The organism is Marinovum sp. J2-8, assembly GCF_055808435.1.
The window spans coordinates 773,973-831,643 of record NZ_JBVVRZ010000001.1 but is presented as its reverse complement, the minus strand read 5'-3'; the positions used below and the strand labels follow the sequence as shown (position 1 = coordinate 831,643).

Annotated in this window: 47 protein-coding genes and 8 pseudogenes (2 of these 55 cut by a window edge); 30 read left to right on the top strand and 25 right to left on the bottom strand. The window is 60.0% G+C overall.

Annotated elements, in window-relative coordinates:
- Positions 1-289, top strand: the 3' portion of a protein-coding gene (locus AC0L4F_RS04125; RefSeq protein WP_244685665.1) for a hypothetical protein. Its footprint begins 44 nt before the window's first position; only the last 289 of its 333 coding nucleotides appear in the window; the start codon falls outside the window, past its left edge; it ends in the stop codon at positions 287-289.
- A 75-nt stretch (positions 290-364) separates the two neighbouring features.
- On the opposite strand, the gene AC0L4F_RS04120 is transcribed toward AC0L4F_RS04125, so the two are convergent.
- Entirely contained in the window at positions 365-2,866 is a 2,502-nt protein-coding gene (locus tag AC0L4F_RS04120) for a GcvT family protein (RefSeq protein WP_244685663.1), read from the bottom strand.
- Between the two features lie 203 nt (positions 2,867-3,069).
- Positions 3,070-4,161: a hypothetical protein gene (locus AC0L4F_RS04115; RefSeq protein ID WP_244685661.1), complete on the bottom strand. Its 1,092-nt coding sequence runs from the start codon at positions 4,159-4,161 to the stop codon at positions 3,070-3,072.
- Positions 4,162-4,440: 279 nt separating this feature from the next.
- Here AC0L4F_RS04115 and AC0L4F_RS04110 point away from each other — a divergent pair.
- The 6 genes and pseudogenes from AC0L4F_RS04110 (at position 4,441) to AC0L4F_RS04085 (ending at position 11,099) form a co-directional block, all read left to right on the top strand.
- Positions 4,441-5,486, top strand: a pseudogene (locus AC0L4F_RS04110) (rod shape-determining protein).
- A gap of 157 nt (positions 5,487-5,643) precedes the next feature.
- Positions 5,644-6,552, top strand: coding sequence for a rod shape-determining protein MreC (mreC, locus tag AC0L4F_RS04105; protein WP_244685658.1), 909 nt, complete (start codon positions 5,644-5,646; stop codon positions 6,550-6,552).
- Positions 6,545-7,084 carry a rod shape-determining protein MreD gene (locus AC0L4F_RS04100; RefSeq protein WP_244685656.1) on the top strand — a complete coding sequence of 180 codons (540 nt, stop codon included), beginning with the start codon at positions 6,545-6,547 and terminating at the stop codon, positions 7,082-7,084. Before mreC ends, AC0L4F_RS04100 begins: the two co-directional genes overlap by 8 nt.
- Complete coding sequence (mrdA, locus tag AC0L4F_RS04095) at positions 7,081-9,021, top strand: penicillin-binding protein 2 (protein ID WP_244685654.1); 1,941 nt, start codon at positions 7,081-7,083, stop codon at positions 9,019-9,021. Before AC0L4F_RS04100 ends, mrdA begins: the two co-directional genes overlap by 4 nt.
- Positions 9,021-10,169 carry a rod shape-determining protein RodA gene (gene rodA, locus AC0L4F_RS04090; RefSeq protein WP_244685651.1) on the top strand — a complete coding sequence of 383 codons (1,149 nt, stop codon included), beginning with the start codon at positions 9,021-9,023 and terminating at the stop codon, positions 10,167-10,169. The genes mrdA and rodA overlap by 1 nt, the downstream gene beginning before the upstream one ends.
- A 78-nt stretch (positions 10,170-10,247) precedes the next feature.
- Positions 10,248-11,099 carry an NAD(P)-dependent oxidoreductase gene (locus AC0L4F_RS04085; protein ID WP_280520445.1) on the top strand — a complete coding sequence of 284 codons (852 nt, stop codon included), beginning with the start codon at positions 10,248-10,250 and terminating at the stop codon, positions 11,097-11,099.
- A gap of 104 nt (positions 11,100-11,203) precedes the next feature.
- Here AC0L4F_RS04085 and AC0L4F_RS04080 read toward each other — a convergent pair whose 3' ends face one another.
- From AC0L4F_RS04080 to AC0L4F_RS04070, 3 genes and pseudogenes are all read right to left on the bottom strand, one after another.
- Positions 11,204-12,919, bottom strand: coding sequence for a KpsE/RkpR family capsule polysaccharide export protein (locus tag AC0L4F_RS04080; RefSeq protein ID WP_244685649.1), 1,716 nt, complete (start codon positions 12,917-12,919; stop codon positions 11,204-11,206).
- 132 nt (positions 12,920-13,051) lie between these two features.
- Positions 13,052-13,711: an ABC transporter ATP-binding protein gene (locus tag AC0L4F_RS04075; RefSeq protein ID WP_244685647.1), complete on the bottom strand. Its 660-nt coding sequence runs from the start codon at positions 13,709-13,711 to the stop codon at positions 13,052-13,054.
- A 217-nt stretch (positions 13,712-13,928) separates the two neighbouring features.
- Positions 13,929-15,213, bottom strand: a pseudogene (locus AC0L4F_RS04070) (Na+/H+ antiporter NhaA).
- 227 nt (positions 15,214-15,440) lie between these two features.
- Between AC0L4F_RS04070 and AC0L4F_RS04065 the strand changes: the two are divergent.
- The 4 genes from AC0L4F_RS04065 to AC0L4F_RS04050 all read left to right on the top strand — a co-directional run bounded on the left by AC0L4F_RS04065 (position 15,441) and on the right by AC0L4F_RS04050 (position 19,201).
- On the top strand, positions 15,441-16,025 hold the full coding sequence (locus AC0L4F_RS04065; protein WP_244685645.1) for a uracil-DNA glycosylase family protein: 585 nt from the start codon (positions 15,441-15,443) through the stop codon (positions 16,023-16,025).
- Positions 16,022-16,819: an SseB family protein gene (locus AC0L4F_RS04060; protein WP_244685642.1), complete on the top strand. Its 798-nt coding sequence runs from the start codon at positions 16,022-16,024 to the stop codon at positions 16,817-16,819. Before AC0L4F_RS04065 ends, AC0L4F_RS04060 begins: the two co-directional genes overlap by 4 nt.
- Before the next feature lie 245 nt (positions 16,820-17,064).
- Positions 17,065-17,985 (top strand): manganese-dependent inorganic pyrophosphatase, encoded by a 921-nt coding sequence (locus AC0L4F_RS04055; protein ID WP_244685640.1) that lies wholly within the window; start codon positions 17,065-17,067, stop codon positions 17,983-17,985.
- Positions 17,986-18,127: 142 nt separating this feature from the next.
- Positions 18,128-19,201 (top strand): hypothetical protein, encoded by a 1,074-nt coding sequence (locus AC0L4F_RS04050; RefSeq protein ID WP_244685638.1) that lies wholly within the window; start codon positions 18,128-18,130, stop codon positions 19,199-19,201.
- 4 nt (positions 19,202-19,205) lie between these two features.
- On the opposite strand, the gene AC0L4F_RS04045 is transcribed toward AC0L4F_RS04050, so the two are convergent.
- From AC0L4F_RS04045 to AC0L4F_RS04020, 6 genes and pseudogenes are all read right to left on the bottom strand, one after another.
- Positions 19,206-19,973 (bottom strand): extensin-like domain-containing protein, encoded by a 768-nt coding sequence (locus tag AC0L4F_RS04045; protein ID WP_244685636.1) that lies wholly within the window; start codon positions 19,971-19,973, stop codon positions 19,206-19,208.
- A 29-nt stretch (positions 19,974-20,002) separates the two neighbouring features.
- Positions 20,003-20,926, bottom strand: coding sequence for a prephenate/arogenate dehydrogenase family protein (locus AC0L4F_RS04040; protein WP_244685634.1), 924 nt, complete (start codon positions 20,924-20,926; stop codon positions 20,003-20,005).
- Positions 20,923-22,008: a histidinol-phosphate transaminase gene (hisC, locus tag AC0L4F_RS04035; protein WP_244685632.1), complete on the bottom strand. Its 1,086-nt coding sequence runs from the start codon at positions 22,006-22,008 to the stop codon at positions 20,923-20,925. The genes AC0L4F_RS04040 and hisC overlap by 4 nt, the downstream gene beginning before the upstream one ends.
- Positions 22,009-22,269: 261 nt before the next feature.
- Positions 22,270-23,692, bottom strand: a pseudogene (locus AC0L4F_RS04030) (homospermidine synthase).
- An 89-nt stretch (positions 23,693-23,781) separates the two neighbouring features.
- A complete protein-coding gene (rpsD, locus tag AC0L4F_RS04025) occupies positions 23,782-24,402 on the bottom strand; it encodes a 30S ribosomal protein S4 (RefSeq protein WP_244685630.1) in 621 nt (206 codons plus the stop codon).
- A 237-nt stretch (positions 24,403-24,639) separates the two neighbouring features.
- Positions 24,640-25,233, bottom strand: coding sequence for a DNA-3-methyladenine glycosylase I (locus AC0L4F_RS04020; protein WP_244685627.1), 594 nt, complete (start codon positions 25,231-25,233; stop codon positions 24,640-24,642).
- A 101-nt stretch (positions 25,234-25,334) separates the two neighbouring features.
- Between AC0L4F_RS04020 and AC0L4F_RS04015 the strand changes: the two genes are divergently transcribed.
- The 3 genes and pseudogenes from AC0L4F_RS04015 (at position 25,335) to phbB (ending at position 28,416) form a co-directional block, all read left to right on the top strand.
- Positions 25,335-26,165 carry an EAL domain-containing protein gene (locus AC0L4F_RS04015; protein WP_244685625.1) on the top strand — a complete coding sequence of 277 codons (831 nt, stop codon included), beginning with the start codon at positions 25,335-25,337 and terminating at the stop codon, positions 26,163-26,165.
- A 182-nt stretch (positions 26,166-26,347) separates the two neighbouring features.
- Positions 26,348-27,522, top strand: a pseudogene (locus AC0L4F_RS04010) (acetyl-CoA C-acetyltransferase).
- A gap of 171 nt (positions 27,523-27,693) precedes the next feature.
- Complete coding sequence (gene phbB / locus AC0L4F_RS04005) at positions 27,694-28,416, top strand: acetoacetyl-CoA reductase (RefSeq protein WP_244685623.1); 723 nt, start codon at positions 27,694-27,696, stop codon at positions 28,414-28,416.
- A 328-nt stretch (positions 28,417-28,744) separates the two neighbouring features.
- Here phbB and AC0L4F_RS04000 read toward each other — a convergent pair whose 3' ends face one another.
- The 3 genes and pseudogenes from AC0L4F_RS04000 to AC0L4F_RS03990 form a co-directional block, all read right to left on the bottom strand.
- The gene (locus AC0L4F_RS04000; RefSeq protein WP_244685621.1) at positions 28,745-28,918 is read right to left on the bottom strand and encodes a YdcH family protein; all 174 of its coding nucleotides are present in this window, start codon (positions 28,916-28,918) and stop codon (positions 28,745-28,747) included.
- Between the two features lie 91 nt (positions 28,919-29,009).
- Positions 29,010-29,788 (bottom strand): annotated as a pseudogene (locus AC0L4F_RS03995) (tRNA1(Val) (adenine(37)-N6)-methyltransferase).
- Positions 29,781-29,996, bottom strand: a complete 216-nt coding sequence (locus AC0L4F_RS03990) for a putative signal transducing protein (protein WP_244685618.1) — start codon at positions 29,994-29,996, stop codon at positions 29,781-29,783. The pseudogene AC0L4F_RS03995 and the gene AC0L4F_RS03990 overlap by 8 nt, the downstream one beginning before the upstream one ends.
- Before the next feature lie 55 nt (positions 29,997-30,051).
- On the opposite strand from AC0L4F_RS03990, the gene AC0L4F_RS03985 reads away from it, so the two are divergent.
- Positions 30,052-31,050: a polyprenyl synthetase family protein gene (locus AC0L4F_RS03985; protein WP_244685616.1), complete on the top strand. Its 999-nt coding sequence runs from the start codon at positions 30,052-30,054 to the stop codon at positions 31,048-31,050.
- A 59-nt stretch (positions 31,051-31,109) separates the two neighbouring features.
- On the opposite strand, the gene AC0L4F_RS03980 is transcribed toward AC0L4F_RS03985, so the two are convergent.
- From AC0L4F_RS03980 to lgt, 5 genes and pseudogenes are all read right to left on the bottom strand, one after another.
- Positions 31,110-31,916, bottom strand: a complete 807-nt coding sequence (locus AC0L4F_RS03980) for a 4-(cytidine 5'-diphospho)-2-C-methyl-D-erythritol kinase (RefSeq protein WP_244685614.1) — start codon at positions 31,914-31,916, stop codon at positions 31,110-31,112.
- Complete coding sequence (locus AC0L4F_RS03975; protein ID WP_244685612.1) at positions 31,903-33,588, bottom strand: tetratricopeptide repeat protein; 1,686 nt, start codon at positions 33,586-33,588, stop codon at positions 31,903-31,905. The genes AC0L4F_RS03980 and AC0L4F_RS03975 overlap by 14 nt, the downstream gene beginning before the upstream one ends.
- Positions 33,589-33,751: 163 nt before the next feature.
- A pseudogene (gene pgeF, locus AC0L4F_RS03970) lies at positions 33,752-34,511 on the bottom strand (peptidoglycan editing factor PgeF).
- On the bottom strand, positions 34,508-35,569 hold the full coding sequence (locus AC0L4F_RS03965; RefSeq protein ID WP_244685610.1) for a class I SAM-dependent methyltransferase: 1,062 nt from the start codon (positions 35,567-35,569) through the stop codon (positions 34,508-34,510). The pseudogene pgeF and the gene AC0L4F_RS03965 overlap by 4 nt, the downstream one beginning before the upstream one ends.
- A pseudogene (gene lgt, locus AC0L4F_RS03960) lies at positions 35,566-36,464 on the bottom strand (prolipoprotein diacylglyceryl transferase). The gene AC0L4F_RS03965 and the pseudogene lgt overlap by 4 nt, the downstream one beginning before the upstream one ends.
- 104 nt (positions 36,465-36,568) lie before the next feature.
- On the opposite strand from lgt, the gene AC0L4F_RS03955 reads away from it, so the two are divergent.
- The 9 genes and pseudogenes from AC0L4F_RS03955 to AC0L4F_RS03915 all read left to right on the top strand — a co-directional run bounded on the left by AC0L4F_RS03955 (position 36,569) and on the right by AC0L4F_RS03915 (position 45,511).
- The gene (locus tag AC0L4F_RS03955) at positions 36,569-36,814 is read left to right on the top strand and encodes an accessory factor UbiK family protein (RefSeq protein WP_244685607.1); all 246 of its coding nucleotides are present in this window, start codon (positions 36,569-36,571) and stop codon (positions 36,812-36,814) included.
- A 295-nt stretch (positions 36,815-37,109) separates the two neighbouring features.
- Positions 37,110-38,429: an ABC transporter substrate-binding protein gene (locus AC0L4F_RS03950; RefSeq protein ID WP_244685605.1), complete on the top strand. Its 1,320-nt coding sequence runs from the start codon at positions 37,110-37,112 to the stop codon at positions 38,427-38,429.
- Between the two features lie 78 nt (positions 38,430-38,507).
- Positions 38,508-39,455: a carbohydrate ABC transporter permease gene (locus tag AC0L4F_RS03945; protein ID WP_244685603.1), complete on the top strand. Its 948-nt coding sequence runs from the start codon at positions 38,508-38,510 to the stop codon at positions 39,453-39,455.
- 121 nt (positions 39,456-39,576) lie between these two features.
- Positions 39,577-40,515 (top strand): carbohydrate ABC transporter permease, encoded by a 939-nt coding sequence (locus AC0L4F_RS03940; protein ID WP_244685601.1) that lies wholly within the window; start codon positions 39,577-39,579, stop codon positions 40,513-40,515.
- Positions 40,512-40,700, top strand: a complete 189-nt coding sequence (locus AC0L4F_RS03935) for a hypothetical protein (protein ID WP_244685598.1) — start codon at positions 40,512-40,514, stop codon at positions 40,698-40,700. The genes AC0L4F_RS03940 and AC0L4F_RS03935 overlap by 4 nt, the downstream gene beginning before the upstream one ends.
- 12 nt (positions 40,701-40,712) lie before the next feature.
- Complete coding sequence (locus AC0L4F_RS03930) at positions 40,713-41,810, top strand: ABC transporter ATP-binding protein (protein WP_244685596.1); 1,098 nt, start codon at positions 40,713-40,715, stop codon at positions 41,808-41,810.
- Entirely contained in the window at positions 41,803-42,795 is a 993-nt protein-coding gene (locus tag AC0L4F_RS03925; protein ID WP_244685594.1) for an ABC transporter ATP-binding protein, read from the top strand. The genes AC0L4F_RS03930 and AC0L4F_RS03925 overlap by 8 nt, the downstream gene beginning before the upstream one ends.
- Positions 42,796-42,806: 11 nt before the next feature.
- Positions 42,807-44,442: pseudogene (locus AC0L4F_RS03920) on the top strand (dihydroxyacetone kinase subunit DhaK).
- Between the two features lies 1 nt (position 44,443).
- Positions 44,444-45,511 carry a LacI family DNA-binding transcriptional regulator gene (locus AC0L4F_RS03915; RefSeq protein WP_348524065.1) on the top strand — a complete coding sequence of 356 codons (1,068 nt, stop codon included), beginning with the start codon at positions 44,444-44,446 and terminating at the stop codon, positions 45,509-45,511.
- Positions 45,512-45,696: 185 nt separating this feature from the next.
- On the opposite strand, the gene AC0L4F_RS03910 is transcribed toward AC0L4F_RS03915, so the two are convergent.
- Both AC0L4F_RS03910 and AC0L4F_RS03905 read right to left on the bottom strand, forming a co-directional pair.
- Positions 45,697-46,554 (bottom strand): NgoMIV family type II restriction endonuclease, encoded by an 858-nt coding sequence (locus tag AC0L4F_RS03910; RefSeq protein WP_244685589.1) that lies wholly within the window; start codon positions 46,552-46,554, stop codon positions 45,697-45,699.
- Positions 46,547-47,518, bottom strand: a complete 972-nt coding sequence (locus AC0L4F_RS03905) for a DNA cytosine methyltransferase (protein WP_244685587.1) — start codon at positions 47,516-47,518, stop codon at positions 46,547-46,549. The genes AC0L4F_RS03910 and AC0L4F_RS03905 overlap by 8 nt, the downstream gene beginning before the upstream one ends.
- A gap of 361 nt (positions 47,519-47,879) precedes the next feature.
- On the opposite strand from AC0L4F_RS03905, the gene AC0L4F_RS03900 reads away from it, so the two are divergent.
- Genes AC0L4F_RS03900 through AC0L4F_RS03890 form a run of 3 tightly spaced genes read left to right on the top strand, consistent with a single transcriptional unit; the run spans position 47,880 to position 49,561 of the window.
- Entirely contained in the window at positions 47,880-48,380 is a 501-nt protein-coding gene (locus AC0L4F_RS03900) for a type III secretion system chaperone family protein (RefSeq protein ID WP_244685584.1), read from the top strand.
- A gap of 34 nt (positions 48,381-48,414) precedes the next feature.
- Positions 48,415-49,230: a pyrroline-5-carboxylate reductase gene (gene proC, locus AC0L4F_RS03895; protein ID WP_244685582.1), complete on the top strand. Its 816-nt coding sequence runs from the start codon at positions 48,415-48,417 to the stop codon at positions 49,228-49,230.
- The gene (locus tag AC0L4F_RS03890) at positions 49,223-49,561 is read left to right on the top strand and encodes a tRNA-binding protein (protein ID WP_244685579.1); all 339 of its coding nucleotides are present in this window, start codon (positions 49,223-49,225) and stop codon (positions 49,559-49,561) included. Before proC ends, AC0L4F_RS03890 begins: the two co-directional genes overlap by 8 nt.
- A 90-nt stretch (positions 49,562-49,651) precedes the next feature.
- Here AC0L4F_RS03890 and AC0L4F_RS03885 read toward each other — a convergent pair whose 3' ends face one another.
- On the bottom strand, positions 49,652-50,230 hold the full coding sequence (locus tag AC0L4F_RS03885; protein ID WP_244685577.1) for a thymidine kinase: 579 nt from the start codon (positions 50,228-50,230) through the stop codon (positions 49,652-49,654).
- A 335-nt stretch (positions 50,231-50,565) separates the two neighbouring features.
- Here AC0L4F_RS03885 and AC0L4F_RS03880 point away from each other — a divergent pair, with 335 nt between their 5' ends.
- Entirely contained in the window at positions 50,566-51,024 is a 459-nt protein-coding gene (locus AC0L4F_RS03880; protein ID WP_244685575.1) for a hypothetical protein, read from the top strand.
- Between the two features lie 59 nt (positions 51,025-51,083).
- On the opposite strand, the gene rimO is transcribed toward AC0L4F_RS03880, so the two are convergent.
- Positions 51,084-52,460, bottom strand: a complete 1,377-nt coding sequence (gene rimO, locus AC0L4F_RS03875; protein WP_244686328.1) for a 30S ribosomal protein S12 methylthiotransferase RimO — start codon at positions 52,458-52,460, stop codon at positions 51,084-51,086.
- Positions 52,461-52,500: 40 nt separating this feature from the next.
- Positions 52,501-54,129, bottom strand: a complete 1,629-nt coding sequence (locus AC0L4F_RS03870; RefSeq protein ID WP_244685573.1) for a hypothetical protein — start codon at positions 54,127-54,129, stop codon at positions 52,501-52,503.
- Between the two features lie 165 nt (positions 54,130-54,294).
- Here AC0L4F_RS03870 and AC0L4F_RS03865 point away from each other — a divergent pair, with 165 nt between their 5' ends.
- A complete protein-coding gene (locus tag AC0L4F_RS03865) occupies positions 54,295-54,504 on the top strand; it encodes a YjiS-like domain-containing protein (RefSeq protein WP_244685571.1) in 210 nt (69 codons plus the stop codon).
- Positions 54,505-54,669: 165 nt separating this feature from the next.
- A complete protein-coding gene (locus AC0L4F_RS03860; RefSeq protein WP_244685569.1) occupies positions 54,670-56,577 on the top strand; it encodes an AsmA family protein in 1,908 nt (635 codons plus the stop codon).
- A gap of 204 nt (positions 56,578-56,781) precedes the next feature.
- On the opposite strand, the gene AC0L4F_RS03855 is transcribed toward AC0L4F_RS03860, so the two are convergent.
- A protein-coding gene (locus AC0L4F_RS03855; RefSeq protein WP_244685566.1) for an efflux RND transporter permease subunit crosses the window boundary here: on the bottom strand, positions 56,782-57,671 show its 3' end. The gene runs 2,566 nt beyond the window's last position; the window shows 890 of its 3,456 coding nt (coding positions 2,567-3,456); its start codon lies off the right edge, out of view — the gene reads right to left on this strand; it ends in the stop codon at positions 56,782-56,784.

Sequence of the window (57,671 nt, the reverse complement as noted above, 5' to 3'; positions counted from 1 at the left end):
TGTAGCCTTCTGCCTTGGATGGTTTGCAAATTGGCTGATGCATCGGTTCACCGCCGTCTCAAAATCTGATGTTGGCGAGTTGGAGCGGATGAGCCAGGAGCTGCATGAAGCCGAGGAAACCCGCGATCAGGCGATCACCTATCTCCAACAGCGCGAAGCGGAATTGACCAACCAGTTGGCCCAAACCGAAGCCGAGCTTAACGCCGCCATGGAAGGCCTGCGCGACGCCCGCCAAGAGGCCGAGGAACTGCGCGCCTATGTCGAGCGGGTTCAGCAAAACGTGACCTAAGGCCGCCAGCCAATCCTGACCTGCGATTGTGATGTATCAGGACCGGGCCATTGGATGGCCCGGCCAATTGGCACATTATCCGTCTTTGCGAATGGTTTCGTTTTTCGGGTCATAGGGGCTGTCACAGGTCACAACCGCATCCCAAAGCGCATCGAACATCCGCAGCTTCAGGTGCTGGCCCTCTACTGCCAGATCGGGCCGCACGTATCCCATGCCGATGCTTTTGCCAAAGGCCACTGAATAACCGCCCGAGGTCAGCCGCCCGATCTTTTCGCCATTCAGGTAGAGCGCCTCGCGCCCCCAGGGGTCTGCATCCTCTGGCCCGTCGATCAACAGGGTCACACATTTCGATCTGACGCCCAGCGCCTGCATCTTTTCCTTGCCGCGGAATTCCTTGCCCAGATCGACAAAGCGCGGCAAATCAGCCTCAAGCGGCGTGGCGTCGCGGCCCAGTTCATTGCCAAAGGCGCGATAGCTTTTTTCTTGCCGCAGCCAGTTCTGCGCGCGGGCCCCGACCAATTTCAACCCGTGTTTGTCGCCTGCCGCCTCCAAAAGATCGAAGAGGTAGTTCTGCATTTCGATCGGATGGTGCAATTCCCAGCCCAATTCACCGGTATAAGCAACGCGGATCGCCACGGTCGGACACATCCCCAGTTCAACCTCCCGCGCCGAAAGCCAGGGGAACCTCTTGTTCGACAAGGCCGTGGCCGGGTCTGCATCCTTGAGCACATCCGCCAACAGTGCCCGCGATTTTGGTCCCGCGACCGCAAAGACGCCCCATTGCGTGGTGACATCCTGCACCAGCACCATCTTGCCTGTGCGGGCCATGAAATCTTCGGCAGATTTGTGTAGATAATCCGCGTCATAGGCGGTCCAGGCCCCGGCAGAAACGAGGTAAAATCCGTTCTCTTTACGGCGCACGATGGTATATTCAGTATGTGTCGTGCCCGCGCCGGTCAGCGCATAGGTCAGGTTGATCCGGCCCACCTTTGGCAGTTTGTTGGTGGTAAAGTGGTCGAGGAATTCCGTCGCGCCGGGCCCCGAAACCCAGTGTTTGGTAAAGGCGCTGGCATCAATCAGGCCAACACCCTCGCGCACGGCTTGCGCCTCTTGTTTTGCATATTGCCACCATGCGCCCCGGCGAAAGGATCGCGAATCGTGGTCGAAATTGTCCGGCGCATCCAGCGGGCCGAAATAATTCGGCCTCTCAAATCCGTTCACACAGCCGAACTGTGCGCCGCGTGCCTTCATCCGGTCATAACACGGCGCGGTGCGCAGCGGACGACAGGCCTCGCGTTCCTCATCGGGGTGATGCAGGACATAGACGTGTTCGTAGCATTCCTCGTTCTTGCGGGCCGCATATTCGGTGGTCATCCAGCGGCCATAGCGTTTGGGGTCAAGCGACGCCATGTCGATCTCGGCCTCACCTTCCACCATCATCTGGGCAAGGTAATAGCCCGTGCCACCCGCCGCCGTGATGCCAAAGCTGAAGCCCTCTGCCAGCCACATGTTGCGCAAGCCCGGCGCAGGCCCGACCAGCGGATTGCCATCCGGGGTATAGCAGATTGGCCCGTTGAAATCGTCCTTCAGCCCCACCGTTTCCGACGACGGAATCCGGTGGATCATGCTCATGTATTCCTCTTCGATCCGCTCCAGATCGAGCGGGAACAAGTCGGCACGGAAACTGTCGGGCACACCATATTCAAACCGCGCAGGCGCGCCGCGTTCATAGGGACCAAGAATCCAGCCGCCCCTTTCCTCGCGCACATACCATTTGGCATCTGCATCGCGCAGCACCGGATGCTCGGCTTGGGTCTTGCGATAGTCCACCAGGGCTGGATCCGGCTCTGTCACGATGAACTGATGCTCCACCGGAATGGCCGGGATCTTGATCCCCAGCAGTTGCGCGGTGCGCTGCGCGTGGTTGCCGGTGGCGGTGACAACATGTTCGGCCGTGATCACGGTGGTTTCATCCGAGGGCACCAGATTGCCCCCCTTTTCCACCATCTTCGTCAGCGTGACCCGCCACTCTGCCCCGGTCCATTCATAGCCATCGACCTGCCATCTGCGTTCGATGGTGACACCGCGTTGTCTGGCGCCCTTGGCCATGGCCATGGTGACATCAGCCGGGTTGATATAGCCATCGGTCGGGTGGAAAATCGCGCCTTCCAGATCCTCGGTCCGCACCAACGGCCACCGGTCGCGAATTTGACCGGCACTTAGCCATTCATATGGGATTTCAACCAATTCCGCGGTCGCGGCATATAGCATATATTCATCCATCCGCGCCCGGCTCTGGGCCATGCGCAGATTGCCAACGACGGAAAACCCGGCATTCAATCCGGTTTCTTCTTCCAGCGTTTTATAGAATTTCACCGAATAGTCGTGAATATGGCTGGTGGCATAGGACATATTGAACAGCGGCAGCAGACCGGCGGCATGCCATGTTGACCCAGAGGTCAGCTCGTCGCGTTCCAGCAAAACCACATCCGACCATCCGGCCCGCGCCAAATGATAGGCGACCGAGGTGCCAACCGCACCGCCACCAACAACAATCGCTTTGACATGAGATTTCATCACGGGAGCACTCCAATGGGACGTCCCTTTGTGAATACCGCGATGAAACGCAGCAGGCGAAACCGACCCGACCAGTGAAGGAAGAAAAGCGACATTTCCCATTTACCGGCCCCGCAATCGCGACGGGAAACCCGATGCTTTGACGATTTCATCGCCGGGTCAGGCGGCGGGATAACGCAACCAGTCGCTATGCCCGCTCCGAACTATTCCTTGTCGACACTGCAAAACGACGTTCCGCCGCAACTGCCCTTTTGGGCCGGGCGTTGCTTGGCACCGAACCGATTGACCTTGACCTCGGTTTCCGCGCCCGACTTCTGCGCGGCGGCCAATTGCCCCTCCAGCTCGGCGCGCTTTTCATCCCACGCCTTTCTGGTTTCCTCCAACCCGCTGACGTTGGCACCGCTCAGCTCCTTCAGGGTATCCAGCGTTTCCCAGGCCGCAGCCTCCAGATCCAGATCAGATTGCGCGCGGTTAATTTTCTCGGCTTGGTGCCTCTTTGCCAAAACCGCCTTGGCAAAGGTCACTTCTTCGGCCTTGGACAATGGCGGTGCGCTGCTGCCGACCGCCACAAGTGGCGTGTCCAGCAATCCGTTCATACCGTCATAGTCAATCGCACCAAGGAATTGTCGAATATCTGTTTCATTCGCACCCAAAGCACGCAAATATATCTGAATTTCACCAACTTTGGCCGACAGATGCCAATCGACCTCCAATCCGGTTTGGGTAGAGCTCGCCAGTATTTTAGCCCAGACAATCCCCTGCACCACGACAAACGGCGCTTCGGTCTCAAGCGCCCGCATATTGTTTCCGGCCATCTCCATGCTCGCCTGCTGGATTTCCAGGCCCTCGAATGACGCGGGTTTCAACGCGGTGATTTCGACCAGCTTGGCGCCGTTTTCATAGAGCCAGGTGGTTGTGCCGCGCTGTTTGACCAGGGTTTCCTCCAGGCCGTTGGTATGCAACCCGATGGCATTGGTCCCGTAGAATTGGGAATAGCCCAGCAATTCCTCTTCGGCACCGGCAAGACCCGGCATGATCTTGCGATCCTCTGTGACCCAGGCGCGTCTGCTCCACCCTTCGGGCGCATCGGGCAGATAGGCGCGCGGCAGGTTTGACTGCCCGTTCACCGATCCGCCGCTCATATTCGTCAGCCAGCTCGTACGTTCCTGAAGATCGACGACATAGGTGTCAAAATCCGACACGCTGTCCTTGTTGGTGACCTGATCATAGAAATCTGCCGCAAAAAGCAGCAGCACCAGCGCCAAAATAACCGCACCCGTCGCCAAATACCGCATAAACCACTCCGATTACATCTTTCCGCCCTGTATCTTGGGAAAATCTGGCGCAATTGCGGTCATGACGGTGCGCAATGCCGACAAAATTTCGAAAACTTTCGGCGCCTCATGCGCCATGGCGCGCCCTGCGGCGGAATCGCGCTGATTTCCTCGGGGATAGCTCTTTCGCACATTGCCCCACGTCCTTATAAGAACCCGTGGCCGGGCTCGGGTGCAGAGTCGCGGCCCCGTTTTCGTGGCACAGAAATCGCAGCACCAAAGGCAAGGGTATCCCCCGAAATGTTCTCATTGTCCGACCTGACAGGTTTGTTCTCGGCTGATATGGCCATCGACCTCGGCACTGCCAACACATTGGTTTATGTCAAAGGCAAAGGTGTGGTCCTGTCGGAACCCTCTGTTGTTGCCTATCACGTCAAGGACGGGGTGAAACGCGTGCTGGCCGTGGGCGAAGACGCCAAATTGATGTTGGGCCGGACCCCGGGCAGTATCGAGGCCATCCGCCCGATGCGCGAAGGGGTGATCGCCGATTTCGACACCGCCGAAGAGATGATCAAACATTTCATCCGCAAGGTGCACAAGCGGTCGACCTTTTCCAAACCGAAAATCATCGTCTGCGTCCCCCATGGCGCGACCCCGGTGGAAAAGCGCGCGATTCGCCAATCGGTGCTGTCGGCGGGTGCCCGCAAGGCCGGATTGATTGCCGAACCCATTGCTGCCGCCATTGGCGCCGGCATGCCAATTACAGACCCCACCGGCAACATGGTTGTCGACATCGGCGGCGGGACGACCGAGGTCGCGGTGCTGTCGCTGGGCGATATCGTTTATGCCCGCTCGGTCCGTGTCGGCGGTGACCGGATGGATAAGGCGATCATCAACTATCTGCGTCGCCAACAGAATATTCTGGTCGGCGAAAGCACGGCAGAACGCATCAAGACCTCGATCGGCACCGCCCGCATGCCCGATGACGGCCGCGGCGCGACCATGCTGGTCCGGGGCGTGATCTTTTGAATGGGGTGCCGAAAGAGACTGAAGTCACCCAAGCCCAAATCGCCGAGGCGCTGGCCGAACCGGTTCAGGCCATCTGCGAGGCGGTGATGACCGCATTGGAAACCACCCCGCCGGATCTGGCCGCCGACATCGTTGATCGCGGTGTGATGCTGACCGGTGGTGGCGCGCTTCTTGGGGATCTCGATCTTGCGCTGCGCGAACAGACCGGGCTGGCGGTGTCAATCTCGGACGAATGTCTGAATTGTGTGGCGCTTGGCACCGGCAAGGCGCTGGAATACGAAAAGCAGCTGCGCCACGCCATCGACTACGACAGCTAAGTCGCAGCAAGCACCCGGGGGCCTGCCCGCCCCCTGCGCCTACCCTGCTTGCCAAATCAGCCTCGCCACGGCGCGACGCTATTTCGTGATCGCCACGCCGCTGGATTGCGCAGGCAAACCCGTGATATGACGATATGGCATTTGCCGGAGACCGGACGTGGCGAAAGACCGTACACATCAGGAAGATTTCTCAGGCCCGCTTCGGCGGTTGCTGACGTTTGTCATCCTGTTGTGCCTGATCGGGCTCTTTATCCTGTGGCGCATCGACAGCCCGCGCGTCGAACGGTTTCGCGCCCAGGTGATCGACCGGGTGATGCCGGGGTTTTCATGGGCAATGGCGCCGGTCACCGCCTCGATCAATCTGTTTCGCGATTTCCGGTCTTATCAATCGCTTTATGAACAGAATCAGGAATTGCGCCGCGAATTGCAGCAGATGAAAAGCTGGAAAGAGGCCGCGCTGCAACTGGAACAGGAAAACGCCCGCCTGCTGGACCTGAACAATGTGCGGCTTGATCCGCAATTGACCTATGTCACCGGCGTTGTGCTGGCGGACAGCGGGTCCCCGTTCCGACAGTCGATGCTGTTGAATGTCGGCAACCGTGATGGCATTCGCGATGGCTGGGCCGCGATGGATGGTCTTGGTCTGGTGGGCCGGATTTCGGGGGTTGGCGAACGCACAGCGCGGGTGATCATGGTGACCGATACCTCGTCCAAGGTGCCGGTGCTGATCCAGCCTTCGGGCCAGCGGGCGCTGGTGGTCGGCGACAATTCCATGGCGCCGCCAATCGACTTTCTGGAAGATTCAGATCAGGTCCGCCCTGGCGACCGGGTCATCACCTCGGGCGATGCCGGGGTATTGCCCCCCGGATTGGTTGTCGGTCAGGTGGCCAAAGACCCCGGCGGGCGGCTGCGGGTGCGGCTTTCGGCGGACATCGAGCGTTTGGAATTCCTGCGCGTGCTGCGCGATCACGGCACGCCGGGCGTGGAGACCGCCGGCGATCTGGTGGTCGATCCCGCCCATGCCGAGGAAATCCTGAAAGGGGCTGAGGAGGCTGGCGATGGCTGACACCAATGCCGCGCCCCGGCTTTGGCTGATGCGGGCGACCTTTTTGGCGCTGGCCTTTGTCGCGGTGTTCCTGCGGCTGTTGCCGCTGGAAACCGGCCCGGCCCGCTGGCCAGCCCCGGATGTGCTTTTGGCGCTCAGCCTTGCCTGGTCTTTGCGCCGCCCGGAATATGTGCCGGCGCTTTCGGTTGCGGCAACGATCCTGCTGGCCGATTTCTTCTTTCAACGGCCACCGGGTCTGATGGCGGCGATTGTGGTGCTTGCCTGTGGGGCGATGCGCAAACGTGGGCCGGGTCTGCGGGATGCCGGTTTTCTGGCGGAACTGCTGTTGATTGCCCTGACCATCCTTGCGGTGATGCTGGCCTATCGCACGGCGCTGACGGTATTTGTCTTGCCGCGCCCACCGCTGGGCATGACACTCTTGCAAGCGGTGTTCACCATGGCCATCTATCCGTTTGTGGCCTTGGCGTCGCAATTGTGCCTTGGCGTGCGCGCACGCACCAATGCTGAACTTGCCGCCGGGAGGATGACATGAGACGCCCACCCAAGGATACGCTGGAAAGCTTTCGCAAGATAAGCCGCCGGGGATTGATTGTCGGCGGATTGCAGGCCGGTTTCGTCGGTCTTCTGGGCTGGCGCATGCGCCACATGCAGGTCGATCAGGCCGATCAATTCCGCTTTCTCGCCGAAGAAAACCGCATCAACATCCGGTTGATCCCCCCGGCGCGCGGCGAAATCTTTGATCGCAACGGTGTGGCCGTGGCCGCCAATGAACCCGCGTATCGCATCACGATGGTGCGCGAAGATGCCGGTGATGTTGATGCCGTGCTGGCGCAACTGGGAAAGCTGGTCACCCTCAACCCCGAAGAAATCGAACGCGCCCGGACCGAAATGAAACGCTCTGCGCCGTTTTTGCCGGTCACGGTGGCGGATCGGGTCAGCTGGGAAGATATTTCACGGGTGGCGGTGAACGCCCCCACCCTGCCCGGCGTCACGCCAGAGGTCGGCCTGTCACGCTCTTACCCGCAGGGGCATGATCTGGCGCATGTGGTCGGCTATGTCGGACCGGTCAGCGAACGCGATCTTTCACGTTACGAAGACCCGCCGCCGCTTCTGCGCATCCCCCGGTTTCAGATCGGCAAGGTCGGGGTGGAAACCAAGCTTGAGGAAACCCTGCGCGGCACCGCCGGGGCCAAACGGGTCGAGGTCAACGCCGTTGGTCGGGTGATGCGGGAATTGGACCGTCGCGAAGGCATTGGCGGCGCCACCGTTCAGCTGACCGTCGACAGCCAGCTGCAAAACTACATTCAGGCGCGTCTGGGGCAGGAAAGCGCCAGCGTGGTGGTCATGGATGTCCAGACCGGTGACATTCTGGCCACGGCTTCGTCGCCCTCTTATGATCCGAATAAATTCGTGCGCGGCATTTCCGTCGCCGATTACAGCCTGTTGCGCGACAACAATCACCGCCCACTGGCCTCGAAAACCGTGCAGGATGCCTATCCGCCCGGTTCGACCTTTAAAATGGTCACCGCACTGGCCGCGCTGGATGCCGGTGTCATGACACCCGACGATACCGTCTGGTGCCCCGGGTATCTTGAGGTGTCGGGCCGCCGGTTCCATTGCTGGAAAGGTGCGGGCCACGGCCATGTGAACCTGGAGCAGAGCCTGCGCGAAAGCTGTGATGTTTATTACTATGACCTTGCGCTCAAGGTCGGGATCGAACGGGTCGCCGCCATGGCCCGGCGTCTGGGTCTGGGTGAGGCGCATGACATTCCGATGTCGGCCATCACCAGCGGCCTGGTGCCGGACAAGGCCTGGAAACAGGCCAATCGCGGTGCGGAATGGGTTGTCGGCGATTCTGCCAATGCCGCCATTGGTCAGGGGTTTGTACTGACCTCGCCGCTGCAACTGGCGGTCATGACCGCACGTATCGCCACGGGCCATGCTGTTTCACCGCGGTTGATCAAACGGATCGACGGTGTCGAACAACCCTCGCGCGCGGGCGAGTTGTTGGGGCTGAACGAAAACCACCTGCGTCAGGTGCGCCGGGCGATGTTTTCCGTGTCGAACAACCGACGCGGCACCGCCTATAGCGCACGCATTCAGGCCGAAGACATGCGCATGGCGGGCAAGACGGGCACCAGTCAGGTGCGCAATATTACCGCCGCTGAACGCGCCCGTGGTGTGACCCGCAACGAGGATCTGCCGTGGGAGCGGCGCGATCACGGGCTGTTTGTCAATTTCGCGCCATTCGATGCGCCACGCATTGCGGTGGCGACCGTGGTCGAACACGGCGGCGGCTCCAGCGCGGCATCGCCCATTGCCCGGGATGTGACATTGCAGGCGCTCTATGGCGAAGACCCGCCATTGGACGCCTATCCCAAGAAAGACAGAAGCAAGATCAAGGCATTGCAGGAACGTTTGGCCCGTGAACGTCCGTTGAATGGCGCATCGGGGCAAGAAGAAGCCTGATGTCCTATCTTGAATACAACGTCAAACATGTGCCGTCCGGGCCGCGCAAGGTCCTGTATCTGAACTGGCCCTTGGCGATCCTGCTGGCCTCGGTCGCGGCCATCGGATTTCTGATGTTGTATTCGGTAGCGGGGGGGTCGTTTTCGCCCTGGGCCGAGCCACAGATCAAACGCTTTGCGCTTGGCTTTGCGCTGATGTTGATTGTGGCATTGGTGCCGATCTGGTTCTGGCGCAATATGGCTGTGGTGGGCTATGGCGTGTCGGTTGCCCTGCTGATCGCGGTGGAATTGTTTGGTGCCGTCGGCATGGGGGCGCAACGTTGGATCGATCTCGGGTTCATGCGCTTGCAACCGTCTGAATTGATGAAAATCACCTTGGTGATGCTCTTGGCCGCCTATTACGACTGGTTGCCGATAAAAAAGACGTCACGGCCGTTCTGGGTCTTTCTTCCGGTGCTGTTCGTCCTGTTTCCGACCTTCCTGGTGTTGCGCCAACCGGATCTGGGCACCGCGATTCTTTTGATGACTGGCGGCGGATTGGTGATGTTCATGGCGGGCGTGCATTGGGCCTATTTCGCGGCGGTGTTGGCGGCGGCCGGTGGTTTGGTCACCGCAGTTTTTCAGAGCCGCGGCACCAGCTGGCAATTGCTGAAGGATTATCAATTTCGCCGGATCGACACCTTTCTTGATCCCGCATCCGATCCGTTGGGCGCCGGATATCACATCACACAATCAAAAATCGCCCTCGGCTCCGGGGGCTGGACCGGGCGCGGCTTTATGCAGGGCACACAGTCGCGTCTGAACTTCCTGCCGGAAAAACACACCGATTTCATCTTCACCACCCTGGCAGAGGAATTCGGCTTTATCGGCGCGTTTTCCCTTCTGACGCTTTATGCGTTGATCATCGCCTTTTGCGTCGCCTCAGCGCTGCAAAATCGTGACAGGTTTGCCTCGCTTCTGACGCTTGGGATCGCGACCACGTTCTTTTTGTTCTTTGCTGTCAATATGTCGATGGTCATGGGGCTGGCGCCGGTTGTCGGCGTGCCGCTGCCATTGGTCAGCTATGGCGGATCGGCGATGCTCATCCTGATGATCGGGTTCGGTCTGGTGCAATCGGCACATGTGCACCGGCCACGGGGGGCGATATGATCCATATTCTCTATTCCGCCTGGCCCAAGTGCACCACAGGACGAATGGGCACCGCCGCTTGGCGCGACGCTGGACCGAATGGGGTTGGCACATGTCATTGCGCCGGATGTGGCGCCAGAGAGGGCGGATTACATCGTCTATGCACCCGATTCCGGGTTGCAGGATTTCACGCCTTTTACCCGCGCCCGCGCCGTTCTCAGCCTTTGGGCCGGGGTTGAGGCGATTGTCGCCAACCCCACCCTGACGATGCCGCTGGCCCGTATGGTTGGCGGTGGTCTGACTGAAGGCATGGTCGAATGGGTCACCGGCCATGTGCTGCGCCATCATCTGGGGATGGACCGCCATATCGTGAATCCTGACAATGACTGGACCTTGCGACCACCGCCCTTGGCTGCGGAACGCCGGGTGACTGTCCTTGGGCTTGGCGCGCTGGGATCTGCGGTGGCGCAGGCACTGGCCCGGATCGGGTTCAATGTATCGGGGTGGAGCCGCCGCCCAAAGCAGATGCCGGGCATATCCTGTTACAGCGGTGACACCGGATTGGCCGAGGCGCTGCGCGATGCCGAATTTGTCATCCTGCTGCTGCCCGGCACCCGCGCCACCGAGAATACCCTGAACCGCGATACATTGGCGCTGCTGGCGCGCGGGGCCTTTGTGCTTAATCCGGGGCGTGGACCGTTGATCGACGACGCTGCGCTGATCACCGCGCTGGACGAAGGTCAGGTCGCCCACGCCACTTTGGATGTGTTTCGCCGCGAACCCCTGCCGCAGGATCACCCCTTCTGGGGCCATCCGGGTGTGACGGTCACGCCGCATGTGGCGTCGCACACCCGCCCGCATTTGGGGGCAGAGGTGATTGCCGAAAACATCCGCCGCAGCGAAGCGGGCGCGCCGCTTTTGCATCTGGTCGATCGCAGCGCCGGCTACTAGGGCCAGGCCCCATTGACCCTACCCTGACATGAAGAGAGGCGACCTTTTCCAAGATCGCCTCATACATCAATTCATCAAAACCTCGGGTCAGCCGCGATTTGCGATCAACTCGAAACCTGTTCGCGCAGGATCGACGCGGTCAGCGACACCAGCAAGTAAATTCCGCCAAAGATCAGGAAGGCCAGAATGGTGTTTTCAAACTTGCGCGGATAACTCGGGTCTTGGGGGGGCACCGGTTCGACAGCGGTTTGCAGATACCGCACCTGCGAATTTGCCTCGCGCCGGGTCTGGCTGAGCGAGGCGAGCGCCTCTTGCAGCATCAGATCACGGGTCGCCAGATCGGCCTGCGCCATCTGTATTTCCGCCGTCAACTGCGCCAGGGAATTTTCACCCTCTGCGGCAGAGGTCATTTCGGATTGCAGCGCCTGCAAGGCACCGTTCATGCGGCGGATGTCGCCGCGCGCGCCCTCAACCTTGGCCCGGTTGGGCCGGGCATTGTCGAGCAGCGCCTGCAACTGCAATTCGCGTTCCTGAAGCTGCACTTCCAAATTGGTAATCTGTTGCCGCAAGGAGGCAATGCGCCCCTCAGGATCGAGAACCTTGGACACCTGTTGCAATTCCACCATGCGCAACTGGGCCTCGCGGCGCGCGACCTCGGCCTCGTCCAGCGCCTCTTTGGCGCCTTTCAACTGATCTTCACGCTTGCGCTGCGACAGACTGTCGACCCGTTCCTCGGCATAGTCGATCAGGGCGCTGGAATATTGCGCGCTGACCGCCGGATCGGCGGCGGCGATTTCCATGCGGATCACGCCCTCGGTCGGATCATACCCGATTTCGATGTTCTTTTTGTAAAGCTTGTATGCCTCTTCGTTGGACGGATCCTTGTCCAGCCGCTGGATCGGGTCGATCCAATCCTGGGTGAAATGGCTGCGAAAGCCGACGTCGCGGTCCAACCGCAACATCGCGTCCTTGGATTGCAGATAGCTTTGCACCGCAATCGCATCCTGATTGGTGGCGAATTGCGTCCCTGACAGCAGGCCACCGACACCGCCGCCGCCGCCATCATTGGCAATAATCAGGAATTCCGACTTGGTGGCATACATCGGCGTCGCGACATTATAGTAATACCAACCGCACAGCAGGGTCGGCAGCCCGACAAAGAAGGCCAGCCGCGTCAGAAGCAAAAAGGATTTGCGCCGCCGACGTTTGGCAATATCCCGCTGAATTTCGCTGATTTCCCGCATCCGGCGGTCCATCGGGCTGGCGGTTTCGGTCGATGGCAGGTTCTTGGTCCCGCCCGGCACCGTTTGGGGCAATTGCACCTTGGGGCCATCGGCGGCGTCCGTTTCCGGGACAACCAATTCCAACATGTTGGTGCGCTGGAACGGATCTATGCCACGTGTGCGCAGCTGGCGCACCGCGTCGAAATCCGAGGTGACGGCAAGGTTATGTTTCTGCGCCATACGCCGCGCCATGCGCAGCTGGCGTCCGGTCAAACCTTCTTTGCGGATCGCCTCCATATCGGTTTCTCCGGCCACCTGTGCGGCGGAAGACACCTCACCATCACGCGCAGTCGCGGCAGGATTTGGGGCGGCTTTCTTGCCGGCGGCATCAGGTTTGCCCGCGGCATCCGGCGCCGTGGTCTGATCCTGGGCCGATGCGCCGGTCCGTCCGCTGGCGATACGGGCAATGGTGGCGCCATTGCGAATCTGGCGCACCACACGCGGGCTGGTGCCCGGTTCTTTTGTCGGGGCGGATTTCGCCTGATCTTCTGCGTCAGCATCCGGGCCTTCACCACGCAAGGACCGGATTTGATTCAACAAATCTTCTTTGCCGCCCGTTGCATCAACCGCGCCAGTATCCGCTGTGCCGGTATCTGCTGTGCCATCACCGCCCTCGGGGCCAACGGCATTGTCCAGTTGACTGGTGCGATCACGGCGGACTTTAATTTCTTAGCCTTGGGTTTCATAGTCATAGAGCTGTTTCGCTTCCTCCAAGGTTTCAAACATATGCAACTGGCCATTCAACAGAACACCGGCCTTACGAGCGAATTTTTCCAGCACCTGCGGTTGGTGCGATACGATAATGATGGTCGTGGTACGCAGCCGCTCTGCGAGGATCGTCGCGGCCTTCTTGTTGAAATCGGCGTCGGTGGAATTGGGCATGCCTTCGTCAATCAAATACATGTCAAAATCCAACGCCAACATCAGCGAAAAAGTAAACCGCGCCTTCATACCGGACGAATAGGTGCCCAACGGCTGATCGAAATATTCCCCCAATCCACAAAGCCAACGACAATAAGCTTCCACATAATCAGGGTCGAGACCATAAAGCCGGGCGATATAACGCGCATTTTCATGCGCCGAATGCTTGCCGACAACCCCGCCCATGAACCCCAACGGGAACGACACCCGGCATGTGCGTCTGATTTCACCTTCATCGGGTTTTTCCAGACCTGCCATCATCTTGATCAGGGTCGTTTTGCCGGTGCCATTGGGGGCCAGGATCCCCAGCGATTCGCCAAGCTCGACGCGAAACGACGCACGATCAAGGATCACCTTGCGCTGTTTGCCTGTCCAGAAGGACTTACTTACTTGATCGAATTCCAGCATGTGTTCTGGCCTCGGGGTCTGTTCACCTCTTGTAGCCGAGGTTGGTTAACCCTGTGTTATGCAGCAAATTTGGTCATATTATGACGGGAAATTGCAATAAATTCCATCACATCCGCGATACCCGGCTTTTGACAGCGGATTTTATTGAATAAATTTAAATACCCAAATAAAAAGCCGACGCTTTTGCGCCGGCTTTTTATTAACTTTTAATTCAAATTCAGATGTCTTGCTTTTGCACCCGCAACAGTTTGCCCGCGACAATTGACACCACTGCCGCCGCGAAACTGAACAATGCGCCCATTTTGGCAGCATCCTGAACCGGGCCCGCATCAAAGGCCACCGAAGCGACAAACAACGACACGGTAAACCCGATGGCTGCGACAAAGCCAATCACCACCAGATCAATAATGCGCATTCCCTCCGGGATACCCAGTTTGAGCGGTTTGGCCGCAAACCAGCCGAACAAGAAGATCCCGATGGGTTTGCCAATCAACAGCCCGGCAAGAACCAACCAGGTGGCCGGACCCATCGACGAAAACTCAACCCCGGCATTCAACAATCCAAAGAAGAACAGGATGATCTCGACCGGATGTTTCAAAGCATGTTCGATCATGTTCAACAAATCGGTCAGATATTGTTCCGCTTCAGAGAAGATGCCAAAGGCCCGATCCGCATGGGGAATGGTTGGCACGATGGGCAAGAGCCCCAGCGCCGGGTGCAGACCCGACATCATGAAGCCATACCAGCTGAAGCAACCGGCCAGCAGATAAGGCCAGAAGGAAAAGATCCTGCGCATCTTGGTCGACACCGGGCGGTCCTGATTGCCCCGATCCAATTGGCGTGGCAGCCAGTTGGCCAGCACAAACACCCCAACCGCCGCCACAAGCGACAAGAGCAGCCATTCAGGGGCCAGCTCACCAGAGGGGTAGAAGATCGCCAGAATGATCAGCCCCGCCGCATCATCGGCAATGGCCAACAGCAACAGGAACCGCACCGCCGGATGCCCGGCACCAAACACCATGCGCCCCACCAGATAGCTAAAGGCGATGTCGGTGGCGGTGGGAATGGCCCAACCATTGGCGACCGCAGAATAGGTTTCCGACCCCAGCACCGCTGCAAGGCCAAGATAGACCGCAATCGGACCAAACATGCCGCCCGCAGTGGCGAACAATGGTGTGGCCGCTTTTTTGCCGCGCAGCGAGCCGTTTTTCAGAAATCACCGCTTCCCAGACTTCCTTGGCCGCGATGGCAAAGAAGAAGGCCATCAACAGGTCATTGACCAGATAATGCAATGTCAGCGTGCGATGCCCATCATGCAAATGCCCGATCGGCGCATGATCCCAGATCACGAATTCAACAAAATTATGGTACGTGTTCGCCCAATAATGCGCATCCCCCGCAACAGGCGCGAACCTGTCGAGGTTGGCCCAGATCAGCGCGGTCACCGCCCCCATGATCAAAAGCAGCGAATAATTGGTCAGAAAATTCCAGACGCGATACATATCTCTCCCGGCCCCTATCCCTTGTGATTGTGGGCTGAACTATCGCAAATACCCATCGCCCGCAACGAAAGGTGCACCAAGCGCTGCAAAATTGCGCTCTGAACCGGGCGCCAAGATATTTTGTTCATCAACCCGATGTCGGCCTGCATATGGATTTCCAGGAAAAACCGCCGCACGCCATCATGACATCCCTTGCCGCTGGCGGGCCGGCCCGGCAAATTGGCAAAATGAGCGATGTGTTGACCGAAATCTCTGCCTGTCGGCTGTGTGCCGATAAATTCGCCGCCACCGCCACGGCGCACCAGCCGCGCCCGGTGTTCCAATATGGGCCACAGGCACGCATTCTGATTGCGGGTCAGGCCCCCGGCGCGCGGGTGCATGAAAGCGGCCTGCCCTTTACCGATCCGTCCGGCGACCGGCTGCGGGATTGGATGGGGCTGGGGCAGGAGGATTTCTATGACACAAGCAAGGTTGCGATCCTGCCAATGGCGTTCTGTTTTCCGGGCTATACCGACAAAGGCGCGGATTTACCGCCGCCACCGATCTGTGCCCGCAGCTGGCGCGCGCGATTGTTGGCGGATCTGCCGGAATTCCCGCTGACATTGCTGGTCGGCGGCTATGCCCAGAAGTGGCATTTGAAGACCAAGGCACCGGTCACCGAAACTGTGGCGCGCTGGCGCGACAACGCCCCGCAGGTCTTTGCCTTGCCTTATCCGTCCTGGCGCAATACCGGTTGGCTGAAGAAACATCCCTGGTTCGACGCCGCGCTGTTGCCAGCGTTGCGGGCCCGGGTGCAGGAGGTTCTGAGATGAGCGAAGCCGAAGCGCCGAAAACGGGTCTGGATCTGGCCCATGCGGCGATGGATGCCGCCCCCGACGACGAAACCGCCCGGCTGAGGTTTTACGAACGTCTGGCCGACAGCGAAATGTTCCTGTTGCTGACGTCCGAGGCCGATGGCGATCAGGTGGAACCAGAGATTTTCGACGTTGCGGATGCGCGGTTTGTTCTGGTCTTTGACCGCGAGGACCGGCTGGCGCAGTTCACCGGGCGGATCTCGCCCTATGTTGCGTTGTCGGGCCGGGCCATCACCGCCATGTTGACCGGTCAGGGCATCGGTTTGGCAGTCAACCCCGAGGTTGCGCCATCGTCTATTCTGATCCCGCCAGAGGCCGTGGATTGGCTGGCCCAGACCCTGGCCGGAGGACCAACCGAGGCCGAGGCCCGGCCGGAAGAAATCTTGCCGCCTGTGGGTTTGCCGGAGGTCCTGTTGGGGGCGCTGGATGCCAAATTGGCGACGGCCATGGGATTGGCGCGTTTTGCCTATCTGGCTGCTGTCAAATACGAGGGTGGTACGCAGAGCCATTTGCTGGGTTTCATCGACGCCATGCCCGGCGCAGAACCCGCGTTGGCCAGCGCAGTGAACGAGGCGCTGACCTTTTCCGGGATCGAAGCCGGGGCGCTGGACGTGGCATTTTTTGCCGCCTCTGACCCGTTGGCAGCGGCGCTGGCCCGTCATGGGCTTCGGTTTGATTTGCCGCAACCCGTCGAACCACCCCAACGCCCGGCACCAGGAAGTGACCCCGACAGCCCTCCGATCCTGCGGTAATTGGTTCGGATTGACGGGCTGTGGTCGATGGCATCGTCGCGCCGGGGCGCGCCGACAGGCTGGGGGCCAGCCCCCAGACCCCCGGGATATTTCTGGTCAGATGAAAGACCCAGAGAGAAGTCGATGGAACCGCGCGAAACAATGCCAAAATGGCGTCATCGTCGCAGCTGGTTCAGTCGACGTGACATCGCAGGCATTGACGCCTATAAGGCGCGGGAAATTCAAGCCCCCCAAGGATAACAGACATGACCATTCAGGTTTTTGGCCACAAATCCCCCGACACCGATTCCACCGGCGCGCCACTGACGTGGGCCTGGTATCTAACCGAGATCAAAGGCACCCCGGCCGAAGCAAAATTGCTGGGCGAGCCGAACACCGAGGCGGCCTTCGTTTTGGAGCGCTGGAACCTTGCCAAGCCGGAAATCATTTCCGACGTGGCAGCAGACACCCCGGTGGTGATTGTCGACACCAACAACCCGGCAGAATTGCCTGCGTCGATCAATGACGCCGACATTCAGGCGATCATCGACCATCACAAGCTGGTTGGTGGCCTGGAAACCAAGGGCCCGATCGACATCACCATCCGCCCGCTGGCCTGCACCGCCACCATCATGTACGATCTGATCGGCGACGACATTGCCAAAGCGCCAGAGGCGATCCGCGGCGCGATGCTGTCCTGTATCCTGTCCGACACGCTGGAATTCCGGTCGCCGACCACCACCGATCACGACAAGGCCGTGGCGGAAAAGCTGGCCGCCGATCTGGGCATCGACATTCCTGAATATGCCGCCGAAATGTTTGCTGCGAAATCGGATGTTTCGTCTTTTTCCGATGCTGAGTTGCTGCGGATGGATTCCAAGGAATATGCCGTTGAAGGCACCAAATTCCGTGTCTCCGTTCTTGAAACCACATCGCCCAAGACCGTTCTGGACCGCAAGGACAGCCTGATGGCATCGATGACCGATGTGGCGAAAGAAGATGGCGTCGATCAGGTGCTTTTGTTTGTGGTCGACATCCTGAACGAAGAATCGACCCTGCTGGTGCCAAATGATCTGGTGAAAACAGTGGCATCGAAAAGCTTTGGCGCAGAGGCAACAAGCGACCTGCTTGTCCTGCCCGGCGTGGTGAGCCGCAAGAAACAGATCATTCCGAACCTGAAACTCTGAGTGATCCACATATCTGACGAAATTGCCCCGGTGCGAGAGATTGCTCCGGGGTTTTTCATGCCTTTGGCAACCTGTTCGCGACGCGGCCCGCAAGGGGCAAGGCGCCTCTGGCCAACCGCGCATTAGACGCCTAGACATACGCATGACCCGACCGCACGTGATATTCCATCTTGGCCAGGACAAGACCGGTTCAACCGCGATACAGCGCGCCTTGTTGCGCTGTGACGCGGACTTGCAGGCGGCGGGGGTCCTGTTTCCCGATCCAGGCAAACACGCCAATCACCAGATCCTGATGCCGATGCTCAGCGGGCGATTGCCGGATGATCCGGTGCAGATGCAGACACTTGCCCGCAGCCCAGAGGCCGCTTGGGCGGCGGCAAAGTCCAGTTGGCACAGGGTCACAACCGCCCTGGCCGGGGGCACGGTCCAGAGGGTGATCATCAGCAGCGAAATCGAATTTCGCGCCTGGTCGCCCGAGGACATCGCACATGTGACGCAAACGCTGCGCCAGATTTCCGACAGGATCGAAATCGTCGCCTATTTGCGGTCACCGGCATCTTATTTGATGTCTGTGGTTCAGCAGGACCTGAAAAAACGGCCCAACTTTCGCCCGATCTCGGCCAGTCGGTATCGCGACGCATTAGAGCCTTTTCTAAACTCCGGACTGGGGGAAATGCGCGTCCTGGCCTTTGACCGCAAGACATTGATTGGCGGCGATGTGGTGATGGACTTCTGCACCCGTTTTGTCCCCGAGGTAGCAGCAGATCACATTACCGCCCAGGCGGAACACGACAATGAAACCCTGAGCGCCGAAGCGGTTTCGCTGTTGCAAGGATATTTCCGCAAGGAGGTCCATGCGCCACATCGCTGGTATGATGCGCGCCCGCAGCGTTTCAAAAGATTGGTGATGGCTGCGGATGCCGCTGTTGCCGGCTATTGCAAGCCGCAGTTGAAACCCGGCCTGGCGGAAATGGCTTGCGCACGTGCCAACGACCTCGATTGGCTGGCCGAGACCTTTGGCGTGGATTTTCGCGGTGACACCGGCGGCATATCAAAATCCGACGCCGAGGCACGTTTCAACAGCCTGCGTGACATCGAAGACATCACATGCGTCGATGGCGATCGGCGCGCGGCCATGTTGGCGGAAATGCAACGGACGGCGCAGCAGGATCAATCCCCAAGAGCGCGGTTACAGCGCCTGTTTGGCCGCAAATAGCCGCTTAGCGGCACACCGGCCCTGTGCCCCAGCGGGCGCTGTCAAAATGGAAATGATCCCGATGAAACCCATCGGATCCCGGCCCCAGAACCGTGCCGAACGGGCCACAGGCGGCACGGCGTGCCTTTGCCAGCACCCGGCCCTTTTTGCCTTTGCCATAGTCGCGCAGCACGTTCAGCGTGTCACCGTTGACCAGCCGCACTTCGGAAATATCAATTGCCTTGGCCTTGCCATGTTCGCTGATCGGGGCGCCGGGTTGGTTGTTGCGGGTGCGGCAGGAATAATGCGCCGCGACACGCAACCCGGCAACGCCGCCCCCCATGCGGCCCACCGCCTTGCGCAGCCCGCCATCAACCCAGTTTTGCAATGCTGCAACCGTACCGCAGGTCAGAACGGCGCCCTGGCTGAGCGTCACCCCCGATACCGCCCGCACCCGCACAGCATTCTGTGCGCCACATCCGACAATCTGGCCGGGCAAATGGCCGATCTCTTCGCCCTCGACCCCGGGCAATCCACAGAGCATGCCACGGCGGCGATCGCGCTGACCGGCCATCGCATCATGCAACAAGGCATCCGGTTGGAATTCAGGGCGTATTTTCGGTCGCAAGGTCCGCTGCGGCGACTTGGAGGAAAGCGCCAGAAAACTGTCTTGGCCCGCAGAGGGGCCGTTTGTCGGCATCGGATCACCACGCGACGCGAGGCTGGTGTCAGGCACCTCAGCAGCGGCCGCCACCGCAAAGAACAGGGCCAGCACAGCCGACATTTTCCGCATCACCAGACCCAAATCAACCCCATACGACCTTAGTCCTCGTGTTGTTTCGCACGCCCGAAATCTGGCGCATCCGTGTCTTGCCCGGCTTCGATGATACCACGGCGAATGGCCCTGGTGCGGGTGAAATAGTCAAATAATTCTTCGCCATCCCCAGTGCGAATTGCGCGCTGCAGGGCAAAAAGCTCTTCTGTGAACCGGCCCAGCATTTCAAGCGTGGCTTGTTTGTTGGTCAGGAAAACATCACGCCACATGGTCGGGTCAGAGGCCGCAATCCGGGTAAAGTCACGAAAACCGGCAGCCGAAAATTTGATCACCTCTTTTTCAGAGACCCGGCTAAGGTCATCCGCCACACCCACCATGGTATAGGCAATCAAGTGCGGAATATGGCTGACGACCGCACAAACCAGATCGTGGTGCTCGACTTCCATCCGTTCGCAATGCGCCCCCAGCGCCTGCCAGTAGTCTTCGACCTTTTCCACCGCCGCCGGGTCCGCGCCTTCGGGCGGCACGATCAACACCCAACGATTGTCATACAACGTCGCAAATCCGGCCTCTGGGCCTGAATGTTCGGTGCCCGCCATCGGGTGGGTGGGCACAAAATGCACGCCCTGCGGGATATGTGGAGCCACGACATCGACCACCGCACCTTTGACGGAACCGACATCAATCACCGTGGCACCGGGCTTCAGATGTGGTGCGATCTTTTGCATCACCGGGCCCATTGCCCCCACCGGCACCGCCAGCACAACAAGGTCAGCATCCACAACCGTGTCTTCCGCGCTGTCACAGATGATATCGCAAAGCCCAATCCGCCGAGCGGTGCCGCGGGTGGCCTCAGAGCGCGCAAATCCGCTGATTTCGCCCGCCACATTGCCACGGCGCATCGCATGCGCCATCGACCCGGCAATCAGCCCCAACCCGATCAGCGCGACCTTCTGATAGATCTGCGTCATTGCCCAGCCTCCCGCCACTGGCGCAATGCATCGATCACCCGCCCGGTTTGCCCCTCGTCCCCGACGGTGATGCGCAACCCTTCTGGAAACCCGTAACCTGCGACGCGCCGGACCAAAATGCCCTCGGCCTGAAGCGCAGCATCCGCCGCCGCCGCCGCGTCCTCATCCGCGAAACGCGCCAGCACAAAATTTGTCTGGCTGTCATCACAAGCGATGCCCAATTGACGCAACGCCCCGGACAAACGCCCCCGTTGATCCCGGTTCAACGCCGCACAATCCTCGACCCATTTCTGATCGCGCACCGCAGCGGTCGCAGCCGCCATTTGCAGATCAGACAGATTGAACGGCTGTCGCAGCCGCCGAAGCACGTCGATGATCGCACGCGGGCCATAGCCCCAGCCAATGCGCAGACCGCCGAGGCCATAAATCTTTGAAAAGGTACGGGTCATCAATATGTTGGGTCGTTCACGGGCCAGTGCAGCGCCACCGTCATACCCCCCGGCATATTCGGCGTAAGCCGCATCAATCACCAGGATCACATGTGCCGGAAGACCATCGGCCAGCCGCAACAGCTCCTCATCACTCAACATCGTGCCGGTCGGATTTCCCGGATTGGTCAACAACACGATGCGCGTGCGATCCGTAACAGCGTTCAGGATATTGTCGACATCCACCACCCTGTCCGCTTCGGCAACACAAACGGGCGTCGCCCCCGCCATATGGGTCAGAACCGGATACATCGAAAACCCGTGTTCGGTAAAAATGATTTCATCGCCGGGGCCGGAAAACGCCTGGGTCACAAACTGAAGAACCTCGTCCGACCCAACCCCGCAAAGGATACGTTCCGCGTCCAGCCCATGCACTGCCCCAATCGCCTCGCGCAGCTCCGCGTGATCGGTCGAAGGATACACATGAACCGCCGCCGCAGCCGCCACAATCGCCGCCTGCGCCGAAGGCGGCACGCCCAGCGGGTTTTCATTCGACGACAGTTTCAAAACGTCATCCCGCCCGGCAATACGCGACTTGCCGCCCTCATAAAGCGCAATTTCCATGATACCGGGCTGTGGTGTGAATAACGTCATTTGCGGCTCCTTTGCCGGAACGTCTTAATGCGCCCCGCCCGGCGGGGGAAGGGCCGGTTTGATGCCGCAAAACAGACAAGGGGGCCAGCCCCCTCGGCTTTCAGCCTCACCCCCGGGATATTTTTGAACAGAAGAAGCCCGAAACGCGCCCATGCCCTTCTTCTGTTTGAAAATATCCCGGGGAGTCGCCACAGGCGACGGGGGCTGGCCCCCGTTTTGTCGGCGCGCGAAGGCGCGGCGACATCTGCGCAACAGATGGGCCTATGTGGCCAGGACGTTGCGAAACTGCCAGGGGTCGCTTTCGTCAATATCTTCGGGGAAATGTTCCCAGCGATCCTGTAGCGGCGTCCAATCCGTGTAATGTGCCTCAACCGGGCCAAGGTAGGGCCGCTGCACCTCCAGGCACCGGGCATGGTCCAACTTCATCCGTCTCGACGATACCGGCATCGGGGTTTTCCAAGGCCCAGACCATTCCCGCGAGCACCGCGGATGTCACCTGGAGGCCCGTGGCGTTCTGATAGGGCGCCAGATCGCGGGTTTCTTCGTTCGACAGACGCGATCCAAACCAAAGCGCATTTTTCTCGTGGCCGTAAAGCAGCACGCCGAGTTCGTCGATGCCTTCGACGATCTCGTCTTCGGTCAGGATATGGTGCACTTGCTGCTGCTTGCCAGCGCCGAACATCTCGTGCAGCGACAGCACCGCGTCATCACTGGGGTGATAGGCATAGTGACAGGTTGGACGGTATTCCGGGTCATGTCCCGCGCCCACTGTGTAGTAGTCGCTGATCGACACCGCTTCGTTATGGGTCACGAGAAAGCCGAATTGTGGTCCCGGCGTTGGGCACCATGTGTGCACGCGGGTGATGGCGCCCGGGCGTTCCAGCCAGATCGCGGATTTACAGCCTTTGTCCTGGCGGTGTGCGTTCTCGGGGAACCAGGTTTCATGCGTGCCCCAGCCAAGTTCGGCGGGTTGAAACCCTTCGGAAATGAAGCCTTCGACCGACCAGGTGTTGACGAAGACGTTGCGCGGGCGGGGCGTGCGCCGTGCCTGGGTGTCGCGTTCGGCGATATGCACGCCTTTGACGCCAAGCGATTGCATCAAACGGGCCCAACTGTCGCGGTCCTGCGGTGTTTCAACTTCGCGGCCTGTATCCTTGGCCAGCGTCAACAGCGCCTCTTTCACGAACCAGCTGACCATGCCGGGGTTGGCCCCACAGCAGGACACCGCCGTTGTGCCACCGGGATTGGCGGCCTTTTCATCGCGCACCTTCTGACGCAGGGCGTAATTGGTGCGGTCGGCGTTATTTTCGGTGTCGAAATAGAACCCGGCCCATGGTTCCACCACGGTATCGATGTACAACACCCCGATTTCACGACAGAATTTCATGATATCCAGAGACGAGGTATCGACGCTGAGGTTGACACAGAAACCGCGGCCTTCGGGAAACAACCCGCTCAGCACCTCGCGGTAGTTTTCCGGGGTCAGCGCGGTGTCGATATAATTCAGCTTGTGCTGGCGCAAGAAATTGTGCTGCGCCTTGTCAGGTTCCACCACCACAAATTGATCCGCATCATATTCGAAATGCCGTTCGATCAATGGCCAGGTGCCTTTGCCGATCGAGCCAAAGCCGATCATCACGATGGGGCCGTCGATGCGGCCATAAATGGGATAATCTTGCGACATTGGGCTCTCCGATTGATGGGGTCGAGGGGGGAAAACACAAAAGGCCGCGCAAGCAGCGCGGCCTTTCGGAACATGTCGGGCAGAAAGTCTTAGTTCTGCGCGTAATATTCGATGACGAGGTTCGGTTCCATCACCACGGCATATGGCACATCGCCAAGACCGGGGGTGCGGGTGAACGTCGCGGTCAGTTTGGAGTGATCGGCGTCGATGTAATCAGGCACATCACGCTCGGACAATTGGGTCGCTTCGAGGATCGCGGCCATCTGCTTGGACTTGTCACGCACCTCAATCACGTCACCCTCTTTCACACGGTAGGAGGGGATGTTGACGCGCTTGCCGTTCACGGTCACGTGGCCGTGGTTCACGAACTGACGTGCGGCAAAGATGGTCGCCACGAATTTGGCGCGATAGACGACCGCGTCCAAACGGCGCTCCAGCAGACCAATCAGGTTCTCACCGGTGTCGCCCTTGACCCGCTCAGCTTCTTTGTAGATGCGGCGGAATTGCTTTTCGGTCAGGTCGCCGTAGTAGCCTTTCAGCTTCTGCTTGGCACGCAGCTGCAGACCAAAGTCCGACAGCTTGCCCTTGCGGCGCTGACCGTGCTGGCCGGGGCCGTATTCACGGCGGTTCACCGGGGATTTCGGACGGCCCCAGATGTTTTCGCCCATACGACGGTCAATTTTGTACTTGGCAGACGTGCGTTTTGTCACGGCTGATCTCCCTTATTTTAGGCTCAACAACCTATCCGAAAACCGGTTCCCACGTTTCGGGTCATTGGCGCGGGCGCCTGTTGACCGTTCTTGTGAGCGCCAGCCTTGGTCAGGCCGCTGCGATAAAGGGCGTTGTCCTCTAAGCCAAGGGTCTTGCCCCGGGCCTCGACAGGCATTCCCTTGCGGGAGCCACCAACACCAACGAAGTGGCGCATATACGACCGGCTTTGGGCGCTGTCAACACGAAGGATCAGGATTCTGCCGCGATGCCAGTGTGGCACATGCGTCGTGGCGCGGACAATCCACCAGGTGATCATTCACCAGACCGCAGGCTTCCATAAAAGCGTACACAATTGTCGGGCCGCAGAACCGGAACCCGGCTTTTTTGAGATCCCGCGACACCCGGGTCGAAAGCGGCGTCGAAGGTGGCACATCGGCCTGTGATACATATCTATTTTGCAGCGGCGCACCATCGACATATCGCCACAGGAAACTGTCAAATCCTTCGTTCAACTCACAATAGGCACGGGCATTGCCAATGGTTGCTTCGATCTTGCCCCGGTGACGCACAATCCCCGGATTGACCAGCAATCGGGTCACATCCGCCTCTCCCCAACTGGCAATCACCTCTGGGTCGAACCCGGCAAAGGCCTCGCGAAAGGCGTCGCGCTTTTTCAGGATGGTGATCCAGCTTAACCCGGCCTGAAATCCATCAAGGATCAACTTTTCCCACAGTGCACGCGCGTCCCATTCCGGCACGCCCCATTCGGTGTCGTGATAGTCCAGATATATCGGCGCGGTCCCGACCCAATCACAGCGCTTGCCATCCATCGTCAGCCCGCCTTTCTATTTCACGAATTCCGCCAGATTTTAAACACATGTTTAGACCTTGTCGCGCACATTTGCCCCGGTCCGCAACGGAGGGTTGAAAGATGGCGCAAAGGCCGCCGCAGAATAAGGCGCAAAAGAAAAACGTTCTCGCCGAAGCTTTGATGCTGCGCGATCAGAATGTTCTCGACATGGTAGAAGCGGCTGTAAAGCACAAACAGGTCATGTTGGCCTTTCAACCGGTGGTTCAGGCCCGCCGCCCGGACCGTATGGCATTTTACGAGGGGTTGATCCGCGTTCTGGACGAAACCGGGCGGGTGATCCCCGCACGGGAATTCATTTCCGCCATCGAGGAAACCGAAATTGGCCGGATGATTGATTGTCTGGCATTGGAAAAGGGGTTGCTGGAACTGTCGCGCACCCCGTCCCTGCGGCTGGCGATCAATATGTCGGCGCGGTCGATCGGATATCGCCGCTGGATGCGCACGCTGGATCACGGGCTGCGTGCCGATCCCACGGTGGGCGAGCGGCTTATTCTGGAAATCACCGAAAGCTCGGCGATGATGGTGCCGGAAATCGTGATTGGCTTCATGTCGGACCTGCAGAAAAAGGGAATCGCCTTTGCCCTGGATGATTTTGGCGCCGGGTTCACCGCATTGCGGCACTTCAAACAATTTCAGTTCGACATTCTGAAGATCGACGGCCAGTTCATCCGCAATATTCATGCCGATCCCGACAATCAGGTCCTGGCAAAGGCCATCCTGTCCATTGCCCAGCAATTCGACATGTTCACCGTGGCCGAAAACGTCGAAAAGGCAGAGGATGTCGAGGTCCTGACCAGTATGGGCGTGGATTGTCTTCAGGGGTATTTCTTTGGCGCCCCCACTGTGACCCCCCCCTGGCGGGAGGAACGCCAGCAAAAGGCCAGCGCCTGATGATCTGCGGCATTTACAGGCTTAGGTGTTGCAGGGGGCTGTTTCCTCACAATCCTGAGCATCCGCCTGTTGCCGCAAATCAGCCTTTACGTTATGGAATTTATCCGAGCGGCGGGGGATGTCAGGGCTCTTTTCATATGGCCTGATATGATCCTGCGCCAAAACTGGTGAAGGAAGAAACCATGACCAATGTCGTTATCGCCTCGGCTGCGCGGACCCCTGTTGGGTCCTTTCTCGGCTCTTTTGCGAATACCCCCGCGCATGATCTTGGCGCAACTATGTTACAAGCATTGGTTGAACGTGCCGGTATCGACAAAGCCGATGTCAGTGAAACGATTCTGGGTCAGGTTCTGACAGCGGGCCAGGGCCAAAACCCCGCACGCCAGGCACATATCAATGCCGGCCTGCCAATCGATCGGCGGCCTGGAGCATCAACCAGGTTTGTGGTTCGGGACTGCGCGCCATTGCGCTGGCCGCCCAGCACATTCAGCTTGGCGATGCTGCAATTGTTGCCGCTGGCGGACAGGAAAACATGTCGATGTCCCCCCATGTCGCAAATTTGCGTCAGGGCCAGAAAATGGGCGACATGCAGTATATCGATTCCATGATTCGCGATGGTCTCTGGGATGCTTTCAAAGGCTACCACATGGGCCAAACTGCTGAAAACGTTGCTGAAAAATGGCAGATCAGCCGTGAGCAGCAGGATGAATTCGCCGTTGCGTCGCAAAACAAGGCCGAAGCGGCACAGAAGGCGGGCAAATTCGCCGACGAAATCGTGCCCTTCACCGTCAAGACCCGCAAAGGCGACATTGTGGTCGAAAATGACGAATACATCCGTCACGGTGCCACTATCGAAGCCATGCAGAAACTGCGCCCGGCCTTTACCCGCGATGGTTCGGTCACAGCGGCCAATGCCTCCGGTCTCAACGACGGTGCCGCCGGCGCCCTGTTGATGAGCGCGGACGAAGCCGAAAAACGCGGTATCGAACCACTGGCGCGCATCGCCTCTTATGCCACTGCCGGTCTGGACCCGTCGATCATGGGTGTCGGCCCGATCTATGCCTCGCGCAAAGCTTTGGACAAAGCCGGCTGGTCGGTTGACGATCTTGATCTGGTCGAAGCCAACGAAGCCTTTGCCGCTCAGGCCTGTGCCGTGAACAAGGACATGGGCTGGGATCCGGCCATCGTCAACGTCAACGGCGGCGCAATCGCGATCGGCCACCCGATCGGGGCCTCCGGGGCGCGGGTTTTGAACACCCTGCTGTTTGAAATGCAGCGGCGCGGCGCGAAAAAAGGTCTGGCCACGCTGTGCATCGGCGGCGGCATGGGCGTGGCGCTCTGTGTGGAGCGGCCATAAGCGTCGGCAAAAGCCATACCAGGGGCGCATAATTGCGCCCCTTTTTTGAACATTTTGGCGGCCAGCGACAGAATTTGACGAATGGCCCGCAATTAAGCGCAATAAAGTTGCGCAATCACGATCAAACCGGTAACAGGATTACCGAATACATTGCTAGACTGGAGGAAGATCATGGCAAGAGTTGCACTCGTCACTGGGGGATCGCGCGGCATTGGCGCATCAATTTCAAAGGCGTTGAAGGCCGAGGGCTACGAAGTTGCCGCCACCTATGCCGGCAATGATGAGGCCGCTGCGGCCTTTACTGCGGAAACTGGCATCAAGACCTACAAATGGAACGTCGCCAGCTATGAAGACAGCAAGGCCGGCATCGCCCAGGTCGAATCCGACATTGGTCCGATCGACACCGTGGTCGCCAACGCCGGTATCACCCGCGATGCACCGTTCCACAAAATGACGCCGGAGCAATGGCAACAGGTGATCGACACCAACCTGACCGGGGTGTTCAACACCGTTCACCCGATCTGGCCCGGCATGCGCGAGCGTAAATTTGGCCGCGTGATCGTGATTTCTTCGATCAATGGTCAAAAGGGTCAATTCGCCCAGGTCAATTATGCCGCAACCAAAGCTGGCGACATCGGCATTGTCCGGTCTCTGGCCCAGGAAGGCGCCCGCGCCGGCATCACCGCCAACGCCATCTGCCCCGGCTATATCGCCACCGAAATGGTCATGGCGGTGCCAGAAAAAGTGCGCGAAGCGATTATCGGCCAGATCCCGGCCGGTCGTCTGGGCGAGCCCGAAGAAATTGCCCGCTGCGTGGCTTTCCTTGCCTCCGAAGATTCGGGCTTCATCAACGGCTCGACCATTTCCGCCAATGGCGCGCAATTCTTTGGCTAACGCCGCAGGGTGCTGATGCTTCGGCCGCGGCACGACGAGACAATCAAGGGCTGGCCATCTTGGCTGGCCCTTTTTTTACGGCATTTTTTACTGATTTTTCTTGCTGGGCTTTCCGCGACTGGAAACCGCGTCGCGTGAACCTGCGGTCCAGGTGGCCTACCGCATCACTGGGTCAAGGCCGCAAAAAGGGGCGGAAAACCGCCCCAGGATTGATATTCTATGATAGGGCGCGACGTCGAAAGATCCGAATTGAAACATCCGTTTCGCCAAATCGCGCCGAGGACCCAAAATTGGCGGCACGTCATCCCGCGCCGCCGGGACAGAAGGGCTAGACCGTTTCTTCCGAGAGTCGCACAATCTCTTCTTTCAGTCGCATCTTCTGTTTTTTCAGGTCCGCGATATGCAGGTCATCCGTGCCCGGTGCGCGCTGCACCTGTTCCACTTGTTCCGAAAGTACTTGGTGTTTCTTCTTCAGTTCCTGCAGGTGCGAACTCAGGCTCATGAGGCTCTCCTTTTGGTACATGTGCAAATGCAGTGCACCACACTTTTACAATTCTGTCACGCTGCAAGCGCGAAAAACGGTAAATCCCCGCTTACGGCCCTGAGCCTGAGCCGCCAAAGGGTAAAGCCGCCCCATTTCGCAGCACATCCGAGATCAGTTCACAGTAATCATCGCCATCCCGGATATGTGCGGCGCCCTGATGCAAAACCAGCGGCGCATGAAGGCGAAAGGCCGCGCGCCCGGACTTCCGCCCCCGCAACAGCACAAGCCGCGCGGCACGCCCCGCACGCGGCGCAAGCGGCAGCACTTCCAACGAACCAAGCCGCCCCTCGCAGGCGCTTATCAGATCCGGCAGACGTTCGGCCCGCTGAATGAATGTCGCGCAACCACCGGGCGCCAGACGTTTTGCCGCCACTTCGACCCATCGCAACAGCGCCAGCCCCTCCCCCGTCCGGTCTCACGCCCGGTTTCCTGGGCAGGATCGCCGCCGCCGGTCGCAGGCCCGCGCAGAAAAAATGGTGGATTGGCAATGACATGGTCGAAAGATCGCCCCTTGATCGGCGCCGGAAGGTCATCCAGATCCGCACAGGTCACCGCGATCGCAACCTGATTGCGCGCCGCGTTTTCCCGCGCCAAAGCGGCATATTCCGGCTGTAGCTCCACCGCCGTCAACGACAGATCCGGCACGCGCGCCGCCAGACACAGCAGCGCCGTGCCGACCCCACAGCCAAGTTCCAGCACCGATTGCCCGGCTTTTGCCGGAACCGACGCCGCCAGCAGAACAGGGTCGATTCCCGCACGATAGCCGGAACGGGGTTGCAGAATTTGCAGCCGACCGCCCAAAAAGGCATTGTCGCTGGTTTTATCCATCCAGCCGAATGTCGTGTTCATGCATCAACACCCGGGCCCGCGCCAATGCGTCGCGCCGCACCATAAGCCGCCGGGGCAGGATGCCGATTGACCCTTCCAGCACGCTCATATTTACGTCTAATTCAAACCATTCTATACCCTCGTCCTGCAACAGGGCGGTGGCATAGGCGATGACGGTGATATCGTTGGTACGCAGCAGCTCTTCCATGCTGGGGATGTAAGGCCAAGGTGACGGTAAAGTCGAGCCTTGTGACAGGAGTGTGATGAGCTTGGACAACGCGATGCAAAAACCCCATGAACGGATGGCCGAAGCGCTGGCCGAGGATCTGGCGGCTGTTGGCGATCTGATCCGTCTGCGGATGGCGTCAAAACATGCGCCGCGCATCCCGGAAGTGACCGCGCATCTGGTCGATGCAGGCGGCAAGCGGCTGCGCCCGATGCTGACCTTGGCCTGCGCCCGGATGTGCGGCTATGACGGCGAGGATCATGTGAAGCTGGCCGCAACGGTGGAATTCATTCACACCGCGACGCTGCTGCATGATGACGTGGTCGACGAAAGCGCCCAACGACGGGGCCGGCCGACCGCCAACCTTCTGTGGGACAATAAATCCAGCGTCCTGGTTGGCGATTATTTGTTCGCACGGGCATTTCAAATGATGGTGGAACCCGGCAATCTGCGCGTACTCGACATCCTGTCCAACGCTGCGGCAACGATTGCCGAGGGCGAGGTCCTGCAACTGTCTGCGGCCCAGAAATCTGCAACTGACGAAGACCTGTATCTTCAGGTGATCCGCGGCAAGACGGCGGCGCTGTTTTCAGCCGCGACCGAGGTTGGCGGCGTCATCGCCGGGCGGCCCGAAGAAGAAGTGCAGGCGCTGTTTGACTATGGCGATGCGCTGGGGATCGCATTTCAGATGGTAGATGACCTGTTGGATTACTGGGGATCAGAGGCGACGGGCAAGAACATCGGCGACGATTTCCGCGAACGCAAGCTGACCCTGCCGGTGATCAAGGCGGTGGCCTGTGCCGACGCAGAGGAACGGGCCTTCTGGAAGCGCACAATCGAAAAGGGCCAGCAAGGCGAAGGCGATCTGGAGCAGGCTTTGGCGCTGCTGAACAAACATGGCACGCTGGACGCGGCCCGGCAGGATGCTCTGGCCTGGGCAGACAAGGCGCGCACGGCCTTGACCCGCCTGCCGGATCACCCGATCCGCGGCATGCTGGACGATTTGGCAAATTATGTGGTGGCACGGGTGACCTGAGGCCGCGGGCCAGTTCAGTCAGCGGAATTGGCAGGCGTGTTCCCGAACCCTTTGGCGCGTCACGCCAGTTTCGTCGCGGCCACCCACCAGCCGGGGTGTAATGCTGCCAGCCGCTGTGCCGCGGTCTCGGCCTCTGCCCGTGTTTCGAACGCCCCGAAACAGGTTGCGCCAGACCCGGACATCCGCGCCAATCCCGCGCCGACATCACGCAATGCCGCCAGAACCTCGCCAATCACTGGCTGCAAGGCCTGCGCAGGTGGTTGCAAGTCGTTGCGCTGTTGTTTCAACCACGGCAGATCCATGGTCGCGAGGTCTGGCTCCATCGGCGGGTTGTCTCTGGTTGTCAGACGGCGAAAGATCTCTGGCGTCGATACCGCAACGCGCGGGTTAACCAACACCGCCTGCACCGCATCGCAGCGGACAGGTTGAACAATTTCGCCAATGCCGGACATCCGCGCCGCCCGCGCCAAAAGACACACCGGCACATCCGCGCCCAGCGCCAAGGGATCGCCGTGGAAAGCCCGACCAAACAGCCGCTCCATCGCACGCAACACCGCTGCCGCGTCGGATGATCCACCGCCGATTCCGGCGGCAGCGGGCAGGTGTTTTTCCAACTCGATTGCGACCGGTTCGCCAAAGGCCTCTGCCGCGCGCCAACAAAGATTGCCCGAATTCTCTGGCACACCCGTTGCCATCGGCCCGGTCACCCGCAACGACATTTCAGCGGCCGGGGCAACACGTACCACATCGCCCACCTCTGCGAACATCACCAGCGAATCCAACAGGTGATAGCCATCCGACCGCCGCCCCGTGACATGCAGGGTCAGATTGATCTTGGCCGGGGCAAAAACCTTAGTCTGCGCCATTCTCCACCACCCGCAGGGGCGGCGCGCCCTCTTCCGTCAGGACGGCATCAAGGCCGACGTCCAGCTTGCGGCGAATACGCTCTGGATCGGCCTCGTTGTTTGGATCTTCCAGATCCACAAAGCTCAGCGCGCGATGCCATTGGAACCGCGCCTCAAGCGCGCGACCCACGGCCCAATACACATCCCCCAAATGGTCATTGACCACGGGATCAACCGGCATCAGCTCTGCCGCGCGTTCCATATGCATCACCGCTTCGTCGTAGCGCCCCAGCCGGTACAGCACCCAGCCCAGACTATCGACGATATAGCCGGAATTGGGCCGCGCATCGACGGCGCGTTCGATCATTTCCAGCGCTTCGTCCAGTTTCTGGCGTTGTTCCACCAACGAATACCCAAGGTAATTCAACACCTGCGGCTGATCCGGGCTCAGCTCCAGCGCCTTGCGGAAATCGGCCTCGGCAGCGGACCATTGATCCAGCCGCTCATTGGTGATGCCACGGGCAAAGAACACGAACCACTGGGCCTTTTCCGGGGTGTCATACAGCGCCACGGCGCGATCATATGCGGTCACGGCAGAGGCATAATCCCCCTCCCCCCGGTAAAGATCGCCCAGCGACACATGCACAATTGGCAATTCGCCATGGGTTTCGGCCAGAGTCTCAAGCGCGGCAATCGCCGCACCGATCTGTCCCGAAGCGCGATGGGCATCCGCCTGCCCCAGAACCGAGGCATGATATGCTGGGTCGTCTGCGGGCACCATGGCATAGGTTTCGACCGCCAGTTCGTAACGCTGCATATCTTCCAGCAACTGCGCCGCCAACAGGATCGAATCAACGTGATCGGGGCGCAAATATTGCGCGATTCGTGCGTAAAGCAGGGTGTAATCATCGCCCGCCTCGCCATCCAGCGCGCCGGCAATGGTGTAAAACACCTCTGCCATACCATCGCGCGGGCCAGCCACAGTGGTGAAGGGCACAACCGTATCCGAAGCAAGCATGTCGCGCAGCGCGCGCAGGCCGGGATCAAGCCGCGCGTTGAAGCTGCTGTCCAGCAACGCCGCCGCCTCCTGGTTCATGCCAAGCTGGCTCATGACCTGCACGCGTGCGACGATGCCGCGCCGGGTCATCAGGGCCGCGCCGCCGCCGTCAGCGGTCATCAGACCATAGGCCCCTTCGAAATCACCGACCGAGGCCAATGCAAGCGCCTTGTGATAAAGCGCAAATCCCTTCAGGCCTTTTTGCCCGGACACCCGGTCGAATTCGACCAGGGCCGAGGTCATGTCACCATCACCCAGTTTCGCCCAGGCCACCAACAGCCCGTCGATCAGCGGCCCAATGCCGCGATCCGCATCCACCATCGCAACAATATCGCCATAACGGCCTTCTTTTGCGTGGCCCCCGATCAGCGCCATATGCGCAAGCTGCGATCTCTGGCCTATCTGTTCGAGTTTCAGCGCCAGATCACGCGCGCGTCCGATCTCACCCAGCGAGAGGCGTGATGCGGCGGCGGCCTCGATCAAACCGGGATTTTCGCCATCGTGTTGCAATGCAAGTTCGTAATACTTCGCCGCTGCCCGGAAATCGGTATGATACCCCGCCTGCCGCGCCGCCAAATATGATCCGGACAAAGTGGCCGCCGAAGCCGAAACACCACCCGCCAGGGCAAGTCCCACTGCGATAATCCATGAAATTCTAGATTTGGGCACACGCCACTCCCTTGCTGCTCAGGAACGAAGCCTAGTGCTGTGATGATGAACAGGCAATGCAAACACGCCTATTCCCCCCAGATTGGCGGTTTCACGTTATCGTCACCGCCGAATTATCGGCAAAATCGCCTCAAAGCCGGATTGCAGAGATCAAGCGGCCATAATCGGCCTCGCCCGCATGCACCGACCGGCGATAGGAATAGAACCGATCCGGGTCGTGATAGGTGCAATGATTGATCCATGCGGCCTGTCCCACGCCCGCGCGACGCAACCGCGACAGACCAAAGGACGGCAGGTCAAACATATACCGATCCCCGTTGCCCTGCGCAAAGAACCGGGTGTTGTCAGGATCGTCGGCAATGAAATCTTCGATGAATTCGGGCCCAACCTCATAGGCGCGCTGCGAGATGGACGGGCCAATGACGGCGCAGGTCTTGGCACGGTTTGCGCCCAGCGCCGTCATCGCGTCAAGCGTCGCCTCCAGCACGCCATCAATGGCGCCACGCCATCCCGCATGGGCGGCCCCGATCACCCCGGCGTCGGCATCGGCAAACAGCACCGGCTGGCAATCGGCGCTCAGCACCGCGAGGGCAATGCCCGGTTGATCCGTGACCAGGGCATCGGCCTTGGGCGGCGCGCCACTGATCGGCGCGGTCACCGTGATCGCTGTTGCAGAATGCACCTGATGCAGCGTGTTCAACTCTGATGGATCAACCTGCAACGCCGCGGCCACACGCGACCGGTTGATCGCCACGATTTCCGATTGATCTGACGACCCCAACCCACAGTTCAGCCCGCGAAATATCCCCGAAGACGCGCCCCCCCCGACGGGTAAAAAACCCGTGCTGCAAAGGTCCCAAAAGGTCCGACGTCAGAATTTCGAGGGTCATATGTCCAATCCGGGTATCGGCGGGGCCCCATCCTGCATCAGCCCCAGCACTTTGAAGAGCGTCCCCATTTCTTCGGGATGCGTCAACCGCCGATGTGAGGCAATGTGGGTTTCCAGATCGGCCCCGGCCAGATGATGCGCCAATTGTTGTGCACGTTGGGTGATCCCCAACCGTTCCAGAAACACACCCTGGGTGGTCAGCCGACTGTGGGCACAACGGACAGCGCCTGCAATCGCCTCGAAATCGACATGCGCCGTCAGATCGGCCTGACCGGGCCGGTCGAGCAGATCAACACGCGCGTGTTTTTCCAGCGCCTGCACCGTATCCCCCAACGAGCGCCAATCACCGTAATCGACAATCAATGCCGCGCCGCCATGATCGGCAATGCGCTGGCCGATGGCGGACATCACCCCCGGCAGCGCCGGCGCAATTTCCACGATGTCCCCGTCGCGGGTATCCTCAAGCCGATGCGCCAGGGCGGGCACCGGGGCCGCCCCGGCCAAACCGAGGATCAAATCATCGCCTTTTGCCCCGACACGTCGCTCGCACCAGCCTGTACCGCTGCGCTGAAACTGACGCACTGGCAGGGCATCGAAAAACTCATTCGCCACCAGCCAGAGCGGGGCCTCCGGCAGATCTTCGGCGTAATCAGCCCAAGTGACCTCATACCCCGACAGCGCCTCTTTCTGGCGCGCGCGCAGGGTGGGTGAGGCTTCGACCAGAACAACCTCTGCCGCATCCAGAAACCCCGGCACCCGGCGCACAGCCCGCAGAATATCAGACATCAGCGTCCCGCGCCCCGGCCCCAGTTCGGCCAGCGTGAAACGCCCAGGAGCGCCCTGGTCCATCCAGCTTTGCGCCAGGGACAGGCCGATCAATTCGCCAAACATCTGGCTGATTTCCGGCGCAGTGGTGAAATCCCCCGCCGCCCCCAGCGGATCACGCGCCGTATAAACCCCATATTCGGGATGCAGCAGGCAGGTGCCCATGTAATCGGCCAGCGAAATTGGCCCCTCGGCGGCAATCCGTTCCAGCAGAATATGTTTTAACGCCGTCATGCCGGATCGGGTGTCCCGGGCCGTTTGCGCAGCACCAGCCACAGGCCGATCACGATCATCGGCAAAGACAGCATTTGCCCCATGGTCAGGCCATATCCGTTAAGATGCCAGGCCAGCCCCAGCGGGTTTCCCGGCCCTTGAAACTGGGCATCCGGTTGACGAAAGAATTCGACGAAAAACCGCGCCGCGCCATATCCGGCAAAGAACATTGCCGCAATCCGCCCCGGTGTTTTCAACCAGCCGCGCAGGAAGGCCAGCCACAACAGCACCCCGCCAAGGATCAGCCCCTCCAGCCCGGCTTCATAAAGCTGGCTGGGGTGGCGGGCACAAAGCTGGCCTGCGGGTTGGCCACAGGATTGCGCCAGTTCCCCGGGAACGCCACGCCCCAGGGCATTTCTGTCGCCCGGCCCCACAGCTCTGCGTTGACGAAATTTGCCAACCGCCCGAACAACAGCCCCGGCGGGGTGGCCAGCGCCATCACATCCGCCAGCGGAAGTTTGGCCACGCCATTGCGCGCGCTCCAGATCCAGGCCGCCAGCACAACCCCCAGCAACCCGCCATGAAACGCCATACCACCCTGCCAGATCATCAGGATCTCGATCGGATGCGTCAGATAATATCCGGGTTGATAGAACAGAACGAATCCCATCCGCCCGCCCAGAATCACCCCCAGGATCACCCAGGTCAGCAGATCCTCGATTTGATCGGGGCGCATAGGCGCGGTGTTGTCGGCCCAAAGCTGCGGCCGTTTGACCGCGCGCAGGGCAATCCACCAGGCCAGCAAAATTCCGGCGATATAGGCCAGCGCATACCAGCGCAGCGCAAAGGTCATGCCGAACAAGGTGAATGAAATCAGCTCTGGCGATAGCGGGGGAAAGGGGATCATAGCCTGCATAAGCGCTCTGTGCCTCTGGTTTTCGACAAGGTCAACCTTGGCTCTGCCCTTGTCGCTTCACATTTCGATTGCCATATAGAGAGCGAATGTAACGGAGTGACCCCATGCAAAGCCGAAACAAGGTATTCGACGATATTTCGCAGTTGATGACCAATGCCATGGGCGTGGCCCAAGGTGCCAAAACCGAAGCCGAAACCGCGATGAAGGGCATGATGGACCGCTGGTTGGCGGACCGTGATTTCGTCACGCGGGACGAGTTCGATGCGGTGCGTGCCATGGCACAAAAAGCCCGCGAAGAGAACGAGGCTTTGAAGGCGCGCATTTCCGCGCTGGAAGCCAAAAACGACTGATACCGCTATCATTGCGCCGGTTAATTGACCCAAGGTCAAAATCGGCGCAATTGGTGCGCGCATTTCCCTGAGATGCCCGCAAAATATTGAAAAGCTGCGTCTTTTCACGCCTTCCCCCAATCGTCAAAGCACTTGCAAACCCCCGCTGCCCCGCCCGGCGCGCGGGCTTTCGACCTGTGTTTGAGGTACGAACCTCAAAAATATCTGGACCTGAGGGGCGTACCTCAAATACGCTGGGTGTACACCGCGATTCGCCTGTAAATGATCGTGGGAACATTTAATCAGGGAGGATTGGATGACTTATTCGAAACTGGCGACGGTCAGCGCACTTGCCCTTGCGGTCACTGGCGCGGCCACAACGTCTCAGGCCGAAGACCTTACACTTTGTTGGGCCGCCTGGGATCCGGCGAACGCGCTTGTAGAACTTTCCAAAGAGTTCGAAACCGAATCCGGCCACACAATGAATTTTGAATTTGTGCCCTGGCCAAATTTCGCAGACCGGATGCTGAACGAACTGAACTCCGGCGGCAAATTATGTGATCTGCTGATCGGCGACAGCCAATGGATCGGCGGCGGGGCCGAAAACGGTCATTACGTCAAATTGAACGACTTTTTCGCGGATGAAGGCATTTCGATGGACGATTTCGCGCCCGCGACCGTCTATGCCTATTCCACTTGGCCCAAGGGGACCGAAAACTATTATGCCCTGCCCGCGATGGGCGATGCCAATGCATGGTTCTATCGCAAGGATTGGTTCGCCCGCGAAGACATTCGCGCCGCGTTCCTTGAGGCGACGGGCCGCGAATTGGCGGAACCCAAGAACCAGCTCGAGCTGCTGGAAATCGCCCAGTTTTTCCAGGGCCGCGAAATCGACGGCAAAACCGTTTACGGTGCTGCGATCTTTACCGAACGTGGCTCTGAAGGCATCACCATGGGCGTGACCGGCGCGCTCTATACCTGGGGGTTCAAATATGAAAACACCCCCGGTTCTTATGACATGCCGGGTGCTGTAAACTCACCCGAAGCGGTAGAGGCGCTTGAATTCTATAAGGAATTCTACGAAACCGCGACACCGCCGGGCTATACCAATTCCTACATGGGCGAGAGCCTCGACGCCTTTAAATCCGGTCAGGTGGCCATGGCGATGAACTGGTTCGCCTTCTTCCCCGGCCTTTATGCCGATCCCAACACCGGCGGCGACAAGATCGACTTTTTCGTCAACCCGCCGCAAAACGTCCCGGCCTCGACATTGGGCGGTCAGGGTATTTCGGTGATCAGCTATTCTGACAAACAGGATGCGGCGCTGGAATATGTCAAATGGTTCGCCCAGCCCACGGTTCAGGCAAAATGGTGGGAATTGGGCGGCTATTCCGCGCATAATTCCGTGCTGAACGATCCGGGCTTTGCCGACAGCCAGCCCTTTGCCGGTGACTTCCTTGAGGCGATGGCGAATGTTCAGGACTTCTGGCAGGAACCGACCTATGCCGAGCTGCTGCTGGCGATGCAAAAACGCGTCCACGATTACGTGGTGGCCGATCAGGGCACGGCGCAGGAAGCATTGGACAAGCTGATCGAAGATTGGACCGAAACCTTCGAAGACGAAGGCAAGCTCTGACCTTTTGACATTGCCGGGGCGCGCCCATCGTGCCCCGGCTCTTAACGGACATACCACGTCCAACAGACAGGTTTTCCCATGTCAGACCGTACGATAGATCGCGTTGCTGCGGCAACGCCCGCCCCAGTTGCGCGCAAAATCAAAGGCTTGTCGGATCGCGCCATCGCGTGGATCTTTGTCGGACCGACGATTTTCCTACTGCTGGCGGTCAATATTTTTCCGCTGATCTGGACCATTCGGCTCAGCTTTACCAACTTTCGGGCCAACCGTATCAACCGCGAGACAGAGTGGATTGGCCTGCGCAATTACGAGCGCATCCTGACCGATTTAGACATCTGGCTGAACATGCAGGCAACGGCGCATTTCCTGATCTGGACGATTGTGCTGCAGGTCCTGATCGGCTTCACGCTGGCCTATCTGATCAACAAGAATTTTCGCGGCTCGCCCTTCTGGACCACGGTGATCGTGCTGCCGATGATGCTGTCGCCCGCGGTGGTCGGGAATTTCTGGAAATTCCTCTACCAGCCGCAAATCGGGCTGTTCAATTACATCGTGTCGTTTTTCACCGGCAAGGATCCGTCGAGCTTTGAAATGCTGGGGCAGGTCAATCTTGCGCCCTGGTCGATCGTGATTGTCGACACCTGGATGTGGACGCCCTTTGTCATGCTGATCTGTCTGGCCGGCCTGCGGTCGATCCCGGATTACATCTACGAGGCCGCCGAAATCGACCGGGCCTCAAAACTGCGGCAGTTCTTTACCATCACCATTCCGATGGTGCTGCCCTTCCTGATGCTGGCGGTGCTGTTCCGCGGGATCGAGAATTTCAAAATGTTCGATCTGGTGGTGCAGCTGACCGGCGGCGGGCCGGGATCCACCACCGAACTGACCTCAATCAATCTAAAGCGTGAGGCGTTTGAAAAATGGCGCACCGGCTATGCCTCGGCCTATGCGATCATCCTGTTTGTCACGGTGTTTGGGTTGGCCTCGATCTACGTCAAGGCGCTGAACAAGGTGAAAGAACGATGACCTTCCAGAGCCGCGTCGCCGTCCCGGACCTGATCCGGGACCTCATATCAAACGATACATCACGCTTTGCAGGGAGGTCCCGGAACACGTCCGGGACCGGGCCAGGCATGAGGACACCGACATGAGCAGCTACACCGTCACCGCCCCGTCTTCGCGGCAGAAATGGTTCGCCGGCACAATGGTTGTGATCTATGCGCTGGTCACGATGATCCCGCTGGTCTGGATCATGATCACCGGTTTCAAATCCCCGGCTGATGCGATTTCCTATCCGCCGAAAGTGGTGTTCGAACCGACGTTAGAGGGCTACGTCAACCTTTTCACCACCCGCACCCGTCAAACCGAGGAATTTCTGAACGCCAATCCGCCCCAGAACTGGGCGGATGAGATTGTCCGCAAATATGACATGGTCATTGTCGGCCAGTCGAAGTTTGGCGAGCGGTTCATGAATTCAGTGATCATCGGCTTTGGCTCGACATTCCTGTCGATTTTCCTTGGCACATTGGCGGCTTATGCCTTTAGCCGGTTCAAGATCCCGTTGGCCGATGACCTTTTGTTCTTTATCCTGTCGACCCGGATGATGCCGCCGATTGCCGTCGCGATCCCGATCTTCCTGATGTATCGCAATCTGGGGCTGTCGGACACGCATCTGGGCATGATCCTGCTCTATACGGCGGTCAATATCTCGCTCGCGGTCTGGCTGCTCAAAGGGTTCATCGACGAAATCCCGCGCGAATACGAAGAAGCGGCACTGATCGACGGCTACACAAGGTTTCAGGCGTTCTACAAGGTTGTGCTGCCGCAGGCCGCCACCGGCATCGCCTCGACCGCGATCTTCTGTCTGATCTTTGCCTGGAACGAATATGCCTTTGCGGTGCTTCTCACCTCGGCCACAGCCCAGACCGCGCCGCCGTTCATTCCGACCATTATCGGCGTTGGCGGTCTCGATTGGCCTGCTGTTGCGGCCGGGGCGACAATCTTTCTTCTGCCAGTGATGATTTTCACCATCCTGCTGCGCAAACATCTGTTGCGCGGGATCACATTCGGAGCGGTGCGCAAATGAGCGATTTTTTCCAAGGTCTGCTACAGCTGCGGCGTGGTCCGTGGGAAATGGTGGCAACAATCCTGATCGCGCTGGGGGTGTTCATGCTGATGCAACCCTTTGTTCTCTGGGGATATACCTATTCCTTCCTTGTCACGCTGATTGGCACGGTGATGTTCATCGTCGTCAGCCATTTCCCGGAATAGGCAGGCTATCCCATGGCGCAGATTGTCATCAAAAACCTCAAGAAAACCTTCGGCGACTTCAACGCCGTTCGGGAAAGTTCCTTCACCATCGAGGATGGCGAATTTTTCATGCTGCTCGGCCCCTCGGGCTGTGGCAAGACCACGACGCTGCGGATGATCGCCGGGCTGGAATTGCCGACAAGTGGCGAAATTTTCCTCGATGGCGAAGAGATCAGCCAAAGGCCGCCATCGCAACGCGACATCGCCTTTGTGTTCCAGATGTTCGCGCTTTACCCGCATATGAATGTGCGGCGCAACATGTCCTATCCGCTGGTGTCCCAGGGCATGCCGCGTGCCCAGGTCAAGGCCAAGATCGCCGAAGTCGCGCATATTCTGGGGATCGAGGATATTCTTGATCGCCCGGTGGGGGGGCTGTCCGGTGGTGACCGTCAGCGCGTTGCATTGGGCCGCGCCATCGTGCGCGAACCCAAGGCCTTCATGATGGACGAACCACTGGGCGCGCTGGATGCCGAATTCCGCGAACACATGGCCGAGGAGCTGCGCGCGCTGCATGACCGGATGGGCGCCACCACGGTCTATGTCACCCATGACCAGCTGGAAGCGATGCAGATGGGCGACAAGATTGTGGTGATGAACAATGCGGTGGTTGAACAATTCGGCACGCCGCAGGAAATCTACGACAAACCCGCCACCATGTTTGTTGCCGATTTCATCGGCTCGCCGCCCATGAACTTCTTGCCCTTCAAGGCCAGCTTGGCCCCCGGCGCATCACAGGTCGATCTGAACGGCACCCAGACCGCAATCCCCGCATTGCGGCAGGGCGGTGCCGGGCAATTGGTCTTTGGTGTGCGGCCCGAGCATATCCAATTGGACGACGCGGCGGCCTATCGGGGGCGCATTCTGGCGACGGAATACCTTGGCACCACCCAGATCATCACGCTCGACACCGCCAACGGTCAGGTCAAGGCGCGGGTCAGCGCCGCGCACCCGGCCAAGGTGGATGAAACCGTTGGGCTAAGTTTCAAATCCGAAACCGTCACCATCTTTGATCAAACATCCGGCCACGCGCTGCGTTCGGCCCTGAACGACGGGAGCCAGATCCATGGCTGAGGTCATCCTAGATGCAATCACCAAGAGTTTCGGCCAGACCCGCGCGGTCGACAATATCTCGATGCATATCCCCGACGGGGCCTTTGTCGTCATGCTGGGGCCAACCGGTGCCGGCAAAACCACCACGCTGCGGCTGATTTCCGGGTTGGAAACGCTGGACAGCGGATCAATCCAGATCGCCGGGCGCAATGTCAAAAACGATCCCCCCGCCCAGCGCGACGTGGCAATGGTGTTCCAGCAATATTCGCTTTATCCGCATCTCAGCGTGCGCGACAACCTCGCCTTTCCGCTGCGCTCGCCGATCCTGAACACACCAGAAGACGAGATCGCCCGCAAGGTCGCCAAAATCGCCGAAGTGCTGCAAATTCCGCACAAGCTGGACAACAAGGCCACCGAATTGTCGGGCGGGGAAATGCAGCGGGTGTCGATTGGGCGCGCCTTGGTGCGGTCGCCGTCGATCTACCTGATGGATGAACCGCTGTCGTCGCTAGATGCGAAATTGCGCTCTGACCTGCGGATCGAACTCAAACGCATTCATGCCGAACTGCGCTCGACCCTGCTGTATGTCACCCATGACCAGATCGAAGCCATGACCATGGCCAGCCATATCGGCGTGCTGGAAGCGGGGCGCTTGGTGCAATACGGCACCCCGCGTGAGATCTATTCCAACCCGACAAGCGTCTATGTCGCCAGCCGCCTTGGCCTGCCGCGGATCAATATTCTGCCCTCCACGCTGTTTGCAGGCAGCCACAAGGGGCCGCAAATCGGCTTGCGCCCGGAAAATATCCAACAGGGCGACGGCGCCGAGGCACGGGTGATCCGCGCCGAACACTTGGGCGATCAAACCCGCCTGCATCTGGAACTTCAGGGGCATGCGGTCACCACCCTGGCCGATCCCCATGCCAGCTACACCCCGGACGACACCATCAAAATCAGCCCGGTCAATCCGCTTTATTTCGATGCATCCGGCGCCCGCGCCCTATAGGGAGGACGATTATGGCACAATTCATCAACGCCAAGGAAAACCTCGTGACCGAGGCGATAGACGGCCTGCTGGCAGCGTCCGGCGGGACGTTGTCGCGCCTTGACGGCTATCCGCATATCAAGGTGGTCTATCGCACCGATTGGGACAAATCGCGCGTCGCGCTGATTTCCGGCGGCGGGTCGGGACATGAACCGGCCCATGCCGGATTTGTCGGACCTTTTATGCTGACCGCCGCCGTCTGCGGCGAGGTTTTTGCCTCACCCTCGGTCGAGGCGGTGCTGGCCGGCATTCTGGCCGTCACCGGCGAGGCCGGCTGGCCTGTTGATCGTCAAGAATTACACCGGCGACCGGTTGAACTTCGGGCTGGCGGCGGAACGCGCCCGTGCCCTTGGCCGCAAGGTGGCCATGGTGGTGGTGGATGATGACATCGCCCTGCCCGACCTGCCACAACCGCGCGGCGTGGCCGGAACCCTGTTCGTGCACAAAATCGCCGGTGCGCTGGCCGAACAAGGCGCCGATCTCGATGCGGTCGAAGCTGCAGCGCGCGGCGTGATCGCCCGCGTCGCCAGCATCGGGATGAGCCTCGACACCTGCACCGTGCCGGGATCGCCCAAGGAAAACCGCATTGGCGCGGGCAAGGCCGAATTGGGGTTGGGGATTCACGGCGAACCCGGCGTTGAACAGGTGGATTTCACCTCTGCCAAGGTTGCGATGGACACCGTGGTGGCCAAGTTGCAGAGCGGCACAGATCCCAACACCGGCTCTGCAAACAATGTTGCACTTATCAACAACCTCGGCGCGACCACGCCGCTGGAAATGTCGGTGCTGACCCATGCGCTGGCGCAATCCGGTCTTGCCAGCCATGTGATTGGCCCCGCGCCGATGATGACCTCGCTCGACATGCATGGCTTTTCCGTCTCTGTGCTGGCCGCTTCGGACGATGAATTGGCAGCACTTGCTGTGCCGGTCAATCTGGCCGCCTGGCCCGGGATGCAACCGATGCAACCGGTGGCGATCACCCCCCTGCCCGACGGCCTGACCCCGATCGAGCCGATCCCATCCGCCAACGCCACCACGCGCCGCACCATCGAAAGCGTCGCCGATCTGTTGATTTCTGCCGAAAGCGCGCTGAACGCATTAGATGCCAAATCCGGCGATGGCGACACCGGCAGCACCCTGGCCACCGCGGCCCACGCCCTGAAATCGCGGCTGGATCGCCTGCCGCTGGCCGATCTGACCCAGCTTTTCCCCGCACTTGGAAATGAGCTGAGCCAAACCATGGGCGGCTCTTCCGGTGTGATCCTCGCGATCTATTTCAATGCGGCGGGGGACGCCTGTGCCAATGGCGCCCCGGTGCCACGCGCCCTGATCGAAGGGCTGGACCGTGTCAGCCAGGTCGGCGGTGCGCAGGTCGGCGACCGCACCATGGTCGATGCGCTGCACCCCGCGCTCGCCGCCCTGCCAAATGGCATCGCCGCCGCCGCGGCCGCCGCCCGTCAAGGCGCAGACAGCACCGCAGCCATCCACCGCGCCAAGGCCGGCCGCGCCGCCTATGTCCCCGAGGAAAACCTCAAAGGTCACAACGACCCCGGCGCCGAAGCCGTGGCCCTGTTGTTCGAAGGCCTGGCCCGCGAGATGGAGAGCTAAACTGACCAAGCCGGGACTGAAACTGGTCGGAAAACCGACGGTCAACGACATTGCCCGCGTTGCCGGGGTCAGCCTGGCGACCGTGGACCGTGTGCTGAACGAACGCCCCGGTGTGCGCGCCATCACCATCAAGAAGGTCCGCGCCGCCATCGCGGAATTGGGCTATGTGCGCGACACCGCGGCCGCCAATCTGGCGCGTCAGCGGGTCTACAACATCCTGTTCATCCTGCCCGACACATCAAATGAATTTGTGCAGGCCCTGCACAACCAAATCGCCGACCAGGCGGACAAACTGGCAAATGAGCGGACCCGGCTTTCCACCATTTCCGCCAAACCCTTTGATCCACTGGACATTGTCGCCATCCTCGACGGGCTGGACCCGGGTGCCATTGACGGTGTCGCGCTGTTCAGCCCGGAAACGCCTTCGGTCCGCGATGCGGTCAACCGCGCCCGCGACAAGGGGATCGCCGTGGTTGCGCTGGTCTCTGACCTGCCATCCTCGCGACGCGATCATTTTGTGGGCATCGACAATATCTCGGCCGGGCGCACCGCCGCTCAGCTTCTGGGCCGGTTCCTGCGCCGCCCGGGCAAGGTTCTCGTGATCACCGGATCCCGCCTCGCCCGCGACCACCTCGAACGCCGCCAGGGGTTCGACATGGTCGCTGCCGCACAATTCCCCGAACTTCAGGTCCTCGCCTCGGTCGAAGGCCGCGACGACCCGGATCTGATCTACAAACTCCTGCCGGAAGTGTTCAACGCCTATCCCGACCTGCGCGGCATCTATTCCTCTGCCGCGGGCAACGCCGGGCTGATCCAGTTTCTGTCCGAAACCGCCGCGCCAAAGGATCTGGTGGTCATCGCACATGAGCTGACCCCGCTCACACGACAGGCCTTGAACCAGGGCACCTTCGACGCGCTGATCTCTCAGGATTGCGGCCATCTGGTGCGGTCCTGCGTCCGCGTCCTGCGCGCCAAGGTCGACAACGTCCCGCATAACCCGGCGCAGGAACGCATCCGGATCGACATCTACATGAAAGAAAACATGCCCCCCGAGCCAAACGTAACCTGAGCCACAGGCAACCTGAACCAAACACAACCTGACCCGCAAACAACCTGCCCCGCAAGAGATCTGATCAACCACCCCGAACGATCAAATCTCTCTCGGTCATGCCCTTCATCTGACCGGAAATATCCCGGGGGGTTTGGGGGGCTGGCCCCCCAACCTGTCGACACGCAAAGGCGTGGCGAAACCGGCTAGGTCACAAGATCCAACGGCAGGTCGGAAATATCACGCAGCCGCTTGCCAGCGATCATCGTGTCCAACAGCTCCAGCGTATCATCGCGCCCTTGATCCACCAGGGCCGCGCGCAATTCATACAAGGCAAAATGATAGACACAGTCGATATCGCCCGTGCCCAGCGCCAGTGAGGCGATGCGCCCCGGCGTCGGCTCACCGGTGATCACCGCAATATGCGGCAGCCGCCCCTTGCGATTGCGCACAAGGTTCAGCCCCTCTGACCGGGCATTCTGGGCACGGTCGCTGCGCAGGGTCCATTTACACGACAAAGACGCATGCAGGATCGGCATCGGCTGATTGACCGCGCGCAGCGCGCTCAACCGGGCCGCATCCGCATCAACCAGACATTCGCGGGCATTGATCCGCGCATCACTTTCCGGCTGACGGGCCACCACAATGTCCGGTTTGATCAGGTAATCCGACCCCAGCGCCGTCGCAATTTCACGATTGGATTTCGAAATTGCCTCCAGCTCATCAAGGTGCGCATATTGATCGAACTGGGCAATCGCGCCGCCCTTGGTCACCGAAAACTGCCCGGGCCGCAAATGGCCCAGCCGGTCCAGGCACAGGCCGATAAACCCGGCGCATATCTCTTCGAAATCCGCACCCGATGTCTGACCGGGCAGTTTCGGCGCAGTGCGGGCAACGCCCATTTTCGCCACAATGGCGCTGGCGATCTCGACACTTGGGCGGCTGCCCTTGTCGGCATTGCTGGGCACACCCTTGTCACTCAGGGTCAGAATTGAATTCAAAATGCTGGCATGGAATTCGCGCCGGGCCTTTGTCAGCCACGCCACCGCAGACGTGTCAGGCAACAACCTGCACCGATTTGCGGGTGGTGATCGCCTCGGAAATCCGGGCCGATACGGCGGCGGCCACCGGCGGCGGAAAGGCATTGCCAATCTGGCGGTAGGCCGGGGTCTTTTTGCCCGAAAACGCCCATTCATCCGGGAATCCCTGCAACCGCGCCACCATGCGAACGGTCAGCCGCGGCATTCCGACAAAATCCCGGTCCGGCGCTTCATTGGCAATCCCCATGCCATCCACACCCAGCGTCGCCCAGGCCCGTTTCGCGCGTGTCGGCCCAAGATCGGGACCGCCATGTTTCTTCGATCCGCCAACAACTGTCGGCGCAATTTCATCCGCGCCGTCACGCCATTTGGCCGCACCGCGCCAGCCGCGTTCGCCCATCAGATCAAACAGCGTTTGCCCCACCGTCCTGGGCGAGGTTTCAAGCGACACCGGCCAGGTGAAATTCTCGGCCAGATCCTTGCGAATGGCGACAATCACCACCCGCGGCCGCAATTGCGGCACGCCAAAATCCGACGCGTTGAACAGATGCCAATCGGTTTCATAGCCCAGTTTCGACAATTGCCGTTTCAGATGCTGGCGATAATCGGCAAACACCGCATCCAGAAAACCGCGCACATTCTCGATCATGATCGCCTTGGGGCGGATTTCATCCACAACCCGCAGCGCATGTGGGAACAGGTTGCGTTCATCCGCATCGCCCAGCTGCTTGCCCGCAACGGAAAACGGCGGACAGGGCAGACCGCCAGCCAAAAGATCAATCCCCGCATAGGGACGGCCATCAAAATGGTTCAGATCGGCCTGATCGCCTTCCACCACATTCCACTGCGGACGGTTGAGCCGCAGCGTATTGCGGCAATGGTTTTCAATCTCGACCAGCGCCTCATGCGAAAAGCCGCTTTTCTCCAGCCCAAGCGCCTGGCCGCCTGCCCCGGCACATAGCTCTACAGAAGTCAGTGTTGCCCGCATGATCGCCCCGTGTTCGTCTTTTCCCGCGTTCTGTCAAACTACCCGTGGGGACCGTCAGAAGATAGACCCAATATCTGGGGTTTTGCAAATTTTGTTCGCACATTGTTCTTGACGCATGGCCTTGCAACGGGTCTATAGCGGCGAAATGGCAATGGGGTTCTGGATCGCTGCCTGTCTGTTGTGCCTGAATTCAATTCATCCACAACTTATTGGCGGGGTCACACAAATATTGCTTTACATGCTTAGCACGACACCTCACCATATCAGGTAGGGGTCGGGGAACTGTCCACAGCCCCTAGAGCAGGCACCTAGCGCTTGGGGCGCTGCCACCCCCGTTCGCTATACAAAAAAGAGGTGGCGCATGGCACTTTCCGAGCAGTTCCTGGAGGACGACCTCCACCCGATCGACATCGTCGAACATATCGCCGAGCATCATGATTGGGATTTTGACCGTATCCACGATGACCAGATCGCCATGGCGGTCGAAGGTCAGTGGCGCACATATTCCATTACCCTGGCCTGGTCGGCCTATGACGAAACGCTGCGCCTGATTTGCAGCTTCGAGATGGAACCGCCAGAGGAAAAAACGCCGCAATTGTGCGAAGCGTTGAACGCGATCAATGATCAATGCTGGGCCGGGGCCTTTACCTGGTGGGGCGAAAGCCAATTGATGATCTATCGCTACGGCCTTGTGCTGGCCGGCGGTCAGGTTGCCAGCCCCGATCAGATCGACACAATGATCAATGCCGCCGTGATGAGCGCCGAACGCTACTACCCGGCGCTGCAACTGGTTGTCTGGGGCGATCGCAGCCCGAAAGAGGCGCTTCAGGTTGCCATTGCAGAGGCCTACGGCCGCGCGTAACACTCACCCCCGAATGTGAAAACAGGAGGGGGCGATGATGTCCAATGATCTGGCCGAACGCGGTCTTGTGCTGCTTGGCTGTGGCAAGATGGGATCAGCAATGTTGCAGGGCTGGCTGGCCGATGGCCTGCCGCCCACGTCGGTTCATGTGATCGACCCTTTCCCGTCGGAATGGCTGCAAGCGCAGGGCGTGAACATCAACGCTGACCTGCCCGCCGCCCCCGCCATTGCCCTGATCGCCGTGAAACCCCAGATGATGGGCGATGCCCTGCCTGCGCTGCGCGCCATGGCCGGGGGCGAGACCTTGTTTGTCTCGGTGGCCGCCGGGGTCACCCTTGCAAGTTACGAGGCCGTACTGGGCGACAGCTGTCCGATTATCCGCGCCATGCCCAACACACCTGCCGCGGTCGGTCGCGGCATCACCGCCTTGATTGGCAACACACGGGTCACCCCGGATCAGATGGCCTTGGCCGAGGCGCTGTTACAGGCGGTCGGCCAGACCGTGCGCCTGGACAGCGAAGACCAGATGGATGCGGTCACCGGGGTCTCGGGCTCCGGCCCGGCCTATGTCTTTCACCTGATCGAAACCCTCGCAGCGGCGGGCGCGGCACAGGGCCTGCCGGCGGAATTGGCGCTGAAACTGGCGCGCGCCACTGTGGGCGGCGCCGGCGTGCTGGCGGAGGAGGCCGACGACAGCCCGACACAATTGCGCGTCAACGTCACCTCGCCCAACGGCACAACCCAGGCCGCGCTAGAGGTTCTGATGGACGAGGAAACCGGATTCCCGGCCCTTTTGAAACGTGCGGTCAAGGCCGCAACTGACAGATCAAAGGAACTGAGCAATGGCTGAGATCAGCTTTGACGACTTCCTCAAAGTCGACATTCGCGCGGGCACAATCCTGCGCGCGGAACCGTTTCCCGAGGCCCGCAAACCGGCCATCAAACTCTGGATCGACTTCGGCCCCGAGATTGGCGAGAAAAAGACCTCGGCCCAGATCACCGCGCATTACACCCCGGACACGCTGGTCGGCCGGCAGGTCATGGCCGTGGTCAATTTCCCACCGCGCCAGATTGGACCCTTCATGTCCGAAGTGCTGACGCTGGGTGTGTCGGATGACGCGGGCGGCATCGTCCTGCTGGCCCCGGATCAGACGGTCGCCAACGGCCAGCGGATGCACTGAACAATTGCGCTGAGGGTTTCAAGGACCGCCGCCGCGCCCCGGACCTGATCCGGGGCCTCCACCGCCAAATGGGCGCGCCAACTGGCGTCGTCAGGCGCCCATCGCCTCGCGCCAATGACGGCGGCACAGGCTGACATAGGTTTCATTGCCGCCGATCTGGACCTGGGCGCCTTCCGTCAGCACCCGGCCCGCGCCATCCTGGCGCACCACCATCGTGGCCTTCTTGCCGCAGTGGCAGATTGTGCGCACCTCGCGCAGTTCATCCGACAGCGCCAGCAATTCCGCCGACCCCGGAAACAATTTGCCGAGAAAATCCACCCGCAAACCATAACACATCACCGGCACGCCAAGGTCATCCACCACCCGGGCCAATTGCCAAACCTGTTCCGGTTCCAGAAACTGCGCCTCATCGACAAAGACACAGGCCACCGGCCCAATCGCCAGCCGCGTCTTGATCGCGGCATAAAGATCCTGACCGGGGGCATAGGTGTCGGCCTCGCTGCCAATGCCGATCCGCGACCCGATCCGCCCCTTGCCAGCCCGATTGTCATGCCGCGCAGTCATAAGATGCACGTCCATGCCCCGTTCGCCATAGTTATGCGCCGCCTGCAACAACAGCGTCGATTTGCCGGCATTCATGGTGGAATAATGAAAATAAAGCTTGGCCATGCGCGGTGATATGCCCCGACTGCTCCAGCGTGACAAGGCCCGCAACAATGTCAGGGTGAGGAAAACCGGAGTGGTGGAACGGCAGAGGGAACCGTCATGACATTGCCCAAATGGGCCGTAACGTGGGTGCCTTGCGGCTCTGCCCCCCAAAAGACAGACACGTTACGTCCCCACCCTGAAACCGGCCTTGGGCAACCGGATACTCGTCAACAACCCAAATCGAAACCGATCTGGGTCTTTCCTAAATGACAAATGGTGTTAAACCGATTAATGGGAAAAAAGTTTTGATTTCCCCAAAAGACGATTTTGGGGGCGTAATCTAACCAGGAGTCAGGATGGCCAGCGTCGGAAGTTATCTGAAAAAACACACAGAAGCGCTTGTAAAAGACGTGGGGATTGAACCGGCCTGTGATGTCACCGGGAAATCCAAGGCGACTCTGGGACGGTATTATTCCGAACACGACGAACATGCCGATCGCTTCATGCCGATCGACGCGGTTGCCGCATTGGAAGGGGCTGCGTCCTATCCGCATGTCACCGCGGCGCTCAGCGAATTGCGGGGCATCACCCTGTCGTTTGACAGCCGCCGGGCCAATGCGGAATCCACCGGCAGCATCAACGCCGATGTGGTCGCGCTCAGCCAGCGGTTTGCCATGCTGATGTCGGAATATTCCCAGTCGATCGAAGACGGAATCATCACCGTCAACGAAGCCAAGCGGATGTTGAAGGAAACCCTGGCCCTGCAACAGGTGTTGATCGACATGAAACTGCATCTTGAAGACGGCCAGATATAGATATCTGCGTCTGACAGGACCGCGCGATTGCCAACAACCGCCTGAAATCGCTTGGCAACCTAGGTCGCTATCAACCGGCCCCAGAGATCGTATTCACCCGCTTCATCGACTTCGACCGTGACAATGTCACCGGGGCTCAACGCTTCGGTGCCTTCGTCGATGAACAGGTTGCCGTCGATCTCTGGCGCATCGGCCTTGGTGCGACAGGTGGCGATGGCCTCGTCGTCGATCTCATCCACGATCACCTCGATCCGCTGGCCGACCTTGGCGGCAAGACGGGCTTCGGAAATCTCCTGCGCCTTGGCCATGAACCGATCCCAGCGTTCTTGTTTGACCTCGGCGGGCACATGATCCGGCAGGCTGTTTGACCGTGCGCCATCGACGTTTTCATATTGAAAACAGCCCACACGATCCAATTGCGCCTCGTCCATCCAATCGAGAAGATAGTCGAATTCCGCTTCGGTTTCGCCCGGATAACCGACGATAAAGGTCGACCGCAGGGTGATGTCGGGACATGTGGCACGCCATGCGGCGATCTCGTCCAGCGTGCGCGCCGATGCGGCGGGGCGCGCCATACGCTTCAACACATCGGGGTGGGCATGCTGAAACGGAATATCCAGATAGGGCAGGATGCCGCTGGCGGGATCGGCCATCAGGGGAATCAATTCGCGCACATGTGGATAGGGATAGACATAATGCATCCGCACCCAGGCGCCCAATTTGCCCAATTCCTGAGCAAGTGACAGGATCGGCGCTTTTTCCGCGCGATCTTTCCAGTCGGTGCCATAGGCCGAGGTGTCCTGCGAAATAACCAGCAATTCGCGCACGCCATTCTGCACCAGCTTCTCGGCCTCGCGCAGCACGGCCCGCGCCGGGCGGCTCTGCAAACGGCCACGCATATCGGGAATGATGCAGAATTTGCACTTGTGGTTACAGCCTTCAGAAATCTTGAGATAGCTGAAGTGGCGCGGCGTCAGGGAGACGCCGCTGGCGGGCAGAAGATCGATAAAGGGATCGGGATCGGGCGGCACCGCCGCATGTACCGCGTCCAGCACCTGTTCATATTGATGCGGGCCGGTCACCGCCAGCACCGTGGGGTGCGCGCCGGTGATATATTCGGGCTCTGCCCCCAGACATCCGGTTACGATCACCCGACCGTTTTCTTTCAACGCCTCGCCAATCGCCTCAAGGCTTTCGGCCTTGGCACTGTCGAGAAATCCACAGGTGTTGACCACCACCGCATCCGCCCCGGCATAATCGGGCGAAATGCCGTATCCTTCGGCGCGCAGCCGGGTCAGAATGCGTTCGCTGTCGACCAGGGCTTTGGGACAACCAAGCGAGACCATGCCAATCGTTGGCTGGCCACGGCGGGCATCGGCCCCCGTCACGTTGGCATTGGCAAGATCAGGGCGGAGGTTGGGCGGATTTGTTGTCATGGCTGGGCTATAGCCGAGCGCAGCCATTGGGGAAAGTCCCCTATTCCACCTCCCACAACAGATGCAGCACCCTGACGTATTCTGGATCATGCTGCCATTTCGGCATCAGATCACGCGCCATTTCAAAGGTGATCGTCGGATAAGCCTCGCGCCATTTGCGCGCCGCGTCGATTGCGGCCTCCTGATTTCCGGCCAACCAATAGGTGCCAAACAACATGCGATAGGCCCAGGTCACGCCGGTGCCCTCGCGCAGCCCCTGTTCACACAACGCAATGCTTTCCTCATAACGCCCGATCGCGCGATAGCCGGCAGAGCGGCCAAAAAGCCCATTGAAATGAAACGGATCGAGCGGGCTAAGCTGATCATAGCGGTCAAACGCGGCCATGCCGACATCGACGTCCCCCAGATAAACCGCGGTCCAGCCCAACCGCAGCCAGCCCCAGGCGTTGTTGGGGTCCAGCATCAGCGCCCGGTCCACCAGGATGCGGGCCTTGGGGAAATCATTCAGCGCCAGACTGCTGGTCGCGGAAAGGGCGGTCAAGGCCGCCGGATGATCCTGCACCAATGGCGTGGCACGGGCCAGCAGATCAGCCGCCGCAGCCCGGTCCGGGCGGCCATCGGTGGTCCAAGTGTAACAACAGCGATGCGCATGACACCAGGCCTTGTAGGCCATGGCAGGGGCGAAATCCGGCTGATGCGCCAGAGCTTGATCCAAAAGCTCGATCGCCCGCTGATTTTTATCCGCGCGATGGGCCCAAAAATGCGGCAGCGCCGTCAGCATCAATTCATACGCGGTGCGATCCTGTGGCGGACGCGTGCGGGCGCGGGCAATTTCGGCAGCGCGCAAATTGGGAATGATCTGCCCTGCAACCTGGGCAGCGATCCGGTCCAACAGGTCAAACAGATCATCCAGCCGGTCATCAAACCGCTCTGACCACAGGGTATGGCCATCGCAGCCCTGCACCAATTGCACCGAAATACGCACCCGTTCGCCGGACCGGCGCACCGCACCTTCGATGACATATTCCGCCCCCAGCTTTGCCGCCATATCCGGCACCGATTGCCCCGATCCGCGCAGGGCAAAAACCGACTGCCGGGCGATAACGCGGAAATCATGGCTTCGGCTCAACGCGCCGGTGATCTCTTCGACCACGCCATCGGCAAACATATCCGTATCTGCCACCGCGAATTCGGCAAATGGCAGAACGGCCAATGTCGGAATATCGTCACGTGTCGGAATGGCGGCGGCCAGCGGGGCCGGGGCCGCGGCGTGGCTGTCCCCCTCTTGCGCCCGGCGCTGGTCGCGCAACCAGTCCTCGAACCCTTCGGACGCCAGATCGAACCCTTGCAGGAACTCACCCTGCCCGCCCGTGACAACCGACACCCGGCTGCTCTCCAGCCAAACGGCCTGACGGTCCGCAACCAGAACATCCCCCGGCAAGACCCGGCGCAGCACCGACAGCTCCTGCCGAAGCGAGGCACGCGCCTGATCCTCGGACCGGTCCGACCACAACAAATCGGCCAGAAACCCACGTTCCGCCCGCATCCCCGGTTGCACCGCCAGACAGGCCAGCATTGCCTGCCCCCGACGCGGGACACCGGCCAAGGGCCGATCGGCGTGATCGGTGATCCGCATGGGGCCAGTCAGATGCAGGATGAGATCAGGCATGCGAAAGAAACTCTCTTGTCGGGCGGTTTTTACGATTGGACACCCAGATTTTACGCAAGTTTTGCACGCGCGCCCCGCCTTTGCACCCCGCATTTTGCGCAGCGCTTGCGGGTGTCGTGCAAATTGGGGGCATCAGATATCACCCCCGACCCAAAGGACGCCACCATGCAGATCCAGACCACACAATCCGCCAAAGCTTCGACCACATCCGCCGCACGCTTTCCCGGCATCGCCCGCCTGTTCAAACTGGCGCTCGATCGGGTCATCGCCGCCGACAGGGCCTTTCATGAACGCCAGAACATCCGACGCCTGAGCGATCATTTGCTGAACGATGTCGGCATGACCCGACAGCAGGCAGATAACGGCGGGCGCTGATCCCTGCCCCGCCGTTGCACCTGACCGGCCCGAAACATGGTTTCCGGGTCGGTTTTTTGCCGTTTGCCCCCTGACACGCAATGGCCGCTTGACCTCACTCAAACCGGCGTCACATTCCCATGGTAAATGAAGGCGGCCCAACAGGGGGCGTGGAGAGGTGTCAAAATGAAGTGGCTGTTGCGTTTGATTGGTCTGGTGGTCCTGATCGCGGGGGTGGCGGTGGCGTCGCTGCTTCTGTTGCCACGTGACCGGCTGGCGCGGATCGCTTCGGATCAAATGAGCACGCAACTGGGCCGAGACGTCAGCATTTCCGGCGATGTGTCGCTGACGCTCTACCCGATCCTTGGAATCAGCACCGGAGCGATTTCCATCGCCAACGCCGATTGGGCGGGTGACACGCCGATGTTTCAGGCAGATGCGGCCACGATTGCATTGGAAACCCTGCCGCTGCTGCAACGCAACGTGCGGATCAAGGGGCTTCACGCCGAATCGCCACAGGTTCTTTTGCAACGCGATGGGTCCGGTCGGGCGAATTGGATGTTCTCAGAGGGTGACAGCACGGATAGCGGCGGCGGCAGCACGCTTGCCAGTCTCAGCATCGAGGATCTGACCCTCACCAACGGTGCCATTCGGTTCGAAGATGCCGGCAGTGCGCCGCTGGACCTGCGCGGCGTTGATTTCGCGTTAAAATGGCCCGACCCCACCGGGCCAGCTGACCTCGACCTTGTGCTGCGTCCCGCAGGACAGGCGGTTTCGGTTGTGGCCGAACTGGCCTCGCCGCTCAACTTCATGGCGGGCGGGGCGCATCCGGTGACCGCCAAAATCACCACAGAGGGCGGCACCGCCAATTTCACCGGCAAAGCCAGCCTTGTGCCGGAAGTCCAAGGCAAACTATCCGCCGATCTGTCCTCCACCGCTCAATTCCTGGCCTCCTTGGGCCTTGGCGCCACTGAACTGCCAGAAGGTCTGGGCCGCGCCATCAACGCCAGCACCGACCTGACCTTCAACCGGGAACAGCGCCTGGCCCTGCGCGGGTTGCAGGCCAAGCTGGATCAGAACACACTGACCGGCGACATCGACGTGTTTCTGGCGGGCAAGCCACGCGTAAACGGCCAGCTCAGCGCCGGTGACCTCGACCTTTCGTCCCTGACCGCCAGTGGCTCTGGCGGGAATGACGCGGACACAACCGGCTGGTCCAAAACGCCGATAGATGCCTCGGCCCTGTCCTTGTTTGACGGCGAAGTGTTGATTGATGCCAATTCGCTTGACCTCGGCACCGTGTCGTTTGGCCGCGCGCGTATCCTGGCCACCAATGACAACGCCCGTGCGGTGTTTTCGATCCGCGAATTGGTGGGGTACGACGGCACCTTTAATGGCCAATTCGTGATCAACAACCGCAACGGCCTGTCGGTGGGCGGCGACCTGCGCGGCAGCAATGTCGAAGCGAAATCGCTGATGCGGGATCTGACCGGGGTGGATCGGCTGTCAGGCAAAGCCAATGCCGAGCTCGAATTCCTCGCGGTTGGTCAGTCAATGGATGCCATCGTCGCCTCTTTGCGCGGCAAAGGCGCGATGAAGTTCGGCCGCGGGGTGATTTCCGGCATCGACCTCGACAAGCTGATGCGCTCAGGCGATGGCAGCGGCGGCACCACAATCTTCGATTCGCTTGCCGCCACCTGGGATATTTCCTCCGGAAAACTGCAAAACGATGATCTGGCGATGATCCTGTCGCTGCTGAACGCCGATGGCGACGGTTGGGTGAACCTCTATGAACAAACGATCGATTACACCTTTACACCGCGGCTGTTGAAAGCCCGCGAAGGCAAAGGCCTGGCCATTCCCGTGCGCATTCAAGGCCCCTGGTCCGCCCCCAAGATCAGCGCCGACATAGCCAAAGCAATCGACATGAATTTTGCCGACGAAAAGAAGCTGGTCGAAGACGAGGTCAAAAAGCGCATCAGCGAAGAAATCGGACTTGATCTGCAAGAGACCGAAAGCGTCGAAGATGCGGTGAAGAAAAAGGTAGAAGACGAAATCCTCAAAGGTCTTGGCGGATTTTTGGGCAACAATTGACCCAAAGCGCCCTGGGCTGCAGTCGATGAATGCAAACCGCGCCGCGTGTTTCAGATCTTTCATCTGACCAGAAATATCCCGGGGGGTTTGGGGGGCTGGCCCCCCATCGATCCTGTGGTTTGGGGGGCTGCCCCCCCATCTGCCCTGTGGTTTGGGGGCCGCCGCCCCCCATCTATCCTGTAGTTTGGGGAGCTGGATCTCAATCTATCCGCTGGCTTGACCGGCGGAGCGGCGCAATCGGGCCACCGCCAGCGATACCGCCGCGATGACATATGCCGCCATCACCAACACCGCCGCCCCGACAAAGTACAATGCCATAACCACGCCCAGGCTCGGCACCTCGGGCACGTGATCGCGCACCATCGTCGGCAGGGATGCAACCAATGCCCCCGGCAGCGCGCCGGTGGTCACAAAGGCCCCAAGCGTCGCCACCAGCCACCCAAGCACCGCCAGCGTCGCCACAACAACCAGCCCCCGCACCCGCCCGGCCCGGAAATGCCATCCACGGCGCAGCGTCGCCGCCATGCGGCCAAGATCCTGCTGGATCGCCACCAGTGCGGGCACCACCAAAAGCACCAGCACCATGCCAAAGCCCAGACCATAGACCAACGTGATCACCGTCGGCTTCAGGAACTGCGCCTGACTGGACCGTTCGAACAACAGCGGCGCAAGGCCCAGAACCGTGGTCGCGGTGGTCAGGAACACCGGCCGCAACCGGTCCGCCGCGCCGTCGATGATCGCCGGAATGATACCGCGATCTTCGGCGTATTCGTCGATTGTGCTGACCAGAACAATTGAATCGTTGATGATGATCCCGGTCATGCCCAGCATCCCGACCACGGTAAACATCGACAAAGGCACATCCCAGTAATGGTGGCCATAAATCGTGCCCACCAACCCAAAAGGAATGATCGACATCACCACCAGCGGCCGGGTCCAGCTGGCAAAGACCCAGGCCAGCACCAGATAGATCCCCAGAAGCACGAGGATCAGCCCGGTGCGCGCATCGTTGAGAAAGTCGTTTTCCTGCTCGCTGAGCCCGGAAATCCGATAGTCGATCTGACGTTCTTCGGCAATTTTTGGCAGGATCTCGG

Bases quoted from the DNA above. Each gene is read 5' to 3' on its own strand.
- AC0L4F_RS04120 (WP_244685663.1), bottom strand. From the start codon at position 2,866: ATGAAATCTCATGTCAAAGCGATTGTTGTTGGTGGCGGTGCGGTTGGC.
- AC0L4F_RS04115 (WP_244685661.1), bottom strand. From the start codon at position 4,161: ATGCGGTATTTGGCGACGGGTGCGGTTATTTTGGCGCTGGTGCTGCTG.
- AC0L4F_RS04100 (WP_244685656.1), top strand. From the start codon at position 6,545: ATGGCTGACACCAATGCCGCGCCCCGGCTTTGGCTGATGCGGGCGACC.
- mrdA (WP_244685654.1), top strand. From the start codon at position 7,081: ATGAGACGCCCACCCAAGGATACGCTGGAAAGCTTTCGCAAGATAAGC.
- rodA (WP_244685651.1), top strand. From the start codon at position 9,021: ATGTCCTATCTTGAATACAACGTCAAACATGTGCCGTCCGGGCCGCGC.
- AC0L4F_RS04085 (WP_280520445.1), top strand. From the start codon at position 10,248: ATGGGGTTGGCACATGTCATTGCGCCGGATGTGGCGCCAGAGAGGGCG.
- AC0L4F_RS04075 (WP_244685647.1), bottom strand. From the start codon at position 13,711: ATGCTGGAATTCGATCAAGTAAGTAAGTCCTTCTGGACAGGCAAACAG.
- AC0L4F_RS04065 (WP_244685645.1), top strand. From the start codon at position 15,441: ATGAGCGATGTGTTGACCGAAATCTCTGCCTGTCGGCTGTGTGCCGAT.
- AC0L4F_RS04060 (WP_244685642.1), top strand. From the start codon at position 16,022: ATGAGCGAAGCCGAAGCGCCGAAAACGGGTCTGGATCTGGCCCATGCG.
- AC0L4F_RS04055 (WP_244685640.1), top strand. From the start codon at position 17,065: ATGACCATTCAGGTTTTTGGCCACAAATCCCCCGACACCGATTCCACC.
- AC0L4F_RS04050 (WP_244685638.1), top strand. From the start codon at position 18,128: ATGACCCGACCGCACGTGATATTCCATCTTGGCCAGGACAAGACCGGT.
- AC0L4F_RS04045 (WP_244685636.1), bottom strand. From the start codon at position 19,973: ATGCGGAAAATGTCGGCTGTGCTGGCCCTGTTCTTTGCGGTGGCGGCC.
- AC0L4F_RS04040 (WP_244685634.1), bottom strand. From the start codon at position 20,926: ATGACGCAGATCTATCAGAAGGTCGCGCTGATCGGGTTGGGGCTGATT.
- hisC (WP_244685632.1), bottom strand. From the start codon at position 22,008: ATGACGTTATTCACACCACAGCCCGGTATCATGGAAATTGCGCTTTAT.
- AC0L4F_RS04020 (WP_244685627.1), bottom strand. From the start codon at position 25,233: ATGGATGGCAAGCGCTGTGATTGGGTCGGGACCGCGCCGATATATCTG.
- AC0L4F_RS04015 (WP_244685625.1), top strand. From the start codon at position 25,335: ATGGCGCAAAGGCCGCCGCAGAATAAGGCGCAAAAGAAAAACGTTCTC.
- phbB (WP_244685623.1), top strand. From the start codon at position 27,694: ATGGCAAGAGTTGCACTCGTCACTGGGGGATCGCGCGGCATTGGCGCA.
- AC0L4F_RS04000 (WP_244685621.1), bottom strand. From the start codon at position 28,918: ATGAGCCTGAGTTCGCACCTGCAGGAACTGAAGAAGAAACACCAAGTA.
- AC0L4F_RS03990 (WP_244685618.1), bottom strand. From the start codon at position 29,996: ATGGAAGAGCTGCTGCGTACCAACGATATCACCGTCATCGCCTATGCC.
- AC0L4F_RS03985 (WP_244685616.1), top strand. From the start codon at position 30,052: ATGAGCTTGGACAACGCGATGCAAAAACCCCATGAACGGATGGCCGAA.
- AC0L4F_RS03980 (WP_244685614.1), bottom strand. From the start codon at position 31,916: ATGGCGCAGACTAAGGTTTTTGCCCCGGCCAAGATCAATCTGACCCTG.
- AC0L4F_RS03965 (WP_244685610.1), bottom strand. From the start codon at position 35,569: ATGACGGCGTTAAAACATATTCTGCTGGAACGGATTGCCGCCGAGGGG.
- AC0L4F_RS03955 (WP_244685607.1), top strand. From the start codon at position 36,569: ATGCAAAGCCGAAACAAGGTATTCGACGATATTTCGCAGTTGATGACC.
- AC0L4F_RS03950 (WP_244685605.1), top strand. From the start codon at position 37,110: ATGACTTATTCGAAACTGGCGACGGTCAGCGCACTTGCCCTTGCGGTC.
- AC0L4F_RS03945 (WP_244685603.1), top strand. From the start codon at position 38,508: ATGTCAGACCGTACGATAGATCGCGTTGCTGCGGCAACGCCCGCCCCA.
- AC0L4F_RS03940 (WP_244685601.1), top strand. From the start codon at position 39,577: ATGAGCAGCTACACCGTCACCGCCCCGTCTTCGCGGCAGAAATGGTTC.
- AC0L4F_RS03935 (WP_244685598.1), top strand. From the start codon at position 40,512: ATGAGCGATTTTTTCCAAGGTCTGCTACAGCTGCGGCGTGGTCCGTGG.
- AC0L4F_RS03930 (WP_244685596.1), top strand. From the start codon at position 40,713: ATGGCGCAGATTGTCATCAAAAACCTCAAGAAAACCTTCGGCGACTTC.
- AC0L4F_RS03925 (WP_244685594.1), top strand. From the start codon at position 41,803: ATGGCTGAGGTCATCCTAGATGCAATCACCAAGAGTTTCGGCCAGACC.
- AC0L4F_RS03905 (WP_244685587.1), bottom strand. From the start codon at position 47,518: ATGCGGGCAACACTGACTTCTGTAGAGCTATGTGCCGGGGCAGGCGGC.
- AC0L4F_RS03900 (WP_244685584.1), top strand. From the start codon at position 47,880: ATGGCACTTTCCGAGCAGTTCCTGGAGGACGACCTCCACCCGATCGAC.
- proC (WP_244685582.1), top strand. From the start codon at position 48,415: ATGATGTCCAATGATCTGGCCGAACGCGGTCTTGTGCTGCTTGGCTGT.
- AC0L4F_RS03890 (WP_244685579.1), top strand. From the start codon at position 49,223: ATGGCTGAGATCAGCTTTGACGACTTCCTCAAAGTCGACATTCGCGCG.
- AC0L4F_RS03885 (WP_244685577.1), bottom strand. From the start codon at position 50,230: ATGGCCAAGCTTTATTTTCATTATTCCACCATGAATGCCGGCAAATCG.
- AC0L4F_RS03880 (WP_244685575.1), top strand. From the start codon at position 50,566: ATGGCCAGCGTCGGAAGTTATCTGAAAAAACACACAGAAGCGCTTGTA.
- rimO (WP_244686328.1), bottom strand. From the start codon at position 52,460: ATGACAACAAATCCGCCCAACCTCCGCCCTGATCTTGCCAATGCCAAC.
- AC0L4F_RS03870 (WP_244685573.1), bottom strand. From the start codon at position 54,129: ATGCCTGATCTCATCCTGCATCTGACTGGCCCCATGCGGATCACCGAT.
- AC0L4F_RS03865 (WP_244685571.1), top strand. From the start codon at position 54,295: ATGCAGATCCAGACCACACAATCCGCCAAAGCTTCGACCACATCCGCC.
- AC0L4F_RS03860 (WP_244685569.1), top strand. From the start codon at position 54,670: ATGAAGTGGCTGTTGCGTTTGATTGGTCTGGTGGTCCTGATCGCGGGG.